Source organism: Haematobacter missouriensis (assembly GCF_000740775.1).
GTDB lineage: Bacteria > Pseudomonadota > Alphaproteobacteria > Rhodobacterales > Rhodobacteraceae > Haematobacter > Haematobacter missouriensis.
This window is the reverse complement of the sequence record NZ_JFGS01000001.1, coordinates 56,673-112,297: the sequence shown is the minus strand read 5'-3', so window position 1 is coordinate 112,297 and position 55,625 is coordinate 56,673. Positions and strand designations below refer to the sequence as shown.

59 protein-coding genes and 1 tRNA gene (2 of these 60 cut by a window edge) are annotated in these 55,625 nt (G+C 64.2%); 26 read left to right on the top strand and 34 right to left on the bottom strand.

Translation table 11 applies throughout. The features are described from left to right. The 6 genes from CG51_RS00570 to CG51_RS00540 form a co-directional block, all read left to right on the top strand. On the top strand, positions 1–642 hold the 3' end of the coding sequence (locus tag CG51_RS00570; protein ID WP_035740769.1) for a pyruvate dehydrogenase complex dihydrolipoamide acetyltransferase. Its footprint begins 672 nt before the window's first position; 642 of the gene's 1,314 nt are visible here — the last part of the coding sequence; its start codon lies off the left edge, out of view; it ends in the stop codon at positions 640–642. Positions 643–1,141: 499 nt separating this feature from the next. Then, entirely contained in the window at positions 1,142–2,089 is a 948-nt protein-coding gene (locus CG51_RS00560; protein ID WP_035740765.1) for an ABC transporter permease, read from the top strand. Then, positions 2,086–2,907: an ABC transporter permease gene (locus CG51_RS00555; RefSeq protein ID WP_035740763.1), complete on the top strand. Its 822-nt coding sequence runs from the start codon at positions 2,086–2,088 to the stop codon at positions 2,905–2,907. Before CG51_RS00560 ends, CG51_RS00555 begins: the two co-directional genes overlap by 4 nt. Next, positions 2,904–4,502, top strand: coding sequence for an ABC transporter ATP-binding protein (locus CG51_RS00550; protein ID WP_233141358.1), 1,599 nt, complete (start codon positions 2,904–2,906; stop codon positions 4,500–4,502). Before CG51_RS00555 ends, CG51_RS00550 begins: the two co-directional genes overlap by 4 nt. Then, a complete protein-coding gene (locus CG51_RS00545; protein WP_035740761.1) occupies positions 4,502–5,497 on the top strand; it encodes a P1 family peptidase in 996 nt (331 codons plus the stop codon). The genes CG51_RS00550 and CG51_RS00545 overlap by 1 nt, the downstream gene beginning before the upstream one ends. A gap of 26 nt (positions 5,498–5,523) precedes the next feature. Beyond that, positions 5,524–6,819 carry a hemolysin family protein gene (locus CG51_RS00540; protein ID WP_035740759.1) on the top strand — a complete coding sequence of 432 codons (1,296 nt, stop codon included), beginning with the start codon at positions 5,524–5,526 and terminating at the stop codon, positions 6,817–6,819. 102 nt (positions 6,820–6,921) lie between these two features. Here CG51_RS00540 and CG51_RS00535 read toward each other — a convergent pair whose 3' ends face one another. Then, positions 6,922–7,401: an Hsp20 family protein gene (locus tag CG51_RS00535; RefSeq protein ID WP_035740757.1), complete on the bottom strand. Its 480-nt coding sequence runs from the start codon at positions 7,399–7,401 to the stop codon at positions 6,922–6,924. A gap of 119 nt (positions 7,402–7,520) precedes the next feature. Beyond that, positions 7,521–8,156: a trypsin-like serine peptidase gene (locus CG51_RS19000; protein ID WP_233141367.1), complete on the bottom strand. Its 636-nt coding sequence runs from the start codon at positions 8,154–8,156 to the stop codon at positions 7,521–7,523. Between the two features lie 186 nt (positions 8,157–8,342). Between CG51_RS19000 and CG51_RS00525 the strand changes: the two genes are divergently transcribed. Then, positions 8,343–9,053, top strand: coding sequence for a DUF599 domain-containing protein (locus CG51_RS00525; RefSeq protein WP_035740755.1), 711 nt, complete (start codon positions 8,343–8,345; stop codon positions 9,051–9,053). Here the strand turns inward: CG51_RS00525 and CG51_RS00520 are convergent. The 6 genes from CG51_RS00520 to CG51_RS00495 are packed head-to-tail and all read right to left on the bottom strand — an operon-like array spanning position 9,050 to position 12,233. Continuing rightward, complete coding sequence (locus CG51_RS00520) at positions 9,050–9,577, bottom strand: DsbE family thiol:disulfide interchange protein (RefSeq protein ID WP_035741235.1); 528 nt, start codon at positions 9,575–9,577, stop codon at positions 9,050–9,052. The genes CG51_RS00525 and CG51_RS00520 overlap by 4 nt on opposite strands. Then, positions 9,570–9,728: a heme exporter protein CcmD gene (ccmD, locus tag CG51_RS00515; protein ID WP_179285819.1), complete on the bottom strand. Its 159-nt coding sequence runs from the start codon at positions 9,726–9,728 to the stop codon at positions 9,570–9,572. The genes CG51_RS00520 and ccmD overlap by 8 nt, the downstream gene beginning before the upstream one ends. After that, positions 9,725–10,462, bottom strand: a complete 738-nt coding sequence (locus CG51_RS00510) for a heme ABC transporter permease (protein WP_035740753.1) — start codon at positions 10,460–10,462, stop codon at positions 9,725–9,727. Before CG51_RS00510 ends, ccmD begins: the two co-directional genes overlap by 4 nt. Positions 10,463–10,518: 56 nt before the next feature. Continuing rightward, positions 10,519–11,175: a heme exporter protein CcmB gene (ccmB, locus tag CG51_RS00505; RefSeq protein WP_035740750.1), complete on the bottom strand. Its 657-nt coding sequence runs from the start codon at positions 11,173–11,175 to the stop codon at positions 10,519–10,521. Next, on the bottom strand, positions 11,172–11,798 hold the full coding sequence (gene ccmA, locus CG51_RS00500) for a heme ABC exporter ATP-binding protein CcmA (RefSeq protein ID WP_035740748.1): 627 nt from the start codon (positions 11,796–11,798) through the stop codon (positions 11,172–11,174). The genes ccmB and ccmA overlap by 4 nt, the downstream gene beginning before the upstream one ends. 60 nt (positions 11,799–11,858) lie before the next feature. After that, a complete protein-coding gene (locus tag CG51_RS00495) occupies positions 11,859–12,233 on the bottom strand; it encodes an Mth938-like domain-containing protein (protein WP_035740746.1) in 375 nt (124 codons plus the stop codon). 109 nt (positions 12,234–12,342) lie between these two features. Here CG51_RS00495 and CG51_RS00490 point away from each other — a divergent pair, with 109 nt between their 5' ends. Continuing rightward, positions 12,343–13,347 (top strand): alpha/beta hydrolase, encoded by a 1,005-nt coding sequence (locus CG51_RS00490; RefSeq protein ID WP_051929951.1) that lies wholly within the window; start codon positions 12,343–12,345, stop codon positions 13,345–13,347. Positions 13,348–13,350: 3 nt separating this feature from the next. On the opposite strand, the gene secF is transcribed toward CG51_RS00490, so the two are convergent. From secF to yajC, 3 genes are all read right to left on the bottom strand, one after another. Beyond that, positions 13,351–14,316, bottom strand: a complete 966-nt coding sequence (gene secF / locus CG51_RS00485; protein WP_035740744.1) for a protein translocase subunit SecF — start codon at positions 14,314–14,316, stop codon at positions 13,351–13,353. Between the two features lies 1 nt (position 14,317). Continuing rightward, positions 14,318–15,985, bottom strand: coding sequence for a protein translocase subunit SecD (secD, locus tag CG51_RS00480; protein WP_035740743.1), 1,668 nt, complete (start codon positions 15,983–15,985; stop codon positions 14,318–14,320). A 67-nt stretch (positions 15,986–16,052) separates the two neighbouring features. Continuing rightward, complete coding sequence (gene yajC, locus CG51_RS00475; protein WP_035740741.1) at positions 16,053–16,385, bottom strand: preprotein translocase subunit YajC; 333 nt, start codon at positions 16,383–16,385, stop codon at positions 16,053–16,055. Positions 16,386–16,673: 288 nt separating this feature from the next. Here yajC and serS point away from each other — a divergent pair, with 288 nt between their 5' ends. Next, complete coding sequence (gene serS / locus CG51_RS00470) at positions 16,674–17,966, top strand: serine--tRNA ligase (RefSeq protein WP_035740739.1); 1,293 nt, start codon at positions 16,674–16,676, stop codon at positions 17,964–17,966. A gap of 7 nt (positions 17,967–17,973) precedes the next feature. Here the strand turns inward: serS and CG51_RS00465 are convergent, their stop codons facing one another. After that, positions 17,974–18,204, bottom strand: coding sequence for a hypothetical protein (locus CG51_RS00465; protein ID WP_035740736.1), 231 nt, complete (start codon positions 18,202–18,204; stop codon positions 17,974–17,976). A 76-nt stretch (positions 18,205–18,280) separates the two neighbouring features. On the opposite strand from CG51_RS00465, the gene CG51_RS00460 reads away from it, so the two are divergent. Beyond that, positions 18,281–18,892, top strand: a complete 612-nt coding sequence (locus CG51_RS00460; protein WP_051929950.1) for a TetR/AcrR family transcriptional regulator — start codon at positions 18,281–18,283, stop codon at positions 18,890–18,892. Positions 18,893–19,029: 137 nt separating this feature from the next. Here the strand turns inward: CG51_RS00460 and CG51_RS00455 are convergent, their stop codons facing one another. From CG51_RS00455 to CG51_RS00425, 7 genes are all read right to left on the bottom strand, one after another. Continuing rightward, a complete protein-coding gene (locus CG51_RS00455) occupies positions 19,030–20,265 on the bottom strand; it encodes a glutamate-5-semialdehyde dehydrogenase (RefSeq protein ID WP_416171694.1) in 1,236 nt (411 codons plus the stop codon). Positions 20,266–20,423: 158 nt separating this feature from the next. Continuing rightward, entirely contained in the window at positions 20,424–21,569 is a 1,146-nt protein-coding gene (gene proB, locus CG51_RS00450; protein ID WP_035740733.1) for a glutamate 5-kinase, read from the bottom strand. Further along, complete coding sequence (obgE, locus tag CG51_RS00445) at positions 21,557–22,600, bottom strand: GTPase ObgE (RefSeq protein WP_035740732.1); 1,044 nt, start codon at positions 22,598–22,600, stop codon at positions 21,557–21,559. Before obgE ends, proB begins: the two co-directional genes overlap by 13 nt. A 91-nt stretch (positions 22,601–22,691) precedes the next feature. Beyond that, positions 22,692–23,258: a GNAT family N-acetyltransferase gene (locus tag CG51_RS00440; RefSeq protein ID WP_035740730.1), complete on the bottom strand. Its 567-nt coding sequence runs from the start codon at positions 23,256–23,258 to the stop codon at positions 22,692–22,694. 213 nt (positions 23,259–23,471) lie between these two features. Then, positions 23,472–23,741, bottom strand: coding sequence for a 50S ribosomal protein L27 (gene rpmA, locus CG51_RS00435; RefSeq protein WP_035706550.1), 270 nt, complete (start codon positions 23,739–23,741; stop codon positions 23,472–23,474). 11 nt (positions 23,742–23,752) lie between these two features. Then, entirely contained in the window at positions 23,753–24,133 is a 381-nt protein-coding gene (gene rplU / locus CG51_RS00430) for a 50S ribosomal protein L21 (RefSeq protein WP_035706553.1), read from the bottom strand. A gap of 170 nt (positions 24,134–24,303) precedes the next feature. Continuing rightward, entirely contained in the window at positions 24,304–25,170 is an 867-nt protein-coding gene (locus tag CG51_RS00425) for a hypothetical protein (RefSeq protein WP_035740728.1), read from the bottom strand. Between the two features lie 153 nt (positions 25,171–25,323). Here CG51_RS00425 and CG51_RS00420 point away from each other — a divergent pair. After that, positions 25,324–25,413: transfer RNA gene (locus CG51_RS00420), tRNA-Ser, on the top strand. A gap of 91 nt (positions 25,414–25,504) precedes the next feature. Here CG51_RS00420 and CG51_RS00415 read toward each other — a convergent pair. Then, the gene (locus tag CG51_RS00415; protein WP_233141359.1) at positions 25,505–25,963 is read right to left on the bottom strand and encodes a MarR family winged helix-turn-helix transcriptional regulator; all 459 of its coding nucleotides are present in this window, start codon (positions 25,961–25,963) and stop codon (positions 25,505–25,507) included. Positions 25,964–26,013: 50 nt separating this feature from the next. Here CG51_RS00415 and CG51_RS00410 point away from each other — a divergent pair, with 50 nt between their 5' ends. Beyond that, positions 26,014–27,546: an FAD-dependent oxidoreductase gene (locus CG51_RS00410; protein ID WP_233141360.1), complete on the top strand. Its 1,533-nt coding sequence runs from the start codon at positions 26,014–26,016 to the stop codon at positions 27,544–27,546. 10 nt (positions 27,547–27,556) lie between these two features. Next, positions 27,557–28,063: a hypothetical protein gene (locus tag CG51_RS00405; RefSeq protein ID WP_035740724.1), complete on the top strand. Its 507-nt coding sequence runs from the start codon at positions 27,557–27,559 to the stop codon at positions 28,061–28,063. A 1,064-nt stretch (positions 28,064–29,127) separates the two neighbouring features. On the opposite strand, the gene groL is transcribed toward CG51_RS00405, so the two are convergent. Continuing rightward, positions 29,128–30,768 carry a chaperonin GroEL gene (gene groL / locus CG51_RS00395; protein WP_035740722.1) on the bottom strand — a complete coding sequence of 547 codons (1,641 nt, stop codon included), beginning with the start codon at positions 30,766–30,768 and terminating at the stop codon, positions 29,128–29,130. A gap of 41 nt (positions 30,769–30,809) precedes the next feature. Then, complete coding sequence (gene groES, locus CG51_RS00390; RefSeq protein WP_035706563.1) at positions 30,810–31,097, bottom strand: co-chaperone GroES; 288 nt, start codon at positions 31,095–31,097, stop codon at positions 30,810–30,812. 185 nt (positions 31,098–31,282) lie between these two features. Between groES and CG51_RS00385 the strand changes: the two genes are divergently transcribed. From CG51_RS00385 to CG51_RS00355, 7 genes are all read left to right on the top strand, one after another. Further along, on the top strand, positions 31,283–31,630 hold the full coding sequence (locus CG51_RS00385) for a nuclear transport factor 2 family protein (protein WP_035740721.1): 348 nt from the start codon (positions 31,283–31,285) through the stop codon (positions 31,628–31,630). A gap of 102 nt (positions 31,631–31,732) precedes the next feature. Next, complete coding sequence (locus CG51_RS00380) at positions 31,733–32,650, top strand: manganese-dependent inorganic pyrophosphatase (RefSeq protein ID WP_035740720.1); 918 nt, start codon at positions 31,733–31,735, stop codon at positions 32,648–32,650. Positions 32,651–32,663: 13 nt separating this feature from the next. Further along, positions 32,664–33,548 (top strand): TIGR01459 family HAD-type hydrolase, encoded by an 885-nt coding sequence (locus CG51_RS00375; RefSeq protein WP_035740719.1) that lies wholly within the window; start codon positions 32,664–32,666, stop codon positions 33,546–33,548. Between the two features lie 40 nt (positions 33,549–33,588). Beyond that, positions 33,589–34,521 carry a bifunctional riboflavin kinase/FAD synthetase gene (locus tag CG51_RS00370; protein ID WP_035740717.1) on the top strand — a complete coding sequence of 311 codons (933 nt, stop codon included), beginning with the start codon at positions 33,589–33,591 and terminating at the stop codon, positions 34,519–34,521. After that, positions 34,518–35,048, top strand: coding sequence for a GNAT family N-acetyltransferase (locus tag CG51_RS00365; protein WP_035740716.1), 531 nt, complete (start codon positions 34,518–34,520; stop codon positions 35,046–35,048). Before CG51_RS00370 ends, CG51_RS00365 begins: the two co-directional genes overlap by 4 nt. Continuing rightward, the gene (locus CG51_RS00360; RefSeq protein ID WP_233141361.1) at positions 35,020–35,559 is read left to right on the top strand and encodes a YcgN family cysteine cluster protein; all 540 of its coding nucleotides are present in this window, start codon (positions 35,020–35,022) and stop codon (positions 35,557–35,559) included. The genes CG51_RS00365 and CG51_RS00360 overlap by 29 nt, the downstream gene beginning before the upstream one ends. Then, positions 35,559–36,608, top strand: coding sequence for a threonine aldolase family protein (locus CG51_RS00355; RefSeq protein ID WP_035740712.1), 1,050 nt, complete (start codon positions 35,559–35,561; stop codon positions 36,606–36,608). The genes CG51_RS00360 and CG51_RS00355 overlap by 1 nt, the downstream gene beginning before the upstream one ends. A 3-nt stretch (positions 36,609–36,611) precedes the next feature. On the opposite strand, the gene cobT is transcribed toward CG51_RS00355, so the two are convergent. Next, positions 36,612–37,625: a nicotinate-nucleotide--dimethylbenzimidazole phosphoribosyltransferase gene (gene cobT / locus CG51_RS00350; RefSeq protein WP_035740710.1), complete on the bottom strand. Its 1,014-nt coding sequence runs from the start codon at positions 37,623–37,625 to the stop codon at positions 36,612–36,614. Positions 37,626–37,693: 68 nt separating this feature from the next. Here cobT and cobS point away from each other — a divergent pair, with 68 nt between their 5' ends. Beyond that, on the top strand, positions 37,694–38,422 hold the full coding sequence (gene cobS, locus CG51_RS00345; RefSeq protein ID WP_416171695.1) for an adenosylcobinamide-GDP ribazoletransferase: 729 nt from the start codon (positions 37,694–37,696) through the stop codon (positions 38,420–38,422). 54 nt (positions 38,423–38,476) lie between these two features. On the opposite strand, the gene CG51_RS00340 is transcribed toward cobS, so the two are convergent. From CG51_RS00340 to CG51_RS00320, 5 genes are all read right to left on the bottom strand, one after another. Beyond that, positions 38,477–38,986, bottom strand: coding sequence for a CarD family transcriptional regulator (locus tag CG51_RS00340; RefSeq protein WP_035740707.1), 510 nt, complete (start codon positions 38,984–38,986; stop codon positions 38,477–38,479). A 274-nt stretch (positions 38,987–39,260) separates the two neighbouring features. After that, positions 39,261–39,599 (bottom strand): ferredoxin FdxA, encoded by a 339-nt coding sequence (fdxA, locus tag CG51_RS00335; RefSeq protein WP_035740705.1) that lies wholly within the window; start codon positions 39,597–39,599, stop codon positions 39,261–39,263. A gap of 88 nt (positions 39,600–39,687) precedes the next feature. Further along, positions 39,688–40,023 (bottom strand): RNA-binding S4 domain-containing protein, encoded by a 336-nt coding sequence (locus tag CG51_RS00330; protein WP_233141362.1) that lies wholly within the window; start codon positions 40,021–40,023, stop codon positions 39,688–39,690. Between the two features lie 3 nt (positions 40,024–40,026). After that, positions 40,027–43,167, bottom strand: a complete 3,141-nt coding sequence (locus CG51_RS00325) for a helicase-related protein (protein ID WP_035740701.1) — start codon at positions 43,165–43,167, stop codon at positions 40,027–40,029. Positions 43,168–43,196: 29 nt separating this feature from the next. After that, positions 43,197–43,772 carry a tetratricopeptide repeat protein gene (locus CG51_RS00320; protein WP_233141363.1) on the bottom strand — a complete coding sequence of 192 codons (576 nt, stop codon included), beginning with the start codon at positions 43,770–43,772 and terminating at the stop codon, positions 43,197–43,199. Between the two features lie 61 nt (positions 43,773–43,833). Between CG51_RS00320 and CG51_RS00315 the strand changes: the two genes are divergently transcribed. Both CG51_RS00315 and CG51_RS00310 read left to right on the top strand, forming a co-directional pair. Next, on the top strand, positions 43,834–44,121 hold the full coding sequence (locus CG51_RS00315; RefSeq protein ID WP_035740699.1) for an SCP2 sterol-binding domain-containing protein: 288 nt from the start codon (positions 43,834–43,836) through the stop codon (positions 44,119–44,121). Between the two features lies 1 nt (position 44,122). Further along, on the top strand, positions 44,123–45,067 hold the full coding sequence (locus CG51_RS00310; protein WP_035740697.1) for an alpha/beta fold hydrolase: 945 nt from the start codon (positions 44,123–44,125) through the stop codon (positions 45,065–45,067). Here the strand turns inward: CG51_RS00310 and CG51_RS00305 are convergent. Genes CG51_RS00305 through CG51_RS00290 form a run of 4 tightly spaced genes read right to left on the bottom strand, consistent with a single transcriptional unit; the run spans position 45,057 to position 49,006 of the window. Beyond that, a complete protein-coding gene (locus CG51_RS00305) occupies positions 45,057–45,782 on the bottom strand; it encodes a proteasome-type protease (RefSeq protein ID WP_035740695.1) in 726 nt (241 codons plus the stop codon). The genes CG51_RS00310 and CG51_RS00305 overlap by 11 nt on opposite strands. A 35-nt stretch (positions 45,783–45,817) precedes the next feature. Further along, the gene (locus CG51_RS00300; RefSeq protein ID WP_035740693.1) at positions 45,818–46,639 is read right to left on the bottom strand and encodes a transglutaminase family protein; all 822 of its coding nucleotides are present in this window, start codon (positions 46,637–46,639) and stop codon (positions 45,818–45,820) included. Then, a complete protein-coding gene (locus CG51_RS00295) occupies positions 46,636–47,586 on the bottom strand; it encodes an alpha-E domain-containing protein (protein ID WP_035740691.1) in 951 nt (316 codons plus the stop codon). The genes CG51_RS00300 and CG51_RS00295 overlap by 4 nt, the downstream gene beginning before the upstream one ends. 4 nt (positions 47,587–47,590) lie before the next feature. Then, positions 47,591–49,006, bottom strand: a complete 1,416-nt coding sequence (locus CG51_RS00290) for a circularly permuted type 2 ATP-grasp protein (protein WP_035740689.1) — start codon at positions 49,004–49,006, stop codon at positions 47,591–47,593. 368 nt (positions 49,007–49,374) lie between these two features. On the opposite strand from CG51_RS00290, the gene CG51_RS00285 reads away from it, so the two are divergent. Next, positions 49,375–50,388 (top strand): ligase-associated DNA damage response exonuclease, encoded by a 1,014-nt coding sequence (locus CG51_RS00285; RefSeq protein ID WP_035740687.1) that lies wholly within the window; start codon positions 49,375–49,377, stop codon positions 50,386–50,388. Beyond that, positions 50,385–51,998: an ATP-dependent DNA ligase gene (locus CG51_RS00280; RefSeq protein WP_035740685.1), complete on the top strand. Its 1,614-nt coding sequence runs from the start codon at positions 50,385–50,387 to the stop codon at positions 51,996–51,998. The genes CG51_RS00285 and CG51_RS00280 overlap by 4 nt, the downstream gene beginning before the upstream one ends. Before the next feature lie 67 nt (positions 51,999–52,065). Here CG51_RS00280 and CG51_RS00275 read toward each other — a convergent pair whose 3' ends face one another. Then, on the bottom strand, positions 52,066–52,761 hold the full coding sequence (locus CG51_RS00275) for an SDR family NAD(P)-dependent oxidoreductase (protein ID WP_035740684.1): 696 nt from the start codon (positions 52,759–52,761) through the stop codon (positions 52,066–52,068). A 198-nt stretch (positions 52,762–52,959) separates the two neighbouring features. On the opposite strand from CG51_RS00275, the gene CG51_RS00270 reads away from it, so the two are divergent. Next, complete coding sequence (locus CG51_RS00270) at positions 52,960–54,792, top strand: M3 family oligoendopeptidase (RefSeq protein ID WP_035740682.1); 1,833 nt, start codon at positions 52,960–52,962, stop codon at positions 54,790–54,792. A gap of 116 nt (positions 54,793–54,908) precedes the next feature. On the opposite strand, the gene CG51_RS00265 is transcribed toward CG51_RS00270, so the two are convergent. Next, on the bottom strand, positions 54,909–55,625 hold the 3' portion of the coding sequence (locus tag CG51_RS00265; RefSeq protein WP_169742243.1) for a YsnF/AvaK domain-containing protein. 324 nt of this gene lie beyond the right edge of the window; the window shows 717 of its 1,041 coding nt (coding positions 325–1,041); its start codon lies off the right edge, out of view — the gene reads right to left on this strand; the stop codon is at positions 54,909–54,911.

The following is a 55,625-nucleotide window of genomic DNA, read 5'->3' as shown; positions in this document are numbered from 1 at the left end:
CGGCTGACCGAGGCCAAGCAGACCATCCCGCATTTCTATCTGCGCCGCGACATCCGGCTCGATGCGCTGATGGAGTTCCGGCAGACCCTCAACCACCAGCTTGCGGGCCGGGGGGTAAAGCTGTCGGTCAACGACTTCATCATCAAGGCGGGCGCAGTCGCGTTGCAGCAGGTGCCGGATGCCAATGCCGTCTGGGCGGGTGACCGCATCCTCAAACTGAAGCCGTCCGACGTGGCGGTGGCCGTGGCCGTGGAGGGCGGGCTGTTCACGCCTGTGATCCGCGACGCGGACAAGAAGTCTCTCTCCGCCCTGTCGGCAGAGATGCGCGACCTTGCCCATCGGGCGCGGGACCGCAAGCTCGCGCCGCAGGAATATCAGGGCGGCAGCTTCGCGATCTCCAACCTCGGCATGTATGGGATCGACAATTTCGATGCCGTCATCAACCCGCCGCACGGGTCGATCCTCGCCGTCGGAGCGGGCGTCAAGAAGCCGGTCGTCGGCAAGGATGGTGAGATAGAGGTGGCCACGGTCATGTCCGTCACGCTCTCCGTCGATCACCGGGTGATCGATGGGGCATTGGGGGCGGAATTCCTCAAGGCCATGGCGGACCTGCTGGAAAACCCGATCCTGATGGTGGCCTGACTGTTTACCACCTAGCGACCGGGGAAATTCCCGATCTTCTTGGCTTCCCGCCTACGGGTGGGAAGCCTCTTCGTCGGCCGACCGCGCCCTTCCGCGAATGTGGTGGTTTCCCATGACGCGCGCTGCTGACAGGCTACTGAAAAGATCGTGGTCTACCCGGCCTTGCGTTGAAAACCACGTAATCGGCCTTGTCAGGAGCCAAGCCTGAGGTTTCGGGAGACTCCTCAACAACGAGGCAGAGATTTCCGTGCAGGAGCAAGCTCGGAATACTTTTCAGCACCCTGTTGTTCAGCACCTTGCCGAAGACCCGCGCGCCGGCACGGAAAGAGCCGCGACAAGCGCCCTCCACCCGGGGGATCAGGCGGTTGATCACCATCGCTGGCCTGGCGCGACATAGCGTTTCCATCCAGACGGACCATGAGCCTCGGTGCGCCAGCCCAAAACATCTGGACCCCGCGCCGCGCGACATCTACGCTGCGGCGCAACACGACTGGTCCCAATGCTCCGCTTCACCCTCTCCCGCATCACCTCGCTCCTGCTGAGCCTCATCGTTGCGAGCGTGGCGATCTTCGCTGTGATCGAGAGCGTGCCCGGTGATCCGGCTACCTTCATGCTGGGCATGAACGCAGAGCCGGACACCGTTGCCGCCCTCCGCCGGGAAATGGATCTGGACCGGCCCGTCGCCGAGCGGTACCTGCGCTGGATCGCCGGCATGGCGACAGGCGATTTCGGCACGTCCTATACGTACCGCGTACCGGTGGGAGAGCTGATCGGACAGCGGGTTGCCGTCTCCTTCCCCCTTGCTCTCTATGCGCTTGTGCTGAGTGTCCTCATAGGTCTGCCGGCAGGCCTGCTCGCAGCATCTCGCCGGGGAAGCGTGACCGACTGGTCGGTGATGGGCGTGACCCAGCTTGGCATCGCGGTGCCGAACTTCTGGTTCGCGATGTTGCTGGTGCTGCTCTTTTCGATCACGCTGCGCTGGTTCCCCTCCGGCGGTTTTCCGGGCTGGAGCGCGGGTCCCTGGCCCGTGGTGAAGTCGCTGACGCTTCCCGCCATCGCCCTTGCGCTGCCGCAGGCGTCCATCCTCGCGCGCGTCATGCGATCCGCCCTGATCGAAACACTGGGGCAGGATTACATCCGCACCGCACGCGCCAAAGGGCTGAGCCTCCGCCGTGCCATTCTTGGTCACGCGCTTCGCAACGCGCTGATCCCGGTCCTGACAATTCTGGGGCTGCAGTTCTCCTTTCTGCTGGCGGGCGCAATCATTATCGAGAACGTGTTCTATCTCCCCGGCCTCGGGCGGCTGATCTTTCAGGGCATCACCCAGCGGGACCTGATCGTCGTGCGCTCGGCTGTCATGCTGCTGGTGTTCACCGTCATAGTGGTGAACTTCCTGACCGATCTGGCCTATATGTTCATCGATCCCCGGTTGAGGGCGCGCGCGTGAGGCCGCCGGTTTCTCTGGTCGTCGGCGGGGCTCTGTCGCTCATCGTGCTGCTCGCGGCGCTGCTGTCGCTGTTCTGGACTCCCCATTCGGTGGAGACGCTGGCCGTAGCTGCGAAGCTGAAGCCCGTCGGCACGCCGGGCTACCTGCTCGGCACGGATCAGCTCGGGCGCGACATCCTGTCCATGCTGATGGTCGGGGCGCGGACCTCTGTCTCCGTCGCATTGATCGCGGTGGGGATCGGGGTGGGGATCGGCGTGCCGCTGGGACTTGCCGCCGCCGCAAGTCGGGGCAGCCTGCTGGACGAGGCGATCATGCGCGGCAACGACGTGATCTTTGCTTTCCCGAGCCTCGTCATCGCCATCCTGATCACCGCCGTGCTGGGACCGTCCGCCGTCAATGCGATCCTTGCCATCGGCATCTTCAACATTCCCGTCTTTGCACGCGTCGCACGGGGAGGAGCGCTGAGCCTGTGGACGCTCGACTACGTCCGCGCCGCGCAGGTCGCGGGCAAGGGGCGCGCGCGGATTTCGGTGGAGCATATCCTGCCCAATATCCTCAACCTCCTGATCGTGCAGGCGACCATCCAGTTCTCGCTGGGCATTCTGGCGGAGGCCGGGCTGTCCTATGTCGGCCTTGGCGCACAACCGCCGATCCCCTCCTGGGGGCGGATGCTGGCAGAGGCGCAGACGTTGGTGGCCCTCGCGCCCCATGTCGCCATCCTGCCGGGGCTGGCGATCGTGGTGACGGTGCTCGGCCTCAACCTGATGGGCGACGGCCTCCGTGACGTGCTGGATCCGCGTCTGAGGCGGGGCAGATGAGCGCGCCGATGCTCTCTGTCAGGGATCTTGCGGTTACCCTCCGTGGTACGCCGGTGGTGCGGGACGTGTCCTTCGACATCGGGGCGGGTGAGGTGATGGGGCTGGTGGGGGAGTCCGGGTCGGGCAAGTCCATGAGCGCGCTGGCCCTCATGGCGCTGCTGCCCCAAGGGGGCGAGGTGCGGGGCGCGGCCCTGCTGGACGGGGTGGATCTGCTCCCGCTCTCCGAGCAGCGGATGTGCCGTCTGCGGGGTGCGGAGATCGGCATGGTCTTTCAGGAACCGATGACGGCGCTGAACCCGATGCAGACCATCGGCGCGCAGGTGGCTGAGACTCTCGTCGTTCACCGGCGCGCCTCACGGTCCGAAGCGCTGGAGATCGCGCGGGCGCGGCTCGACCGTGTCGGGTTGGACGCAACCCGTGTGCCGCTCGATCGTTTCCCGCATGAGCTGTCTGGCGGTCAGCGGCAGCGGGTATGCATCGCCATGGCCACCGCGCTCCGTCCGAAACTGCTGATCGCCGATGAACCGACGACCGCGCTCGACGTGACGACGCAGGCGGCGATTCTGGATCTGCTCAAGGATCTCGTGGCCGACGAGGGCATGAGCCTGCTGCTCATCACCCATGATCTTGCCGTTGTCGCCCGCATGGCAGACAGGGTGGCTGTGATGAGCCAGGGCCGCATCGTGGAGCAGGGACCGACCGAAACCGTGTTCCGGGAAAGACGCGCGACCTATACGCGCCAGCTTTTCGCGGCCTCCGCCCATGTGCCGGAACGTGCGCACCCAAGTCTCGGCGCACCGCTGCTGGAGGTGCGGGATGTGGTTCGCGCCTATCCCCTGCCCCGCGACGGGTTGCTCGGAACCCAACGCACGTTGCGGGCGGTGGACGGCGTGAGCCTTACGCTGCGGGAAGGGGAAAGCGTCGGGCTGGTGGGTGAATCCGGGTGCGGAAAATCCACCCTCACCCGCACCATTCTGGGTCTCGACCCGATACAGTCGGGAGAAATCCGCCTTGGCGGAGAGCCGGTCGTCGCTGGCCGGATGAGCCATGGCCAGCGGGCGCGGGTGCAGGTCGTCTTTCAGGACCCGTTCGGCAGCTTCGACCCGCGCCACAGGGTAGAGCGGCTGGTGGCCGAGCCGTTTCACCTGCGCCCCTGCTCCCGCCCGGAGCAGAGGGAACGCGTGGCGGCGGCGCTGGTGGAGGTCGGCCTGTCGCCCGATGACATGCGGAAATACATCCATGAATTCTCGGGCGGTCAGCGCCAGCGCATCGCCATCGCCCGCGCGCTCATCATCCGGCCGGCTCTCATCGTGCTGGACGAGGCGGTTTCCGCGCTGGATGTCCGCGTACGGGCCCAGATCCTCGATCTGCTCTCCGATCTGCAGGAACGCCTGAAACTGAGCTACCTGTTTGTCAGCCATGATCTTGCCGTGGTGCGTGGCATCACCGACAAGGTGATGGTCATGCGAGGGGGGCGCATCATCGAGGGGGGTCCAACGGCCGAGGTATTCGATGCCCCGCGCGAAACCTACACGGCGCAACTGATCGCAGCGACCCCCCGCATCCCCGCGGGCTGGCTGGAGGAGACGGCGTGATGCGGCCCGGACGGCGCAATCTCATTACCGATGTCGCGGGGCTGTCGGTCGGCAATGCGTCCGATGCCCGCCTCAAAAGCGGAGCGACTGTGCTGGTGGGGGAGCGACCGTTCACTGCCGCCGTTTCCGTGATGGGCGGCGCACCCGGCACGCGGGAGACGGACCTGCTCGCCCCCGACCGGCTGGTTCAGGAGGTGGACGCGCTCGTCCTCTCCGGCGGATCGGCTTTCGGCCTTGATGCGGCCTCTGGCGTGGCCGACGCGCTGCGGGAGGCGGGCCGCGGGTTTGCCGTAGGCGGTCAGCGGGTTCCCATCGTTCCCGGAGCGATCCTGTTCGACCTGACCAATGGCGGCGACAAGTCATGGCGGGAGAACCCCTACAAGGCGCTTGGCCGTACCGCACTCGCCAACGCGGCATCCCGCTTTGATATAGGCAGTGTCGGCGCGGGGACAGGAGCCACGACACGGAACTGGAAGGGCGGGCTTGGCTCTGCCTCCGTGGTGCTTGAAGGCGGGCTGACGGTAGGCGCTTTGGTTGCCGTGAACGCGCTCGGCTCTGTGACGCTGGGCAACGGCCCACAATTCTGGGCCGCGCCATGGGAGATGGACGGGGAGTTCGGCGGCCTCGGCCTGCCTTCTCCCCTGCCGCCGCAGGACATGGACGGGCCAGGCAAGCAGCTCGGAGAGGCGACCACCATCGCCATCGTTGCCACCGACGCCCAGCTTACGCAGGCCGAGGCCACGCGGCTCGCCACCGCCGCTCAGGACGGAATGGCGCGGGCCATCGTTCCCTCACACACTCTGTTCGACGGCGATCTGGTCTTTGCCGCAGCGACGGGTGCGCAGCCTCTGGCAGAAGGGGGAGCGGACCTGTATCGTCTCGGCCATGCCGCAGCCTGCTGCCTTGCCCGCGCGATCGCCCGCGCCATCCACGCCGCCCGCTCCGCGCCGGGCGACCGACAGCCGTCATGGGCCGCGATTCATGCTCCCGATTGAGGTGCGACACAGGAAAGGCGACCCCCTTGTTCCTTGAACTATTCATTGTTCTCGTCCTCATTCTGGTGAACGGCGTACTCGCAATGGCGGAGCTGGCCATCGTCTCGTCTCGACCCGCGCGCCTTCGCACACTGGCTGACAAGGGCAGCAGAGGGGCGAAGATCGCGCTCAATCTTTCCGAGAACCCGGGCCGCTTCCTGTCCGCGGTTCAGATCGGCATCACCCTTGTCGGCGTGCTGTCAGGCGCGTTTTCCGGGGCGACGCTGGGCGGACGGTTCTCCGAATGGCTCCGCACGCATGGGCTTTCGCCCGCAACGGCCGACGCGCTCGGCGTGCTGATCGTCGTGGTGACCATCACCTACCTGTCGCTCATCATCGGGGAGCTGGTGCCCAAGCAGATCGCCCTTCGGAACCCGGAAAACGTGGCCTCGCGCGTTGCACCGCTCATGGCCGTTTTGGCAAAGATCGCGTCTCCTCTCGTCTGGTTCCTAGACCTGTCCGGCCGCGCGGTTCTCCGGCTGCTGGGCCAGACGGACAGCGAGGAGTCGAAGGTCACGGAGGAAGAGGTGCGCACGGTTCTTTCAGAGGCGCAGTCTGCAGGTGTCATCGAAACGGGCGAATCGGCCATGCTTTCCGGTGTCATGCGTCTGGCTGACCGAAACGCACGCGGGCTGATGACACCGCGCCGGGACGTAGAAATGGTCGATCTCGATGCGACGGAAGAGGAAGTGCTTGCGACACTCCACAAATCGCGGTTCTCTAAACTACCGGTGCGGGACAGGACGACAAATGACGTGCCGGGGGTGATCTTTTCCCGTGACGTGTTCGAGGCGCGGACAACGGACCGCCCGTTCAGTGTGGCCAATCTCATGCGGGAAGTTCCGGTCGTATCGGACCGGGCAAAGGCGCTGGATGTCGTCGAAGTTCTCCGCCGCTCGCCCCCGCACATCGCACTGATCTTTGACGAATACGGCGAGTTCGAGGGGATCGTGACCACCGGCGACGTTCTGGAGGCCATCGCTGGTGTTTTCGATGAGGATGAGACGGGGGAGCCTGCCCTGTTTCTTCGCGATGACGGCAGCTACCTCATCGCGGGCTGGATGTCCGTGGACGAATTCTCGGACCGGTTGGGTTATCCGCGCAAGCCCGATGCCGACTATGCCACTGTAGCGGGTCTGGTGCTGGACGAGTTGCAGCGCATGCCCGCGCTGGGAGATACGTTCGAGCGGCACGGGTGGAAGTTCGAAGTGGTCGATCTCGATGAACGCCGGATCGACAAGGTGTTGGTCGTCCCGCCCGAGCAGTCTGCCGACGAGGGGTGACCCAGGAGCAATCTTAGGTCTGCTCTGCCCACGACACAGGCGGCTGAAACGGAAAGGGCGCGCCAGATGCGCGCCCCCCGGGAAACTCGTCCGTAAAGGATGTCAGGCGGCCTGACCTTCGCCTTCTGCTTCCTTGGCCTCGATGACGTTCGGAGCCGACACCGTCGAGGTAATCTCGATCTTGCGCGGTTTCAGCGTTTCGGGAACTTCCCGCACCAAGTCGATGTGCAGCATGCCATCGGCATGGGTCGCGCCCGAGACACGCACGTGATCGGCAAGAGCAAAACGGCGCTCGAACGCGCGCGTCGCGATACCGCGATGCAGGAAGCTGCGTTCGCCATCTTCCTTCACCTTGCGGGCGCTGACGATAAGCGAGTTGTCACGCATCTCGACCGACATTTCCTCAGGTGAGAAGCCGGCGACGGCAATGGAGATGCGGTAGCTGTTTTCGGCTGTCTTTTCGATATTGTACGGCGGGTAACCAGGCTGGACGTCGGCGGCCAGAACCCGGTCCATCAGGTCGGCGATACGGTCGAACCCCACGGTTGCACGATAGAGCGGGGCGAGATCAAAGGTTCGCATGGATCATCCTCCATTGAGCGATGTCTTGATTGGCCTTCCCGGTGAGGGCAAGGCGCGGTTAACCGGACCCCTTGTTGGGCATCCCGGTAACACCGATCTGGGAAAGCGACAGCGGTATTTCAAGGGGTTCGGGTAGCGCTCTCCAGCACGGGAAGCGCATCGGCGACCGGCACGGCGAAAGCGATGTCCCGGCCCCCTGCCTCGCCCCGCGCAACGACGATGCCGACGAGGCGCCCTGCCCCGAGCGGCCCCGCGATCAGTGGCGCCCCCGAGGCCCCTCCCGTTACACCGCAGTCGATCAACAACGTGCCAAGGCTCCGCCTGAGCAGAGGGCAGGATAACACCTGCGGCGGATCCTCTGGTCGTTTGCGGGAATAGGCGATGGCGGTCAGGTCATCCGGCGGCAAAAGCGCCTGCTCAAGCGGTATCGACTGCACGTCAAGGGGTATCAGCAACTCAACCAGCGCGATATCCGAGGCAAGACGGCTGCCCGCCTCCGCTCGCGGCAGATAATCGGGATGGAGCACCACACGCCGCGCCACGGACTGCTCCACCTCCTCCCCCAGCGCGCGGCCCGCCCGAAACACGATCTTTTCCGCAGGAAACGGTCCGCCGTCGGCGAGGCTCACGCAATGCGCCGCTGTCAACACGCGATCAGGCGCGATGAGGACGGCGCTGCAGACACTGCTGCCCGAATCGAGACGACCGACGGCAGGCCAATCCAAAGCGCCCGCCCTAGACGCACCCGATAGCATGATCGCCCCGACAATCAGGCATGAGAGACAGGCAGATTTCGCCATTGCAGACTCCGGTCTCAGGATGTCGCGGAACGGTCCTTGTAGGGAATTCTACATCACTCCGCGCAACAAGCCACATCGGTGCCGCATGCGCTCTGGCCCCCCGCCGAGAGGCGTGAGACTGTTCGACAAAGGTCAGGTTCGATGCAGCATATCTTTACTTTCACTCCGTTCACAGCCGCCGACGCCATTGCCGTCGGCCTGCTTCTGCTGGTCTGGCTGGTCAGCGGTTACCTGATCGAGCGGACGGATGCTCCCCGCTTGTCCGTTGCGACGCTGATGGAGCACTACCGCCGTGAATGGATGCGACAGTTCATTACGCGCACCCCGCGTCTGTTCGATGCGAATGTCATGGCGAGCCTCCGGCAAGGTACATCCTTTCTTGCCTCCGCCTGCATGATCGCGATTGGTGGCGGCCTCGCGCTCATCGGCAACCGGGAGCGGGTGGGCAATGTGGCGGAAGACCTGACGCTGGGCGAACTCACCCCCGTGGTATGGGAGGTGAAGATGCTGCTGGTCCTGCTTTTCGTGACCAACGCGTTTCTGAAATTCCTCTGGGCGCACAGGCTGTTTGGTTACTGCACCATCCTGATGGGAGCGGTTCCGAACGACCCTGCAGACCCCAAGGCCACGGTGATCGCGGATCAGGCGGCGGAGATCAACATTCGTGCGGCACGCGGCTTCAATCGGGGGCTTCGCTCCATCTATTTTGCGCTGGCGGCGCTTGGCTGGCTGGGCGGGCCGCTGCCGCTGATCGCAAGCACCATCGTCACCCTTGCCGTGATCTGGCGGAGGGAATACGGCTCCCAGTCGCGGGAGGTGCTGCTGGCGGGGCTCGAGACGATTCGGAGCTAGCGCGCGCCCTTAATGGCCGGACGAAGCGTCCGGTCCAACTCCCCCGCGGTGATCGGCCCGGCAAAGCGCATGACGACCTTGCCCGCACTGTCGATCACATAGGTTTCCGGCACGCCGTATACTCCCCAGTTCAACGCCATGCGACCGGAGGCGTCCGCACCGATGCCATGGAAGGGGTCGCCCAGCTCCTGAAGGAAGGCCAGTGCCTTTGCCGGATCGTCCTTGTAGTTGATGCCATAGATCGGCACCCCTTCGGCGGCGAGCTTCTCCAGCATGGGATGTTCGGCGCGGCAGGGGGCGCACCAGCTTGCCCAGAAGTTGACAAGCTTCACCCCGGGCGTCTTGAGCACCGCCGTGTCGAAGCCAGAATCCTGACCCAGCGGAGTTACGGCGATGGCCGGAGCCTCACGACCCACCAGGGTGGAGGGCAAGGTATCATCCCGACCCATGCCAAAGAAGAACAGCGCAGCCAGCCCCGCAAAGGCCACAGGCGGAATCAGGACGAGGGGAGATATTCTAGCCACGACCACGCCGCCTTTCTTCCGCTTCCTCAAGCCGCCGCTTCACCTTTGAACCGCGAAGCAGCGTCAGCGCCACCATTCCAACAAGGAGCAGGAAGGTCACGCCATAGGCCGACAGCACCGAAACCGCGTATTTCCCCAGATCAGGCATCATGCCATGCGCTCCCGCAATTCCAGTGCTTTGAGGCGGCGGGCCCGGATCTCCGTCCGTGTCCGTATCAGCACCAACGTCAGGAACAGCAATGCGAAGCCCGCCATGCAGATGACGAGCGGTATCCAGAAGGCGTTGTCCACATTCTCCTTGCGGTCAAGGCTGAGCGAGGCGCCCTGATGCAGCCCCTGGCTCCAGAAGTTCACCGCATAGCGCGACAGCACGGCAAACACCGAACCGACAAGGCAGAGCACCGAAGTCAGGTCGGCCGCGGTATCCGCATCCTCCACCGCCTGCCAGAGCGCGATATAGCCGAGGTAGAACAGAAAGAGGATGAGGAAGGAGGTCAGCCGCGGATCCCAGGCCCACCAGGTTCCCCACATCGGCTGGCCCCAGACCGCGCCGGTGAACAGCGCAATAAGGGTCATGACCATGCCCACCGGTGCCGCTGCCCGCGCCGCCAGCGCGGAAACATGGTGCCGCCGGATAAGCCAGATCAGCGACGCGACCAACATCATCAACCAGGCGTTGATCGCCATGAGCGCTGCGGGCACGTGCAGGAAGATGATCTTCACCGTGGAGCCTTGACGATAATCGTCCGGCGTCAGGAAGAAACCCCAAACGAGCCCGACAGCCAGGCAGACCACCGTCAGCCCGACACACCAGGGCAGCAGCCTGGCGGAAGTCTGCATGAAACGGACGGGATTGGCATATTCCCAGAGCGAGGTCACACGCATCCTGTTCTGCTCCTGTGTCGTCATGGCTCTAGCATGGTTTTGGGCGTCCCGCACAGTCACCTGAGGTTGATACGAATTGCCGCGGCCGTCGCGAAGGGCAAAAGCGCCAGCACCCCCGCCGTGATGCCGCCGAGCAGAAGGAACGGCGTGGCGAGCGAGAAGCCCTCTGCTCCCCGGCGCACCACCTCTGCCCCATAGACCAGCGTCGGGACATAGAGCGGCAGCACCAGCAGGGACAAAAGCAACCCGCCCCGCTTCAAGCCCACCGTCAGCGCCGCGCCGAAGGTCCCGATGACCGAGAGCGCGGGCGTCCCCGCTGCGAGCGAGGCCAGCAGCCAAGGATAGCCTTGCAGCGGAAGGTTCAGCAGCAGCCCCAGCAGCGGCGCGATGAGGGTGAGCGGCAGCCCCGTCGTCAGCCAATGGGCCAGCGCCTTGATGAAGACCACGCCCTCCAGGGGAATTGGTGCGGTAGCGATGAGGTCGAGCGAGCCATCTTCATGATCCAGCGCGAAAATCCGGTCGAGCGACAGCAGCGCGGAGAGCAGCGCCCCCACCCAGATGATGCCGGGCGCGATCCGTGCAAGCGTGCTCCCCTCCGGCCCGACCCCCAACGGCACCAGAACGGCGAGGATAAGGAAGAAGGCCAGCCCGAGCCCGAAGCCGCCGCCGCTGCGGAAGGCAAGCCGCAGATCCCGCAGCAGAAGCGCGATCACGAGAGGCCTCCGAAAGCCAGGTCGAAATCCCCCATCGCCTCGGCCCGCGCCCGGAAGGCCGCGATGTCCATCACGGGCGGCACGCCGAGGCCCAGATCGACATGGGTGGCGATCAGCGCCGCACCGCCGCTGGCCAGATGCGCCCGCACCGCATCCGCGAAAAGCGTCACGCCCTCGCTGTCCAGCGAAACCGTCGGCTCGTCCAGCAGCCAGATCGGTCGCCCCGTGACCAGAAGCCGCGCAAGGCCCAGCCGCCGCCGCTGACCCGCCGAAAGGTTCTGTGCCGGACGTTCGCGCAGGGGACCGAGGCCGAAGGTCTCCATCGCCGAACCGATCTCGCGTTGTCCGTGCAGCCGCGCCCAGAAGGCGAGGTTCTCGGTAACAGTCAGCGTCGCCTTCAGCCCGTCCGCATGGGCGGAATAGGCGATGGCCTCAGGCGGCGCGGAAATCGTGCCGGAAAGCGGCGGCTGCAATCCGGCCAGCGTCCGCAGCAGCGTTGTCTTGCCGATGCCATTCGGGCCGCGCAGCACAAGAGCACCGCCGGGGGGAAGCGTGAAGCTTACCCCTTCCAGCACCGGTATCCCGCCCCGCGCGCAGGCCAGATCTCTTACCTCAAGCGTCATACTCGCCGGATAGCCTATCCCAGAGAGCGGGAAAAGCCGCCCATGTGGCCGATGCGGCGATCACGCACCGGCAGGCGGCGCCATCACGGGGAGAAGCGCCACTGCCACCCGCCGTCCTTCGGAAAGGAGCACGTTGTAGGTCCGGGCGGCGGCCGGCGTGGCCATCGCCTCCGCGGCAAGACCCGCCTCTTCCAGTTGCTCGCGAAGCGCGCGGGGAAGAAAGGCGACCTCCGCCCCTGTGCCGATGAACAGCACGTCGATCTTCGTCTTGAGCGAGAGCAGCGGAGCCACGTCCTCCAGCCCGCCCCAGGTCGCCGCACCCTGCGCGGAAACCAGCACCGGCCCCTCGATCACCTTTCCGGCAACGCGGAAGAACCCCGGCCCATAGCCATCAATCGGCCGCGCATCGTTGTAAACGATTTCGTTGAGGCGCATCTCACCCTCCGCAGTTTCATGGTCATGATACTGCCAATCCTCCCGGTTTCACAGGGTATCGGTTGGCGAAACGGCATCCGGCACTATCTTGCCCCGGCGGAGGTTCATGATGCTGCAATTCGCCCGCGCCGCTTTTCTCGCGGCTATCCCCCTCGCCTCTCCCGCGCTGGCCGATGGCCTGACGGAAAAGGAGCTAACCGCGCCCGGACCGCTGGGGGCGCTTGCCGGAACATACCTGACACCGCAATCGCCGCAGGCTGTCGCGCTGATCCTGCCCGGCTCCGGCCCCACGGACAGGAATGGCAACGGACCGCTCGGCCTTGACACCGACGCCTACAAGCAGCTTGCCGAAGCGCTGGCGGAACGCGGTATCGCGACACTCCGGGCCGACAAGCGTGGCATGTTCGGAAGCGCCGCTGCGATTTCCGATGCGAATGACGTGACGCTGGCCGCCTATGGGCGAGACGCCATCGTCTGGGCGGCAAGCCTCGCCGGACAAACCGGTCTGCCCTGCACCTGGCTCATCGGCCACAGCGAGGGTGGGCTGGTCGCCCTGAGCGCGGTGGCGGGCGATGAGCGGGCTTTCTGTGGGGTGATCCTTCTGGCCACTCCGGGCAGGTCGCTCGCCGTGGTGCTGGAGGATCAGCTTACCCGGAGCCTGGAAGATGACAGCACACGTAGCGCTGCGGATGCCGCTCTCGACAGCCTGCAACGCGGCCAGCGCGTGCCGGAGGATCAGATCCCGGAATCGCTCCGTCCGATGCTCGGACCCCAGATTCAGGGCTACCTGATCGATCTGTTTTCGCACGATCCGGGAGAGATGACGCGGCGCTATGGCGGTCCGCTGATGATCGTCTCCGGCGGGGAGGATCTGCAACTCGACCCGACCGATGCCGCAACGCTCACACAGGCGAGAAATGACGCCGTGACCCTGCTGCTCCCCGGCATGAACCATGTGCTGAAGGAGGTTCCGCCCGGCGACAAGGCCGCCAATCTGGCCAGCTATTCCAACCCTTCGGTGCCGCTGGCCACCGGCCTTGCCGATGCCGTGGCGCGCTTCATCACGCGGACGGAGGACGAACCCTTCGGGCTCGCCCCGCCGACCGCGGAATGAGGCTCAGGGCGCGGCCTTCGCTGCGTCCTTTCCTGCCTTTTCCGTCTTGTCCGAGCGATCCACGCCAAGCCATATCAGCACCACCGAAGCGATGAAGATCGTGGAGTAACAACCAACGAAAATCCCGAACACCATCGCGAAGGAGAAGCCCCGGATCACATCCCCGCCAAGCGCCAGCAGCACGAGAAGCGCGAGGAAAGTGGTCATCGTCGTCATGATCGTCCGGCTCAGCGTTTCATTGAGCGAGAGGTTCACGATGTCCTTCAGGCTGCGCTTCTTGTATTTCACGAGGTTCTCGCGCACCCGGTCGAAGATCACCACCGTATCGTTGATCGAATAGCCCACCACCGTCAGCACAGCAGCGACGACGGTCAGATCGAACTTGATCTGGAACAGTGAGAAGACGCCTATGGTCATGACTGCGTCGTGCAGAAGCGCCGCAACCGCCGCGACGCCGAACTGCCATTCGAAGCGCATCCATATGTAGAACATGATCCCGATGATCGCCGCGCCGAGAGACAGCAGCGCCATGGAGACCAGTTCGCCCGAGACCTTCGGCCCGACGGTTTCCACCGCTTGGAAACGGATGGAGGGGTCAACCGCCTGAAGGGCGTGCTCCGCCGCGGTGATCTGGTCCGATGACAGCATATGTGCATCATCGGGGGCCTGGATGCGGATCTGCGCCACGTGCTGATCCGCCCGGAATGTCGGATCATAGACCTGCGTCAGTGTCACATCCCCATAACCCAGCGGTTCCAGCGCATTGCGATAGGCGCCGATGTCCACGGGTTGACTGGCCTCCGTGCGGATGGTCGTGCCGCCGAGAAAGTCGATGCCGAAGTTGAAGCCCAGCGTGAAGCAGCTCGCGATGGCGATGACCATGGCCAGCATCGAGGCCGGGAACACCACGCGCGCAAAACGGAAGAAGTCCCAGTTCGTGTTGTCGGGAACGAGCTTGAGCCGATACATGTCAGACCTTCAGCGTCTTCGGCCGGCGCCAGTCATACCACATGGAGATGAGCAGACGGGTGACGGAGACCGCGGTGAACAGGGAAGTGACGAGGCCGAGTGCCAGCGTCACGGCAAAGCCGCGAACCGGCCCGGACCCGAGCGCGAAGAGAATGACCGCGATCATCAGGGTGGTGACGTTCGCGTCCATGATGGCGGAAGACGCCTTCTCATAGCCAAGCTCGATGGCGCGTGCAGGACGTGTGCCGTTTCGCAGTTCCTCCCGCACCCGTTCGAGGATCAGCACGTTCGCATCCACGGCCATGCCGATGGTCAGCACGATCCCCGCGATACCCGGCATGGTCAGCGTGGCGCCGATGAGCGACATCAGCGCGATGATGAAGATCAGGTTCAGGATGAGCGCTACGTTGGCGATCATTCCGAAGAAACCGTAACCTGCCACCATGAAGAGCATGACCGCGATCATCGCGACCGTTGCGGCGAGGCGCCCGGCGTCGATTGAATCCTGCCCGAGTTCCGGCCCGATCGTCCGCTCCTCAAGGAAGGTCATCTTCGCAGGAAGCGCCCCCGCCCGAAGCAGGACGGCAAGCTCCGTCGAACCCTCGACGCTGAAGTTGCCCGTGATGATGCCAGACCCGCCCGCGATATGGCTCTGGATGACCGGGGCGGAGATCACCTTTTCGTCCAGCACGATGGCGAAGGGTTGCCCGATATGGGTAGCGGTATAGTCCCCGAAGACCCGGGCTCCCGTCGCGTTGAAGCGGAAGTTCACCGCGGGCCGCCCATTCTGGTCGAAGGCAGGCTGGGCGTCAGTGAGCAAATCCCCGGAAAGCACAGGCTCGGTCTGGACGATGTAATAGACGCCCGGCTCCTCCTGCGCGGCATAAAGGCTGTTGCGCGGGCCCGGGTTGGCATTGGGATCCTGCGTACGGCCCACGACGGAATTGAAGGTCAGCCGCGCGGTGGTACCGATCAGGCCTTTCAGCTCATCGGCAGAGCCAAGACCCGGCACCTGAATGAGGATACGGTCGTCACCCTGCCGCACGATGGTTGGCTCTCGGGTACCGACCTCATCGACGCGGCGTCGGACGATCTCAAGCGACTGGGCCATGGTCCGCTCGTCCGAGGCATGCCGCTCCGCATCCGAGAGCTGAACGGTGATCGTGTCGCCCTGTGCATTGATAGCGAGGTCGCTCGCCCCCACACCCGTCAGTGTGGTCACGGGACGCGATAGGGTACGCACGATTTCGAGCGCGCGCGGCATGCCTTCCGGCTGGGAGATCTGCACCTGAAGCACGCCCGGCTCCGAGGTCAGCCGCCGCACGGAACCGACAGTCGCCCGCTCCTGCACCAGAGCGTCGCGCACCTCCGGCCAAAGGCTGTCTATCCGACCGGCATAGACATCCGAGAGATGCACTTCCGCGAGAAGATGCGCCCCTCCCCTGAGATCGAGCCCGAGGTTCAGGATTTTCGACGGCATCCAGGACGGCCACAAGGACAGCGCCTCCACCGTCTCCGGGTCGGTCGCCTGTCCGGTCTTGTCGTATTGGGCGACGGCGTCGTTGTGACGTTCGACCCGGTCGTAGAAAGCGTTCGGCAGGGCGACGGCGATACCGATCGCGATTGTCACCCAGATCAGGATCCGCTTCCAGAGGGGGAAGTGCAGCATGGGGTTCTCGGCTTCAGGGACGGATCGACGGGCGGGCGCTCACTATGCGTCCCGCCCGCGAATGGGATCAGGTGTTGGCGACCGGCTCGGTCTTGGACAGCACCTGCGCGACCATGGAGCGCAGAACGCGGACCCGCACGCCGTCGGAGATCTCGACTTCAAGCTCGCCATCGTCCTTGACGCGAGTCACCTTGCCGATGATGCCGCCGTTGGTCAGGATCTGGTCACCGCGCTTCACCGCCTCGATCATCGCCTTGTGCTCCTTCTGCCGCTTCTGCTGCGGACGGATGAGCAGGAAATACATGATCGCGAAGATCAGGATCAGAGGAACGAAGCTGGTCAGAGCCGAAGCTGCGCCGCCGGAGCCGGCAGCCTGCGCGAAGGCGGGAGTTGCGAACATGGGGTCCTCCTGATGTCTGGCCCTTTGGGTCACTCCGGAGATCCCCCCGGAAGGCTGGCGCGCACCCTATAGTCGGGGTTTCTGGAGCGCAAGGCGGCGGGACAGCGCGACTCCGTGTTCGTTTCAACCTCGGGCATGCCGCTGGCCAATCGCTGGCCAGCCGTCTAGGCCGCGCCTTGCCCGGCGCACCGCCCGGAGCCGCTCGTCGGACACCCGGCGCGGAAAAGCCTTTCCCCCTTCGGCTCTGTCGGGCATACGGGGCCCGGACGATCCAACTTCGGTGACATCATGCACGACATCCGCGCAATTCGCGACAATCCCGCCGCTTTCGACGCCGCACTTTGCCGGCGCGGGCTGTCTCCGATGTCGTCCGACATCCTCGCCATCGATGAGGAGCGCCGCGCTCGCATCCGTGTGGCGGAGGAGGCGCAGGCCGCCCAGAATGCCGCTTCCAAGCAGGTCGGCGCCGCCAAGGCCCGCGGGGATGAGGCCGAGTTCGAGCGGCTCCGCACTCTTGTCGCCGCCAAGAAGACCGAAGTGGCCGACATGCAGGCCGCCGCCGCCGCGGATGATCTGCGGCTGCGCGACCTGCTCCTCACCATCCCGAACCTGCCGCTCGCCGACGTGCCGGAGGGCAAGGATGAGAGCGACAACGTGGAAATCCACCGCTGGGGGGAGCCGCGTCAGTTCAATTTCACCCCGAAGGAGCACTACCAGCTACCGGCGGTGCAGGGCGGGATGGATTTCGAGACCGCCGCCAAACTGTCGGGTGCACGCTTTGTCGTGTTGTCGGGCGCCGTGGCGCGGGTGCAGCGGGCACTGGCACAGTTCATGCTGGACACGCACGTGACGGAGAACGGCCTCACCGAAACCTGGACGCCGGTCCTCGTGCGCGAGGAGATGATGTTCGGCACCGGCCAACTCCCGAAATTCGGCGAGGACAGCTATCAGACCCGCGAGGGCTGGTGGCTCGTGCCCACGGCAGAAGTCACGCTCACCAACATCGTCAACGACACGATCAGCGCCGAGGCAACCCTTCCCCGACGCTTCGTCGCCCATACCCAGTGTTTCCGCTCCGAGGCCGGCAGCGCCGGGCGGGACACGGCGGGAATGCTGCGCCAGCATCAGTTCGAGAAGGTGGAGATGGTCTCGATCACCACGCCGGACGCCAGCCTTGCCGAGCATGGCCGCATGACGCGCTGTGCGGAGGGGATCCTTGAGAAACTCGGCCTGCCCTACCGCACCGTCGTGCTTTGCACCGGCGACATGGGGTTTGGCGCGACGAAGACCCACGATCTCGAAGTCTGGCTGCCGGGGCAGGATACCTATCGGGAGATCTCCTCCGTCTCCGTCTGCGGGGATTTTCAGGCGCGCCGCATGAATGCCCGCTACCGGCCGGAAGGCGGTGGCAAGCCGGAATTCGTCCATACGCTGAACGGCTCCGGGCTGGCCGTGGGCCGGACCCTCATCGCGGTTCTGGAAAACGGCCAGCAGGAAGACGGTTCCGTCGAGCTTCCCGCGGCACTCCATCCCTATCTTGGCGGGCGCTCCAGGATCACGGCGGAGGGTGCGCTCGTTTGAGCGCCCCTTAAAGCAGGTGGAAAAGCCGCTTCTGAATGAGCGGAATGATCGCCCAAACCATTGAGACAACCACGACCGGGACGATATGCAACGTTCGCTCCCATACCGGCATTTCCGGCACAAGCGAGAGCGACAGGTAAAGCAGTCCCGTTACAAGCGGGTAAACGAACAGGAAGACGAGGCAGGCGAACCGTGCCCGCGACGGCGCACGTGACGTTCGGGCGGAGTCGGCCGGCATGGAGAAACCTCTTTCAATGCAGCGCGCTTCAGACCATCAATAGAACGATACGTTTCGTTTAGCAACAGGAATCCCGATGCAGGACAGCCCGTCGCGCCGCTCCATCGGCTCCCGTCGAAATCCGGCGTCTGAAACCGCGATTCTCGACGCCGCGGATGAACTCATCGCCGAAAAGGGAATAGGCGCGCTTCGCATGGAGGATGTCGCCCGCCGTGCCGCCGCCAGCAAGGCAACGCTCTACCGCTGGTGGCCCAGCCGCGCCCATCTGCTTCTCGCCCTCTACAACCGCTCGAAGGACACGCTGCCGGTGCCGGATACCGGAATGCTGAGGCAGGATCTCGTCGATTACATGTTTTCGATGTTCGAACATTGGCGGGAGCCGGTCAGCGGCGGCGTGTTCCGCGGTCTGATCGCGGAAGCGCAATCCGACCCGGATGTGCGGGCCACGCTGATCGCCGCCAGGCAGGAACGATGGCGACATATCGGGGGGATTTTCCTTCGGGCCGCAGAACGCGGCGAACTGGCCGTGGGGATGACAGTCGCCGCTGCCGAAACCCGCATGGCGGCAACCGCGTGGTATCTTCTGCTCACCGATGAGATGCCGCGCACAAAGCTTGAGACGGCGGCACTGGTGGCCGACCTCATTCGTCCCCTGCTGAACGAACGCGCCATCGCCCCTCCGGAGTAACGCCCCTTATCGATCCCTCCTGTGGCAGAACCAACGCCTCTCCACATCCGTAGGGCGCGTGCCTTGGCAGGCACCGCCGCCACGCAGAGCCGGCGGCGCGCGGCTCGGGAAACGCCGCCGCGTCAGCGGCGTCCGGATCAGGGGCGAAGGGTGCCGCTGCCCTCGACCAGATACTTGAAGCTCGTCAGCTGCTCCGCGCCCACGGGGCCGCGGGCATGCATCTTGCCCGTGGCGATACCGATCTCGCCTCCCATGCCGAACTCACCGCCATCCGCGAACTGGGTGGATGCGTTGCGCATCAGAATAGCACTGTCGAGCCGCGTCGCGAACCGCTCCCATACCGCATCGTTCGCCGTGACGATCGCATCGGTATGCTGGGAGCCGTAACGCCGGATATGCGCGATTGCACCATCCACACCGTCGACCAGCTTTGCCGCGATCACCATGTCGAGGAACTCCTTACCGAAGTCTTCGGCGGTGGCCCTGACCGTTCCGGGGATGTCGGCAAGCTCACCTTCCGCCCGGACCTCGACACCGGCCTCCATCAGGTCCTGGATCATCGGTGCGCCGTGAAGCGCATGGAACTGCCGGTCGATCAGCAGGCATTCCGCCGCGCCGCAGATGCCCGTCCGGCGGGTCTTGGCGTTAAGCACAATCCGGCGGGCCATCTCAACGTCCGCCTCTGCGTCCACATAGACGTGGCAGATGCCCTCCAGATGCGCAAAGACCGGCACCCGTGCCTCCCGCTGCACAAGACCGACGAGGCTCTTTCCACCGCGGGGCACGATCACGTCTATCCATTCCACCGCATGGAGCATTTCCGTAACCACCGCGCGATCACGGGTCGGCACAAGCTGGATCGCCGCTTCCGGCAGCCCCGCCTGACGCAGGCCCTCCACCATGCAGGCATGGATCGCGCGGGAGGATTTCAGGCTCTCCGACCCACCCCGCAGGATCACGGCATTGCCCGCCTTCAGACACAGCGCGCCTGCATCGGCGGTGACGTTCGGGCGGCTTTCGTAAATCACGCCCACGACGCCCAGCGGCGTACGCACCCTGCGGATATGCAGCCCGGAGGGGCGATCCCATTCGGAGATCACCTCCCCCACGGGATCCTTCTGCTCGGCCACGGCGCGAAGCCCCTCGGCGATACCGCCGATCCGCGCCTCGTCCAGCGTCAGCCGGTCGATCATGGCGGGGCTGAGATCGCGAGACCCCGCTTCCCGCAAATCCTCCGCATTGGCGCGCAGTATGCCCTCACGCTCTCGCCAGACCGCTTCTGCGGCGGCGAGCAGGGCTGCCCGCTTGCTCTCCGCTGGCGCGAAGGCAAGCTCCTCAGCCGCCGAACGGGCAGCCCGTCCGAGGTCTGTCATGAGTGTCTTCGCGGAAGTGGTGGCAATATCCATGGCTCTGGCCCTCTGCTGAGGCTTCGGAGATAGGCGAGTTCTGTGGGTTTTGCCACCCGGATCCCGCTGTAAACCCGCGCTCCCATCAACGGGCCGGCACGCCAACTCCGGGGATCGTTACCGGGTCAGAGCACCATGTCGTCCCGGTGGATCAGCGCCGCGCGGCCCGCATAGCCGAGGATGCCCGCGATCTCATCGCTGTGGCGCCCGCAGATCGCCCGCGCCTCATCCGCCGTGTATCGTGTCAGGCCAAGGCCCAGCCGCTCCCCCTCCGGTCCGTGGATCGCCACCGGCTCTCCCCTCCCGAAGCGGCCGGAAACGGCCGTGACACCGGCGGGGAGCAGCGATTTTCCCGCCGACAGCGCCCGCGCGGCCCCGGCGTCGATCGCGAAGCTGCCACGCGGCTTCATCGCCCCGATCCAGCGCTTCCGGGCAGCCTGCGGGTCGCGTTCACCGACGAACCACGTCGAATTCGCGCCCTCCAGCAATGCGGTAAGCGGACGGTTCACCGAACCTTCCATGATGGCCATGGCGCAGCCGCCCGCGACAGCGGTTTTCGCGGCCATGATCTTCGTCTTCATCCCGCCTTTCGACAGACCGGAGATCGGATCCCCCGCCATCGCCTCGATCTCGGGCGTGATGCGCGGCACCACGTCGAACCTTCGGGCCGTCGGGTCCTCCTTAGGGTTGGCGGTATAGAAGCCATCCACATCGGACAGCAGGACGAGCATGTCCGCGCCCACGGTCACGGCGATCTGGGCGGCGAGGCGGTCGTTGTCGCCATAGCGGATTTCATCCGTCGCGACGGTGTCGTTCTCGTTCACGATCGGGACGACGCCCAGCGAAAGGAGCGTCTCCATCGTCGCGCGGGAATTGAGGTAACGCCGACGATCCTCGGTATCCTCCAGCGTCACCAGAACCTGCGCCGTGGTGATCTCATGCGGCGAGAGCGCCTCCTCATAGGCACGCGCCAGCCGGATCTGCCCGACGGCGGCGGAAGCCTGGCTCTGCTCCAGCGACAAGACGCCCGGCGGGAGGTCCAGCACCCGCCGTCCCAGGGCGATGGAACCGGAGGAGACGAGGATCATCTGACTCCCCCGACCCTTGGCCTCCGCCACATCGGCGGCCAGCCCCTCCAGCCAGTCGGATCGAAGCCGTCCCGACGCGGCATCCACGAGGAGCGCCGAGCCGATCTTGATGACCAGCCGCCGCGCCGAGCGGATATCCGGGCGTTCAGCGGTCTCCGCGATAGCGGGGGTCAGGGCTGCCATGCGCCGGGCTCCGCGATCTCCTCACCGTCCGGCGTCTCACCCCGGGCAGCGGCGATCTCGGCCCAGATAATGCGCAGCACGTCCTGCACCCCCTCGCCGGACACACCGGAGATGACATGCACCGGCCCGCCCGACGCCTTCTCCAGCGCGCGGCGGCGGGAAGAGCGGGTCTTGGCATCGAGCGCGTCGGCCTTGTTCAGCGCAAGGATGCGCGGTTTGTCGGCGAGGATTTCCGAATAGGCCTCAAGCTCCGCGATGATGGTGCGGTAGTCCTTCGTGATGGTGGAGGACGTGCCGTCCACCAGGTGAAGCAGCACCGCGCAACGCTCCACATGGCCGAGGAACTGGTCGCCCAGCCCCCTGCCCTCGCTCGCCCCCTCGATCAGACCGGGGATGTCGGCCATCACGAATTCCTTGCCATCGACACCGACGACGCCAAGGTTCGGATGCAGCGTGGTGAAGGGATAGTCCGCGATCTTGGGCCGCGCATTCGACACGGCCGACAGGAAGGTGGACTTGCCCGCGTTCGGCAACCCGACCAGCCCCGCATCGGCGATCAGCTTCAGGCGGAGCCAGATCGTCCGCTCTATGCCGGGCTGTCCCGGATTGGCGCGGCGCGGGGCCTGATTGGTCGAGCTCTTGAAATGCAGGTTGCCGAAACCGCCGTTTCCGCCACGGCCCAGCAGCACCTTCTGACCGATCTCCACCAGATCGGCGATGACGGTTTCCTCGTCCTCCTCAAGCACCTCCGTGCCGACGGGAACGCGCAGCACGATGTCGTCACCGTCCTTGCCCGTCCGCTGGCGGCCCATGCCGGGCTGACCCGAGGTTGCAAAGAAATGTTGCTGGTAGCGGAAGTCGATGAGCGTATTCAGCCCGTCAACCGCCTCCACCCAGACATCACCACCACGCCCGCCATCCCCGCCGTCCGGCCCGCCGAACTCAACGAACTTCTCCCGCCGGAAGCTGACGCAACCGGAGCCACCGCCGCCGGAGCGGATATATACCTTGGCGAGATCGAGGAATTTCATGCTGGCGCGCCTTGTCTGCGGAATGGTCTTGAATAGGCGAAGGGCCGGCGAATCTCAAGCCGGCCCTTCGAAAGTTGCGCTGCCGCGCGTATCAGATCATCGGACGGAGGTAGGTCCAGGTCGGTACGTTGCTCCCGCGCGCGATGGAGTAGGCCTCGGCATCACCAAGATACCGGAACCCCGCGTTGGTCAGCACACGGGCGGAGATAGGGTTGTCCTGAAAGGCCTCGGCAAAGAGTGTGCGCGACTTGTGCGGGTTCGCGCCAAGCAGAGCTGCCATCGCCTCTGATGCGAAACCCGCATTCCAGAACGCGGGTGCCACCCAATAGCCGACTTCCGATTGGTTGTTGTCGATATGAGTGAGGCTGATCACACCCAGAAGCTCGGCTAGTCCCTGTTCCGACCCATCAAGCGCCCACACATCCTCCACCCGCTTGGGAGATTCAGCACGCGCGATATAGGCCTCCGTCATCCCGGGAGGCAGAGGATGCGGGATAGCACGGGTCCCTTCGGCCACGCGCCGGTCCCCGGAGTAGAGCGAAAGAAGCCCCGCGTCGGATTTTCGCAACGGGCGCAGCACGAGCCGCTCCGCCCGAATCACGGGCTGAGGCTCAACCGGCGTAACCGCGCTTCCATCCAGGATCGCATTGACACTCATTCCAACCCTCCAATTCCCTTCCGGGCGTCACCCGGTCAAAAAGATCTGTATCCCGAGGGCTTTGCGGCAAGACACATCCTTGCCATGGACCCAGCGGAAAATTGTCGCATCCTGCGCGCCGGACTCCCCCTGCCCTTCAGCGCCACCGGAAGCGGAAAGGGGGCCGGCTTTTACGCCGACCCCCCGCTTACATCCGAAATGTAAAGGTTCGGCTTATTCGGCGGCCTCCACCGCGGGACGCACAGAAATGAACGTGCGGCCCTTGAGGCCCTTCTTGAACTCCACGCGGCCTTCGGTCAGCGCAAAGATCGTATGGTCACGGCCCATGCCGACATTGTCGCCCGGCCACCAGGTGGTGCCGCGCTGACGCACGATGATGTTGCCCGGGATGACCGCCTGGCCACCATAGAGCTTCACGCCGAGACGACGGCCCGCGGAGTCGCGGCCGTTGCGGGACGAACCGCCTGCCTTCTTGTGTGCCATCTGCTCTCTCCTTATTCCGCGGCGACGGGCTGTTTGGTGCCCGAGCCGATCGCGGCCTTGACGCCGCTCGCGTCAGCGCCGGAGGCCAGAATGTCCGTCACGCGGACCAGCGTCAGTTGCTGACGATGCCCACGGGTACGCTGCGAGGAGTGCTTCCGGCGGCGTTTGACGAAGTGGATCACCTTGTCGCCCTTGATCTGATCGATCACTTCCGCCTGCACGGCAGCACCGGCGACGAAGGGCGCGCCGAGGGTCAGGCTATCGCCACCCACGGCCAGAATATCGTTGAACTGGACTTTCTCACCGGCTTCTGCCGCAAGCTTTTCAACGCGCAGAACGTCACCCGCCTGCACTTTGTACTGCTTGCCACCGGTCTTCAGGACCGCAAACATGGTCTTCCCTTTCTTAACCGCGTCTTTCGGTCCCGGCTCACCCGGCGTTCACACGGCAAATGCCGCACCTCGGACAGCGCGCCCCCTTCGGGACGACATAGCATTACCCGAAACAGAGAGATTCCCCGCCGGAGGCAGTCCTATAGCGAGCGTCGGACAACAAGTAAAGCCTAGAGATCCTGCCCGGACAGGAAGCGCGCGGCGTTTCGGCCAAGATCGTGGGAAAGCCCTTCGAACAGCCTGTCATAAGCCGCGAAAAGCGCGCGGTTGAGCCCTTGTCCCGCCGGGGTAAGGGTGAAGGCCGTGTAGCGCTCCAGTTCGGCATCCGTCAAGGGTTGGTAGGCCATGAGGAGATACGAATAGAGCCAGTCTTCCGTTTCCTGCCTGAGATCGTCCGCCTGGGAAGTGACATCCTTGAGAATGTCCTCCTGGCTCAAGGGGGCCCCGAAGGCGCGGCCCTCGTTCAACCCGGCGTAGAACGCGATATTCGCGTTCAAGGCTCCGACCACATTGGCCTCCGTGAGATCATTCGCCTGCACAAAGCGGTCGATGAGCGCCACGCGCGGATCTTCCTGCGCGATCATCTCCTCGGCCCGGTCGCGGCTCGCATCCTCCACCGCCTCATCGAGCTGCGCAACACGCGCCTCATTCTCAAGCCTGACCACCTTCTGACCAAGAGTGTCCGCGAAGAACACCTGCGCCGCCCGACGATCGGCCGCACCCAACCGCAGGAACGCAGGAGCGAACCCCGCGAGGAAATCGTGCTCGAGCCGCTCAGGCGCGTAGACGGCCGCGACAAGCTCCGCCCATCGTTTGCCACCACGTCCGGGGAACAGATCCTCCTCGATGGAAGCGCCATAGGCCAGCCCCTCCCGCCGCAGGGTATCGAGCGTCTCATTGATGTGGAGTGCTTCCAGAAGAAGTGTCACGTCCGCGGGTGATGTCTCGGCCGGCACAGCCTCCGCCCGAACATGCGTGACCGTCGCCGCCGGGATCGCCAGCACGAGAGACAAAACGAGGATGGAAAAGCGATACATCCGGCGCTCCTGGGTGGATATGCCGAGATCGACACGACAAAACTCTATGCGCCCCTCCTCCGATTTCCAAGACCAAGCACTTGCCACACGCGGAAAACCACTTGCAGCCGCTGCATCAACCCTCTAATAGCGCCGCGACGACCCTCGAAATGCGGAGAGGTGCCGGAGTGGTCGATCGGGGCGGTCTCGAAAACCGTTGAGCGTGCAAGCGTTCCGTGGGTTCGAATCCCACCCTCTCCGCCACCTTTGCCAGAACGGCATTTTCGGCGAACTATCTGCCGCCGAACGCCGCTAATTCTCCTGCAGGGTAGGCACTGCATGAGTGCCGCAGAGGTTAATCCCCTTGGGTGACTGCGTTGGCGAAGCGGCACATGAGGCGGATCAGGTCTTTGACTTCACCGTCCTCCCAGTCAGCAAAGATCGTCCGCGCCATCGTCTCACGCGCTGCATCCACCTTGTCCGTCATCGCCTTGCCTTGTGCCGTGATGATCACTTCACGGATGCGACGGTCGGCTGGGCTTTCGTGGCGTTGGGCGAGCCCGAGTTTCTCCAGTTTCGAGACCTGACGGCTGACGGTGGTGTAGTCGCGCCCGACCCGGTCGGCGAGATCGACGATACCGATCGGGCCCAGCCTTTCGATCATCACCAGCAACGGAAACAGTGCGCGGTCGAGCGCGATTCCAGCCTGGCGGACCATCTCCTCGTCGCGCTGCGGCCGGTTCATCACGCTGACGATGTCGATCAGCGCGCCGTGCAACTCCCGGAGCGATGTCGAATCGAGTGTATTTTGCACATTTTTTCTTGACGGCATTTCCAATCTCCAATTAAGTGCATAATACACACATGGAGATCGGCATGACAAATGATTTTGCAGTGGATGTGCTCATCTGCGGCGCGGGCGCGGCCGGTCTGACGCTGGCAATCGACCTTGCCCGGCGTGGTGTTTCCTTCCGGCTCATCGAGAAACTCGACGATCCGTTTCGGGGTTCGCGCGGCAAGGGCATCCAGCCACGGACACAAGAGATATTCGAGGATCTCGGCATTCTCGACCGGATCGTTGCGGTGGGTGGCTTTTATCCGAAACAGCGAGAATATCGCGACGATGGCAGCTATGCCGACACCGATGTCGTGGCGTCCGAGCCGGCGACGCCCGCTGAACCCTATCACTTGCCGTTGATGGTGCCTCAATTCCTTACCGAGCGCGTGATGCGCACGCGGCTGGCAGAGCTCGGGCATCGCCCGGAATTCGGCACAGAACTTATCGGCTTCGAGCAGGACGCGGATGGAGTGACGGCACAGCTCGCCACCCGGACCGGCGAGAAGACGATTCGGGTCCGATGGCTGGTTGGGACAGATGGCGGTCGCAGTTTCGTGCGCCATGCTCTCGGGCTCGACTTTCCCGGAAAGACGCTGGGCGTGCGTGCCATCGTCGCTGATGTCGCCCTGACCGGTCTGTCACGCGATGTCTGGCATCGCTTCCGCGAGGGCGACATGCAACGCCAGATCTCTGCCTGCCCGCTCGCCGGCATAGACCTGTTCCAGCTTCAGGGGCCTGTTCCTCTCGAAGGTGACGTCGACCTGTCGCCGGAGGGCCTCACAGCTCTGCTCGCCGAGCGCACCGGCCGAAGTGACGTCGTCGTCCATGGCGTATCATGGGCGTCGGCCTTCAACATGAACGCGCGGCTGGCGGATCGCTACCGCCAGGGCCGCGTCTTTCTGGCCGGCGATGCCGCACACATCCATCCGCCTACCGGTGGTCAGGGGCTGAACACCAGCGTACAAGATGCCTATAATCTCGGCTGGAAATTGGCGGCGGTCATTTCGGGCGCGCCGATGGCACTGCTCGACAGCTACGAAGAAGAACGCCGCCCGTTCGCGCAAGCCATGCTGGGGCTCGCGACGAGCCTCCTCGACGCGATGAAGCGCGGCGAGATGCGGCGCGGGCGAGATGTGCACCAGCTCGACATCGGTTATCCCGAGTCGAGCCTCTCCTGGGAGAAGCCGGAACGGACAGGAGGCCTATTGGCTGGCGACCGGGCGCCCGACGCGCCCATCGAGGGCGCAGCAGGCCAACCGACAAGGCTGTTCGACCTGTTCCGTGGACCTCACTGGACGCTGATCGTCGTCGACGGCGATCATGCTCTCATCGCGCCGCGCGCAAAGCTGCATATCCACGCCATCGGCCAGAAAGACGAGCTGATCGATGCCGCGGGCCACTTCCGGGACGCCTATAGGCCGCGACCGGGCGATTGGTTCCTGATCCGGCCGGACGGCTACATCGGTGCCATCGTCACCTCTGAAGAGATTGCGACGCTCGAAGCCGGTCTTACCCAAGTGGGCTTGTGCGCTGATGCGAAGGAGGCGATCCATGCGTAAGCCAGTCCCCATGCGCACTTGGGCGACACCGCTGACCATCGGTTCCTTTGTCCTGATGGCCGCGACCGGCCTCCTGCTTTTCTTCGAATGGAATACGGGATTGACGACCATTGCCCACCAATGGTTCTCATGGTTATTCCTGATCGGCGTCGCAGGTCATCTTACCATCAACTTCCGGCCGCTGAAGAATCATCTGAAATCCGGCTGGGGCCGCGCCAGTATCGCCCTCTTCGCAGCTATTCTCGTCGCCTCGCTGTTCTCCTGGGGGCAGGTCACCGGCCCTCAACTCGAACGTCCGATCATGGAGGCGCTGGTGGACGCCCCCCTTTCAGTGCTGGCCGAGTTGACGCAAAGACAACCAGAGTCGCTGCTTCGGGGGCTGGAAGCGAACGGTATCTCCGCCGCGACGGATGACACGGTTGCGGCGGTTGCAGTGAAAAACAAAGTTGGCATCAATCGTCTGCTCGGGCAGATATTCCTCCCCGAACGAAAGACGGCCCATGCCGATGTTCGCTAGCCTGAGATTGTCAGCCACCCCACTTCCCGCAAACGGTTGTGAAAGCAGCATGACGACCGAAAGCCCGAAATGGCCGCCGTTTGTCAACCAGACACCGCCTAAACCCGCCGATTGCCGCGCGTCACCGGATTTTTTTATAATTATCAAATTGTTATGACGATCTCATGGTGCTCGTATTCATCGGGCGCTGTCCGCCACTAAATTAATGAAAAACAATATTTTTTCATTGTAAGCTCTCACCCTGACAAAATGTCCATAGCGCACCGAAAATCGGGATACTACATCTTGTCCGGTCATATCATCAGCAGAAGTGGGCGCTTCTCGTGGCGCCGCTCCGTTCGTGGCACCACGATTCAGATCCCGCTACGAACGACAGAGCGGAAAACGGCGATAGTGGTAGGCGCAACAGCGACGGCTGCGTCCTATGCCGTTTTTCACGATATCCGCTATCGGGGGCTGGGCTGCGCAACCGAAGAGGCCGCGGCGGCGCAGAGCGGCATTATAGTCGGGCCAGTTCGTCGTGCGGTAGTAGGGAGAGGAAGGCTTCGGCATGCCAAGAAGCTAACACTCAGGGGGCATGACGTGAATCCGCCTCACCTAAAAGTGCAACAACGCCGCGCCGGAGGCCCAAGACGCCACCTTTCTGGACCTCGCGGAATCCTTGGCCGAGCGCCTGAACACCACACTTCACGGCCTTCTCGTCCACTTGGACGAAACCATGATTCACGCCCATTTTCAGCTTGCCGCCTATAATCGGGACCGGGGTTCCACTCTCACAGGCCACGCGCCCCGCTGTCATGTCTGGGCTTCAAGACCTGACAGCCGAGGTCATGGCGCGGCACTGTGCGGGCATCGAGCGCGGCCACCAACGACGAGCGAGAGATGGTTGGCGATTCGCAACCAACGATCAGGATTCTGCTCGTACCATTCAATGACGGATTCGGCTGGCATTCCATGCTCTGCTTTACGAGTCACGCCGGGTCGGAATTGCGCGACGCTTTCTTGCCATAGAAAAGGGGGCCGCGAGGGCCCCCTTTCCTTTAAGTGATGGCACCAGGCCGGGATTACATCATCCCGTCCATGCCGCCCATGCCGCCCATGCCGCCGGCGGGAGCCGCAGCTTCCTTCGGCTTCTCGGCGATCATGGCTTCGGTGGTGATCAGGAGAGAAGCGACAGAGGCCGCGTCTTCCAGAGCGGTCCGCACGACTTTCGCCGGGTCGATGACGCCGAACTTGAACATGTCGCCATATTCTTCGGTCTGCGCGTTGAACCCGAAGGTCTTGTCGTTCGACTCGCGCACTTTGCCTGCGACGACAGAGCCGTCCACGCCCGCGTTCTGGGCGATCTGGCGCAGCGGAGCCTCAAGCGCCTTGCGGACGATCACGATGCCGGCGTTCTGGTCGGAGTTCTGCCCTTCCAGCCCTTCGAGCACCTTCGCGGCCTGAACCAGGGCCACGCCGCCACCGACGACGATACCTTCCTGCACGGCCGCACGGGTCGCGTTCAGGGCGTCATCGACGCGGTCCTTGCGCTCTTTCACTTCGACTTCGGTCATGCCGCCAACGCGGATCACCGCAACGCCGCCAGCCAGTTTGGCCACGCGCTCTTGCAGTTTTTCACGGTCGTAGTCGGAGGTGGTTTCCTCGATCTGGGTGCGGATCTGGGCCACGCGGGCTTCGATCTCGGCCTTGTCGCCAGCGCCGTCCACGATCGTGGTGTTGTCCTTGTTGATCTGGACTTTCTTGGCACGGCCGAGCATGTCGATGCCGACATTCTCCAGCTTCATGCCCAGATCGTCGGAGATCACCTGGCCACCGGTGAGGATCGCGATGTCCTGCAGCATGGCTTTCCGACGGTCACCGAAGCCCGGCGCCTTCACGGCAGCGATCTTCAGGCCACCGCGCAGCTTGTTGACCACGAGGGTCGCCAGCGCTTCGCCTTCCACGTCCTCGGCGATGATGAGGAGCGGTTTCTGCGACTGGATCACGGCTTCGAGCAGCGGGACCATCGGTTGCAGCGAGGAGAGTTTCTTCTCGTGCAGCAGGATGAGCGCGTCGTCGAGTTCGGCGATCATCTTGTCGGGGTTGGTCACGAAGTAGGGCGAGAGGTAGCCGCGGTCGAACTGCATGCCTTCGACGACTTCGGTCTCGGTCTCGAGGCCCTTGTTCTCTTCGACGGTGATGACACCCTCGTTGCCGACCTTCTGCATCGCATCGGCGATCTGCTTGCCGATTTCGGCTTCGCCGTTGGCGGAGATCGTGCCGACCTGCGCGACTTCAGCGGAGTCGTTCACCGGGCGGGCGGCGGCCTTGATCGCTTCCACGACTTTCGCGGTGGCGAGGTCGATGCCGCGCTTCAGGTCCATCGGGTTCATGCCGGCAGCAACCGACTTGAGACCTTCCTTGATGATCGCTTGCGCGAGCACGGTGGCGGTGGTGGTGCCGTCGCCGGCCTCGTCATTGGTGCGGGAAGCGACTTCCTTCACCATCTGGGCGCCCATGTTCTCGAACTTGTCTTCCAGTTCGATTTCCTTGGCGACCGATACACCGTCCTTCGTGATGCGCGGAGCGCCGAAGGATTTCTCGATGACAACGTTACGGCCTTTCGGGCCCAGCGTAACCTTCACCGCGTCGGCGAGGATGTTGACGCCGCGCAGCATGCGGTTGCGGGCGTCGGATTCGAAACGTACGTCCTTGGCAGCCATATGTAGCTCCTTGGGTTGGTGTTGCGGGGAAGTGAAGCGCCTCAGGCGATAATGCCGAGGATGTCGCTTTCCTTCATGATGAGCAGCTCTTTGCCGTCGATCGTGACCTCGGTGCCCGACCATTTGCCGAACAGAACACGGTCACCGGCCTTGACGGAAGGAGCGATCAGTTCGCCCGAATCCTTGCGGGCGCCTTCGCCGACCGCCACGATCTCGCCCTCGGCCGGTTTTTCTTTCGCGGTATCGGGGATGATCAGGCCGCCCTTGGTCTTTTCATCGCCTTCGACGCGACGGACCAGAACGCGGTCGTGCAGGGGTTTGAATGCCATCTGAGAACTCCCTTGGGGTTCATGTTATGCGACGTTAGCACTCCATTCAGGTGAGTGCCAACGACAGCCTAGGTAGGCAAGCGCTCCGCGCCTGTCAACGGTTTTGCCACTTAAAAAATCGAACCATGGAACGTCGAATGCGCCCGGACAGTTTTATGTCAAATACGTAAAGAATGGAGGTGCAGATGCCTGTCAGCGGCATTTGGGAGCAGGAAGAGAGTCTCTGGATCGGAGGGCGTCTCGCCTACATGAATCATATGGCACCCGGCTGTCTTATGGCGTTTCCTGAGTCCGGCCTCGTGCAAAATGACGCCATTCTGGAGGCCGTTGACAGCGCGCCGCGCTGGCGCTCCGTCAGCATGACGGGACGGCGCCTGACAGAGAGCGATTCCGTCGTGGTGCTGGGCTATATGGCGAGCGCGGAGCGCAGCGGGTCCAACTATCGAGCGATCTGCACCTCCGTCTATCGGCGCGACCCTGAAGGCTGGCGTCTCGTTCAGCACCAGCAGACACCGTTGCAGACCAAGATCTGACCGGGATCTGACACTGCGCGATCGCTCACCGCGGCCAGGCCGTGACAAGGCCGAGCCCAACCCCTATAACGCAGCCGATAATTCTCTCAGGACGGTTGCACCATGATCCAGGTCCTCGGCCACAAGTCGCCAGACACAGACTCCACCGGCTCCCCTATCGTCTGGGCCTGGTACCTGACGGAAGTGAAATGCACTCCCGCGGTGCCGAAGCTTCTCGGCGAACCCAATACGGAAGCGGCCTTCGTCCTCTCCCACTGGGGGGTGACCAAGCCCGAGATCATCTCGGAACTGGAGCCGGGCGCGAAGGTTGTCATCGTGGATACGAACAACCCGCTCGAACTGCCCGAGTCACTGCCCGGTGCCGACGTCGTCGCGATCATCGACCACCACCTGCTGACCGGTGGGATCAAGACCAAGACGCCGATCGACGTGACGATCCGTCCCCTCGCCTGCACTGCCACGGTGATGATCGACCTCATGGGCGAGGATGCCGCGAAGATGCCTGAGGCGATCAAGGCGATGGCGCTCTCCTGCATCCTGTCGGACACGCTGGAATTCCGCTCCCCCACCACGACGCCGCACGACAGGCAGGTGGCGGAGAAGCTGGCGGCCGATCTGGGCGTGTCCATCCCCGACTATGCAGCGCAGATGTTCGCGGCGAAGTCGGACGTGTCCGCCTTCTCCGACGCGGAGCTTCTGCGGATGGATTCGAAGGAATACGAGGTCGGCGGCAAGCAGTTCCGCGTGAGCGTACTTGAAACCACCGCTCCTCAGGTCGTGCTGGACCGCAAGGACAGCCTGATGGCCTCCATGCCGCAGGTCGCGACGGAGGATGGCGCGGATCAGGTGCTGCTCTTCATCGTCGATATCCTGCGGGAGGAGGCGACACTGCTCGTGCCAAACGATCTGGTGAGGGTCGTGGCGGAGAAGAGCTTCGGCGCCGCCGTCGCGGGCGATACTGTCGTCCTGCCGGGAGTGATGAGCCGCAAGAAGCAGATCATCCCGGTACTGAGCCTTTGACCGGACGGCGCGCATGACCCGCATCATCGAGCATATCGCAGAGGTTTCGGGCGACTACGACGTTCTGTTCTGCGATCTCTGGGGCTGCGTCCATGACGGGGTGCGCGCCTTTCCCGCCGCAGTCGAGGCGTTGAAGACCTGGCGGGCGGAGGGACGTCGGGTGATGATCCTGACGAATTCGCCCCGGCCCCGCCCTTCCGTCCGGCGGCAGCTCGGGCGGCTCGGCGTGCCGCCGGAGTGCTATGATGATATCACTACATCCGGCGATGCGGCGCAGACGGCGATGATCGAAGGCGCGGTTGGCCGGAAGGTCTGGCACATCGGGGCGAAGGAGCATTCGAGTTTCTTCACGGAAATGGCCAAGGATACGGCAGCGGAAGCCGCCGCTCTGCCGCCCATTGAACTCGTTCCGGCAGACGCCGCAGAAGGCATCGTCTGCACCGGCCCCTTCTTCGAGATGACGGAAACGCCCTCCGACTATGTAGAGCGGTTCAAACCGCTGGTGGAGCGCGGGGTGAAACTGCTCTGCGCCAATCCCGATATCGTCGTCGATCAGGGGGAGCAGCGCATCTACTGCGCCGGCGCACTTGCGGAGCTATATGAGGATATGGGGGGCACGAGCCTCTACTTCGGCAAGCCCCATGCGCCGATCTATGACCTTGCCCGTCGCAGGCTCCACCAGATCGGCATTGACGAAGGGCGCATCGCCGGCATCGGCGACGGTCCCGCGACGGATGTCAGGGGGGCGCTGGAAAACGGGATCGACGCGATCTTCGTCTCTGGTGGGCTGGCCGCCTGGGAAACACGGACGGAGGAGCAACCGGAACCGGAGGCGCTTGCTGCCTATCTCCGGGAAAAGGGGCTCGACCCGCAGTTCACCATCGGACGCCTCCGTTAAGGCGCTTGCGGCGGCACAGGCGCGGGGATACGGAAAGGCCATGCGGATCATCCGGGATTACAGGACCGTCACTGACAACGACCGGGGGGCCTCGGTCGCCATCGGCAATTTCGACGGCGTTCACTTGGGCCATCAGTCCGTGATCGACATAGCGCGTGCGGCGGGAAGCCCGCTGGGGATCATCACTTTCGAGCCGCATCCCCGCGAGTATTTCCAGCCGGATGCCCCGCCCTTCCGGCTGATGAACGCGGAGGCGAAGGAGAACCGGCTTTCACGGCTCGGCGTGGATATCCTTTACGAACTGCCCTTCGACCCGGCACTGGCCGGCCTTTCGGCCGAGGATTTCGCGCGGCAGGTTCTGCACGAGGGACTGGGCATTCGTCATGCTGTCGTTGGCGCGGATTTTCACTTCGGCCATGACAGGGGCGGCGATGCGCGGCGGCTGGAGGAGCTTGGCCGGGAAATCGGCTTTGGCGTCACGGTAGCACCACTTGTTTCGGACGAGGTGGAGGAGATCTCCTCCACCGCCATCCGCCGTGCCCTGAGCGAGGGCCGTCCCGGAGACGCCCGCCGGATGCTGGGCCACTGGCATCGCATCGAGGGGGAGGTTCTCCACGGCGATGCTCGCGGGCGAGAGTTGGGATTTCCGACCGCCAACATGTCCATCGCGGCCATCCACCCGCCGCGCTTCGGCGTTTACGCGGTGAAGGTGCGCGTCCTCAGCGGTCCTCATGCCGGTGACTACGGCGGCGCGGCCTCCATCGGCACGCGACCGATGTTCGGCGAAAACACCCCGAATATCGAAACCTTCATCTTCGATTTCTCCGGCGACCTTTATGGCGAGCATCTGTCGGTCGCCCTGATCGAGTGGCTGCGTCCGGAGATGAAGTTCGACAGCCTCGACACGCTCATCGCCCGGATGGATGCAGATTGTGTCCGCGCGCGGGACATTCTGGCCACCCTGCCCGCATGATCCTGACGACCGAAAGGCTGATCCTGCGCCCTTGGGAGCCGCGGGACCGCGCGCCCTTCGCCGCCATGAATGCCGACGCAGAGGTCATGCGCCACTTCCCCGCTGCCCTCACCCGGCAGGAGAGCGACGCGTTAATGGACAGGTTCATCGCCCGTACTGCGGAAAGAGGGTTCTCCTTCGCGGCGGTGGAGCGGCGCGAGGACGGGGCCTTTGGGGGAATGGTGGGCCTCAATCCGGTGTTGCAAGGCCCCCTGACCGGCGCGGTGGAGATAGGCTGGCGGCTACCCTACGCCTTCTGGGGCATGGGTCTTGCCTCGGAGGCTGCGCGCGCGTGGCTCGAACACGGCTTCGGGGCAATGAAGCTGGATGAAATCGTTGCCTTCACGGCGACCGGCAACCGCCCCTCCCGCCGGGTGATGGAGCGGATCGGCATGACCCGCCGGGGCGATCTGGATTTCGATCATCCCGCACTGCCCGAGGGACATCCGCTGCGTCCGCATGTCGTCTATGCAATGCGGACAGCGTGATCGGGCTTTCAACCGCCGCGCAACAGGTGCATGGTCCCCAACCGATGAAACGCCAGTCCACCCCCCTCTCCGCCCCCGCTTCTGGGAGCGCCACCCTCTCCGCGAGTTGACGCCCCCGGAGTGGGAGGCGCTTTGCGACGGCTGCGGCAAATGCTGCCTGAACAAGATCGAAGATGCTGACACGGGCGAGGTGTTCTTCACCGACATCGCCTGCCGGCTGTTCGATGACGGCTCCTGCCGATGTGCCCATTACGAGAATCGCCGCCAGTTCGTGCCGGAATGCGTGGTGCTGACCCCCGCGAATATCGACGAGATCTCCTACTGGATGCCCCGCACCTGCGCCTATCGGCTGTTGAACGAAGGACGGCCGCTTTATCCGTGGCACCATCTCCTCTGCGGCGACAGGGAGGAGGTGCACCGTGCCGGCGTCTCCGTCCGGGGCCGCACCGTGCCGGAATTCGAGGTGGCCGAGGACGAATGGGAAGACCACGTGATCGAAGAGGATATCTGATGCAATTCGCCTCCGACAATATCGCCCCCGTTCCGCAGCAGGTGCTCGACGCGATCGAGCGAGCGAACCATGGCGCCATGCCCTCCTATGGCGCGGACCCTGTGATGCGGGAAGTGGAGGATCGGATGCGCACGGTGTTCGAAGCGCCGGAGGCCGCCGTCTATCTTGTCGCGACCGGCACGGTGGCCAATTCCCTCTCGCTCGCCTGCCTCGTCCAGCCGTGGCAGACGGTCTATTGCCACCGTCACGCCCATATCGAGGAAGACGAATGCGCGGCGCCGGAGTTCTATACCGGTGGCGCAAAGCTTACCCTGCTTGAGGGTGACCATGCCAAGATAGACCCGGCCGGACTGGAGCAAGCGCTCCAATCGGCGGGCGGCGCGGGCGTCCACCACGTGCAGAAGGGCGCGCTCTCCCTCACCAACGCGACGGAGTGTGGCACCGTCTATACGGTGGCGGAAGTGGAGCGGCTTTGCAGCATCGCGCGGGCAGCGGCCATCCCCGTCCATATGGACGGCTCCCGCTTCGCCAACGCGCTGGCAGCCACCAATGCCTCCCCGGCGGAAATGACGTGGAAGGCGGGCGTGGACATCCTGAGCTTCGGCGGCACCAAGAACGGGCTGCTGGGCGTCGAGGCCGTGGTGATCTTCGACCCCGCGAAGGCATGGGAATTCGAGCTTCGTCGCAAGCGGGGCGGCCACCTGTTCTCCAAGCATCGCTACCTCTCCGCCCAGATGCTGGCCTATGTGGAGGACGACCTGTGGATGCGCAGCGCCCGTCACGCCAATGCAATGGCCGCGCGGTTGTCGAAGGGCATAGCGGAGCTGCCGGGTGCTTCACTTGTTCATCCGACCGAGGCGAACGCTGTCTTCGCCGCGTGGCCGCGTGAGGGGCACCGGCGCGTGCAGGAGGCCGGGGCCTATTACTACCTCTGGCCGGGGAACCAGTCGCTCGACGGTCCGGGGAACGAGCCGGTCGCCGCCCGGCTCGTCTGCTCCTGGGCGACGACGGAGGAGGAAGTGGATCGCTTCCTGACCACCATCCGCTAGGATTCAGCCCTCCGTCACGCCCGCCTCACCGAAGGTCGCCATGCCGGACAGGCAGGAGACCGCTGCCTTGAGGATCGGCAGCGCCAGAGCGGCGCCGGACCCCTCTCCCAACCGAAGGCCGAGAGACAGGATCGGCTCCTTGCCAAGCGCCGTCAGCAGGCGGCCGTGTGCCGTCTCCTCCGAAAGGTGCCCGGCCACGGCATGATCGAGGGCACCTTCATTGAGCCGTTGCAGCACCAGCGCCGCCGCACAGCAGATGAACCCGTCGAGAATGACGGGAATACGCTCGACGCGCGCCCGCGCAATGGCTCCGGTCATCGCCGCCACCTCCCGTCCGCCAAGGCAGCGCAGCACCTCCAGCGGGTCATCGAGCACATCGGCGTGGCGCATCAGCCCGGCCTCCACAGCCGCGCGCTTGCGAGCAAGGCCCGCATCATCAAGACCGGTGCCCCGGCCGATCCACGCCTCGGCTCCGCCGCCAAGGAGCGCGGCGGCAATGGCGCCGGCGACGGTGGTGTTCCCAATACCCATCTCCCCCGCGATAAACACATCCGCCTGCGGGTCCACCGACTCCCATCCCGCCGACAGTGCATTCACAAGGTCTGCCTCCGTCATTGCCGGCGCCTTCGTAAAATCGGAGGTCGGTCGGTCGAGGTCGAGCGGCATGACATCCAGCATCGCCCCACCCACACGCGCGAGCTGATTGATGGCAGCGCCGCCAGCCGCGAAATTCGCAACCATCTGGGCGGTCACCTCCGGCGGGAAGGCAGAGACACCGTTCGCGGCAATACCGTGATTGCCAGCATAAATGACGATCTGCGGTCGCGTGATGACGGGCGTTGCCGTCCCCCGCCAGCCCGCATACCAGATCGCCAGCATCTCGAGGCGGCCCAAAGCCCCCTGCGGCTTCGTCAATCGGCCGTTTCGTGCGTCAGCAGCGGCAAGCGCGGCAGGAACCGGCTGCGGTAGATCGGTGAGGAGAGAGCGAAAATCGGCAGGTGAGATAAAGACAGACATGTTTCATCCGTTGATTGCGGAGTGCCCCTTCTCTATCCAAGGCGCGGCGGATGCAACCGGAGCGGGACGTGAGCCCCTTTCAAGACATCAGGAACGCCTTCGGGCTGCTGACGCGGCTTCCCGTCGCTGCGGGGTCACCCGCGGGGTCCAGCTGGGCCTGGCCGGTGGTCGGTGGTGTCGTGAACGCTCTCGCGGCGGCGTGCGGCGTTCTGCTGGTCGATATCGGCTTGCCTGCGGGTTTCGCCGCAGTCTGTGTGCTGGGGGCGGCGATCCTGCTGACAGGGGGCCTGCACGAGGACGGGCTGGCGGATACAGCAGATGGCTTCTGGGGCGGCCGGACGAAGGAGCGCCGCCTGGAGATCATGAAAGACAGCCGTATCGGCAGCTACGGGGTGCTGGCGCTCGTCCTGTCACTCATGGCACGCGCTAGTCTGATCACAGGATTTCTCGCAGGCGGCGACACGCTCTTTGCAGTGATCGCGGCAGGGGCGCTGTCGCGGGCGGTCCTGCCTGGTCTGATGGCGGCCCTGCCTTTTGCGCGGAACGGGGGACTTGCTGCCTCCATTGGGCGTCCCGGAAAGACAGCGGCAATCGCATCACTGACGGTCGGAGCGCTGATTGCCTTCAGCCTATGCGGCCTATCCGGACTGGTGGCAACGCTGGCGGCCGCAGCGGCGGCGGTTCTTCTCGCGATACTTGCGCATATCAAGATCGGCGGGCAGACAGGTGATGTACTCGGGGCAAGCCAGCAGCTTGCCGAAATCGCTGCGCTCGCAACGCTCACCACCTTGCTCTGAAGACATGAAAAAGCCGCGCCGGATGTGGCACGGCTTTGCGATCATCAAAAATGTTCAGGCCGCGCGGGACAGCAGAACGTCATCGACCTTCTTCTGCGCATTAGCCTCATCCACTCCGGCAACGGCAGCCACCTCACGCGTCAACCGTTCGAGGGCGGCTTCGTAGAGCTGGCGCTCTGAATAGGATTGCTCGCGCTGATCGTCCGACCGATGCAGATCCCGAACCACTTCGGCAATGGAAAGCAGATCACCGGAGTTGATCTTCTGCTCATATTCCTGAGCACGACGCGACCACATGGCACGCTTCACCTTCGCCTTGCCCTTCAGCGTCTCGAGCGCTTTGGATACGATATCGGGCGTGGAAAGCGAACGCATACCGATTTCCGCCGCCTTGTTGATCGGCACACGGAGGGTCATCTTGTCCTTCTCGAACGAGATAACAAACAGTTCCAGCTTGAGACCCGCGATCTCCTGCTCTTCGATCGAGATGATCCTGCCAACTCCATGGGCCGGATACACCACGAAATCATCGGCGTGAAACTCGGACTTCTTGGTCTTCGTCATTCAGTCGCTTCCTCTCATGGGAATCCGACAGGCCACAAAACCATCCGCCGGAAGCGATTCCGCTTCAGGAGAATGATCGGACAAGCTGATTGCTTCAGACGGATCTTCGAGGTGAGAGCCCGCCTGCCTTCGGCATTCCAAGCATTTTGTGGAGGAAATATAGCACAAAGCGCCGCTGTTTTAAAGCGTCGTGACTCGTGCGTAAACAGCAGGCAAGCAGCTTCAAGGACTTGTCATCAAATTGCCATGCCACAATCGCGCTAGAGAGCGCGAATCAGGAGCCTTCGCCAGCCGTTTCGGAGAAGTACTTTGCCAGCTTCCCGGTTTCGCCATCCCGTTCCGTCGCTTCAGGCAACGGATCCTTGCGGGAGAGAATCACCGGCCATTGCTCGGCATACTTGCGATTGAAAGCGACCCACTCCTCTACATCCGGCTCCGTGTCGGGGCGGATTGCATCTGCGGGGCATTCCGGCTCACAGACGCCGCAGTCGATGCATTCATCGGGATGAATGACCAACATGTTCTCGCCCTCATAGAAGCAGTCGACCGGGCAGACTTCCACGCAGTCGGTATATTTGCATGCGATGCAGTTGTCGGTAACGACATAAGTCATGGGATCGGTCTTTCACGTCTGGCGGAGACTAGCTAGTCCAACGGCTGGCCGGGATCAAGACGGGTGACAACGGAAAGGCCCGGCACCCCTAACGTCGCGGTGGGGAGGATGGCTGTTCCTCCACCGCCCCAGATGACGGAACACCTTCCGCATCCATATCGAGGTAAAGGGCCTGTGCCTCTGTCGCGGGACCGCGGCGGAGGCTGGATCCAAGCACACGAACGACACGGATTCGCCCCGCCTGCGGAAAGGTCAGCGTGTCGCCCTCCCCGATGGCGAAGGCGGGCTTCTGCACCCGCCGCGCGTTCACACGCACATGCCCCCCCTCCACCACTTCGGACGCAAGCGTCCGGGTGCGGAAGAAGCGGGCATGCCAAAGCCACTTGTCGAGCCGCATCGTCTCCCGCGTGGCAGGGACGGCCAAGGGTTACTTACGCTCCTTCAGCGCAGCGAGGATCGCGAAGGGGCTATCCGGGTCGATACGATCATTTCGGGGTGGACGCGATTCGAAGCTGCGCGGCTGCTCGGAGCGCTTTTCCTTGCCCTTGCCGCCATGACGCCCTTCCTTGCCCTCGAACTTCTGTCGCTTGCCGTGATCGGGCTTGCCGCCTTCGGGCTTGTTTCTCCGCTCACCGCGCGGCTGTCCATGCGGCTGGCCCTGTGACTGACCCTCCCGCCGTTCGCCCCGGTTTTCGCCTGCGGCCCGTTGCTCGCCCGCCGGGCGATCGCTCCCCTGCCGCTCGTTACGGCTGCGCGAACGGCCTTCGCCGCCCCGAGGAGCGTTCCGGTTGTGACGCGGCCGTGGCGCCCAGACGAAAGTATAGAACACCTCCGACTCGACCGGCTCTACGGGAGGCTCCACACCATCTTCGACGGCCAGAGAGCGAAGCGCCTCGTCGGAAACCGGGATGGCGCCAAGCGCATCGTCGGATGTGACCTCGGGTGCCATGTCCGAGCCGGTCTCATCCGCCGGATCGCCAGGCTCCTCGTCGGGGAAAGCAGGTGTGCGCACAGGCTGGCCGGGTTCGAGCCCGTCAACGGCCTCCACCGGCACGCGTGCGTCGTCCAGATCCGCTTCCGCCCCGGTCGCATCGAACACCGCATCTGCGCCGGACGCGACGGCCTCCACATCCTCGGCAAGGCCCACAGGCATTTCCCGCAGCGCGGCTTCCTTCGCCGCCTGCTCAGCCCGGACCTTGGGCCGCTCCCCCCGCTCCGCCTTGAAGCCAAGCCCTTCCATCAGGTCGGAGAACTGTTCCAGCGTCATGCCTGTGATGGAGAGCATCTCGGGCGTCGCCTCAAAGCCCGCGCGCCAGTCCTTGGCGCGGAGCAGATCTGCCAGACGCTCCAGCATGTCGATGCGGATCGCTCTCTTACCCGCCGGACGGTAGCCTGCGAGCGTATAGTGCTGCTTCGGCACCTCGACGATATTCGGAATGGTGACAAGCCCAGGCGGCGGGCTTTCGGGGAACTCCTGCAAGCCGTTTGCAAGCGACCACAGCACCAGCCGAAGCCGGGTCGGCGCGGGCTTCAGGAGCGCCGGCAGGAAGATCGTGTACTGGCCGAAGCGGATGCCATGCTTGCGCAGTGCGCCGCGCGCCTCCTGATCCAGTTGCTTAACCTCATCAGCCACCTGATCGCGCGGCAGGACGCCGAGCGCCTCCACCAGACGGAAGGCAAAACCACGCGCCAAACCGGTGAGCGCCTCGTCCTTCGACAGGGCGAGCAGCGGCTCGAACTGCGTGGCCACCTTCCGGTCTACGAAGTGCTGGAGCCTGCGGCGGACCTTCTCCACCACGTCGGGGCCGGCTTCTTCATCCACGAAGGGCTCGACCTGCGGGCGCATCGGGTCGGCCCCGGCAACGAGCTTGCCCACCGCGGAGGAACCCCACATCAGGCCGCCCTGTTCGGTAAAGTCCAACTCGGTATCCGGCGCGTTGTAGAAACGGTCGGCCCGCAGATGGAATTCCGGTTTCAGCGCCTGAAGGCCCGCCGAGCGCAGCGTTCGCGCCTCGTCTGGGCCGGACGTCGCATCCTGATGGAAGCGGAAGCCCTCCAGCCGACCGACGAACTCGCCCTCGACCGTTACTTCGCCCTTGTCGTTCACCTCAGCCACAAGGCTCTCCTTCTGTTTCAACCGCCGCAGGAGCACACTGGTGCGCCGGTCGACAAATCTCTGGGTCAAACGCATGTGAAGCGCGTCCGACAGCCGGTCTTCTACCGCGCGCGTTTCGCCGCGCCAATGGTTTTCATCCGTCACCCAGCCGCTTCGCTGTGCGACGTATGTCCAGGTGCGGATATGCGCGAGCCGCTTCGACAGCGCATCGATATCTCCGTCCGTCCGGTCGATCCGCTTCACGTTGCGGGCCAGCCAGTCATCCGGCACCCGTCCTTCAGCCTGCAGGAAACCATGGATTCGCGCCAGCAGTCCTGCATGTTCCGTGGAGGAAATTCCACGGAAATCGGGAATCCGGCATACATCCCACAAAAGCCGCACACCCGCGGTACCCCGTACAAGGTCCGCCACCTCCGGCATGGCAGCCAGGTGACGGAGCGCCGCCAGGTCGTCCGCCTCTCGCGCGCGGGTGAGCCATTCGTTGGTCGTCCCTGTCTCCAGCGAAGCGATAAGCCGCTCGACGGAACCGAACGACAGGTCGGAATTGCGCCATTGCAGCTTGCGGATCGGAGCGAACCGGTGGTTTTCGATCGCGTCCACCAGATCCTCCGGCAGCGGGCGCGCCTCGCCCGTCACCCCAAAACTGCCCGGCTGAGTATGCCGGCCGGCGCGCCCGGCGATCTGGCCCATTTCATGCGGGAAAAGCGGGCGCATCCGGTGCCCGTCGAATTTCGCCAGAGCCGAGAAGGCGACATGGCCGATGTCGAGGTTGAGCCCCATCCCGATCGCATCGGTCGCCACGAGGTAGTCCACATCGCCATTCTGATAAAGCGCGACCTGCGCGTTCCGGGTCCGGGGGCTGAGACCGCCCGTCACCACCGCGCATCCGCCCTTCTGCCGCCGGATCAGTTCCGCATTCGCATAGACGTTCTCCACCGAGAACCCGACGATGGCGGAACGGGTGGGCATCCGGCTGATCTTCCTCGAGCCGTTGTAGCTCAGTTCCGAGAACCGCTCGCGATGCAGGAAGGTCGTCCCCGGGACCAGCGCCGCGATGGCGCCGCGCATGGTGTCGGAGCCGAGAAACATCGTCTCGTGCAGTCCCCGCGCCCGCAGAAGCCGGTCGGTAAAGACATGTCCGCGTTCGAGGTCAGCGCAGAGTTGGATCTCGTCCACCGCGACGAAATCGGCGCCGATCTCCTGCGGCATCGCCTCTACGGTGCAGACCCAGTAACGGGCGCGATCGGGCACGATCCGCTCCTCCCCCGTCACCAGTGCGACCACGGACGGCCCGCGCTGCGCCACGATACGGTCATAGACCTCCCGCGCGAGAAGACGGAGCGGCAGGCCGATAACCCCCGTGCGATGCGCCAGCATCCGCTCGATGGCATAATGGGTCTTGCCGGTATTGGTGGGACCAAGGACCGCTACGGTCCTCGTCTGGTCGCGCATGGGTGTGCCGATTCCCCTGAACAGGGTCCCTAGAGTACCTGACCGGACATTTCGCGATCCAGCCTTTCCACGGCCTTTTCTATGTCGGGCTGATGGGGATGTATAGCCTGCGCGGCGCGGTAGGCGTCGCGGGCGGACGCGTCGTAGCCCATATCCTCCAAGATCATCCCCAACCCCGACAGTGCGCCGTAATGATTGGGATTGAGAGCGAGCGTCCGGCGGATGTCATCCACGGCGGGGCCGAACTTGCCCGCCTGAAAATACGCGGAGGCCAGTGCATTCCAGCCCTCGGCGAAATCAGGGGCGTGGTCTGTCAGCGCGGTGAGATGCTCTATCGCCTCCTGTGTGTCTCCGGTCTCCATCGCGTCGCGCCCCCGCTGCAGCAGCAGGTCCATGGACGCAGAGCCCGAACGCGACCACTCACGTTGCAGATCGCTTTCCGTGCGCTGCCAGGCGGTGTTCTGCGGATCCCTCAACTCTCTCAGAAGGCGCTGCTCCACCGTTTCCTCCGCATGGAGGGGGAACGCGATCACGGCTGCGAAAGCTGCCGTCACGAAAGGATTGAGCTTGGAGAGTATCGACACCATAACCTGAGGATAGCGCAAGCGAAGCCGCCTGCGAATACCGTCCCGTGCTGCGGATGGTCACAATTGGAGGATTTAGGTAATGAGCAATGTCATCGACGAAGCGGTGAAAACCCTTTCGGGCCGCCTGTCGGACGGGTTCGACGGAAGCGCTAAATTCGTCATCAAGGACGAAGGCGCCATCGTGATCGACCAGTCCGGCGTGCGGGAAGGCGATGACGACACGGATGTGACGCTGACGGCTGACGTCAAGACATTCCAGGCGATTCTCGCCGGCGATCTGAGCCCGACGATGGCCTTCATGAGCGGCAAGCTGAAACTTGACGGCAACATGGGTACGGCCATGAAGCTCGGCTCGGCTCTGGCCTGACATGCGCCTAGAGCCGGCCCCGCTCCATCTCGGCGCGGACGGCTCGTCCGGGGCCGCGGCCTATTGGCAGCGGGCGGAGGACGGAACGCGCCTGCGCTTCGCCCTCTGGCCCGCGGCCGGCGCTATCGCCACGGTGCTGCTGTTTCCGGGCCGCACGGAATATGTCGAAAAATACGATGGCATCGCCCGCATCCTCCGCGACGCAGGCTTTGCCACCCTTGCCGTCGATTGGCGTGGGCAAGGATTGTCGGCCCACCGCGATCCGGCCATACGCATGGGTGACGTCGAACATTTCCAAGATTATCAACAAGATGTGCGAGCTATGCTTGCCACGGCGCAAGCGCTCGACATGCCCAAGCCTGCCCTCCTGCTCGCCCATTCCATGGGGGGAGCCATCGCACGGCGGGCCCTGCATGAGGGACTGGCCGTAGAGGCCGCTGCCTTTAGCGCGCCGATGTGGGGTCTGACCCTTCCGGGTCTCACACGGCCGCTCGCCTGGTTGCTTTCCTCCGTCGCTCTCCGCGCGGGGCGACCGGGCCTGCACCCACCGGGCCATCCCGCAACGCCCTATGTGCTGACGGCGCGCCCAGCGCTCAACAACCTGACCAGCGATCCCATGATGCTGGCCCGGATGCGGGCGGCGATGGAAGCGCATCCGGAACTCGCGCTTGGCGGGCCAAGCCTTCGCTGGCTACATGAGGCGCTGGTGGAAATGCGGACGCTCGCCACACTGCCGGCACCCGGTATCCGCGCTTATTTGGGCGTCGGCAGCAACGAACGCGTGGTGGACGCCCGCGCGATCCGGCGCGGCATCGCACGCTGGCCAGAGGCGGAGCTGGAGATCTTTCCCGGCGCGCGACATGAACTGATGATGGAAGCGCCGCGCCACCGGGAGCACTTCATGGAGAAGGTCATCGGGCTGTACCGAAACCGCGTCAGATCTTGATGCGAATGAAACTGTCCCGCAGTGCATCCGACCACGCCGCGCTCATCCTCGTGAAGCTCTCATCTCCCGCTTCGATCCGTCGGCGCAGCCCTACCTTCAGCTCATCCCGCCGAATCACCAGCAGGTCAAGCGGCATCCCCACGGAAAGATTCGAACGAAGAGTCGAATCCATGGAGAGCAACGCGCATTTCTGCGCGTCCTCAATCGGCGTCTCCATCGTGACGACGCGGTCGAGAATCGGCTTGCCGTATTTATGCTCACCGATCTGAAGGAAGGGCGTATCCTCCGTCGCCTCGATGAAGTTCCCCTCCGGGTAGATAAGGAACATCCGCATGTCGCCGCCCTTGCGTTGCCCGGCGACGATCATGGAGGCGCGCGCGCTCTGATGCATGCGCTCCAGTTTTTCCGACACATCCTGCGACACGTCAGCCAGCGCGTTACCCACGATCTCCGCGACCTGCAGCATGGTTGGTGCCTCCATGATCGAAGCACCATGCCCTCCGTCCGGCTCCTTGATCGCCTCCTTCAGCCGCGCGATGGTCGTCTGCGTCACCGACAGGCTTCCCGCTGTCATGATGCAGATCGCCCGGTCGCCCGGCTTTTCAAAAACGAACATCTTTCGATAGATCGCAATGTTATCCAGACCCGCATTGGTGCGCGTATCCGACAGCATCACCAGCCCTTCGTTCAGAAGGATTCCAACGCAATAGGTCATGGAAGGCAGTCCCGTGGTTTGCAGCGCCGGGCAGATTATTGCTGCACGGACTGAACGGCAACCGTTACGTCAAGTCTTTCCTCTCCCGTCCCGCGGGATATGCCCCGGATCGGCGCGGCATCCACCGAGTCATATCCCGACCCCAGACGGATATAGCGTTCATCCGGGCAGCATCGGTTCGCCGCGTCGAAACCCACCCAACCCAGCCCGGGCACGAACAATTCAGCCCAGGCGTGGGCAGCGCGATGCTCCGTAGGCGTTTCGCCCTCGGCCTCATCGGCCAGCAGGTAGCCGGAGACGTAGCGGGCGGGAATATCCTTCAGCCGCGCCAGCGTGATGAGCGCATGGGACTGATCCTGACATACCCCCTGCCCGAGCGCGAGTGCCTCCGCCGCGGTCGTGCCTGCTTCCGTTGCACCGGGTGTATAGGCGATGGCCCCCGAAACCGCGTCCGACAGCCGATGGGCAAGATCAAGCGCACCTGATACATCGCCTACGCTCGCGGCCAGTTCTGCGAAGGCTGTATTGGCCCGTGTCATCGGCGTATCGCGCAGGTAGGCATCGGGCGCGACATACTCACGGTGGTTACGCAGAACGCCGGACGTGTCCATCGTCTCCACCGTGCCACGGACGGCGACGGTAATCTCGCTTACCGGACCACGGACCGAGAAACTGGTCACGCGATCACCGGCGCCATCGCGGAAACTGCCTCCGTGCAGGCCCTCGCTCACCTCTATCGACCAGGTCTGGATTTTCTGCCCATCGAAAACGGACGGGGTGAGGCGGAAGCTCTGCACCACACCGCGGACAGGAATGTCGTAGCGGTAGATGGTACGGTGCTGAACATTGAGAATCATCGGGTGTCGCCGCTCAGATAGGCTTCATAGACACTATGACCCAGCCCTGCGATGTCCTGAATGAAGCGTGTCAGGAACTCGTGCAGTCCTTCATCAAAGATTTCCTCCACCCGCGTGTCGGCAAGGGAGGCGAGCAGACGCCGCGAGATATGCTGTGCGTCCGTCGTGCCCCCATAGCCACGGGCGAGGCGGTCGAGATGAGAATTCGCGGAATGCATGCAGGTCAGGAGAGAACGCGGGCTCTGCGGATTCAGGATCAGAAAGTGCGCGATCTTGGTCGCGGTCACATCCCCACCGTAGGCCCAGTGGAAGGCCCGCTGCGCCGACATCGCACGCAGAAGCGTCGTCCACTGATAGTTGTCGAGCCCCGATCCCACGAGATCCACCGTCGGCAGCAGGACGTAATACTTCACGTCCATCAGCCGCGCGGTATTGTCCGCCCGCTCGAGATAGAAGCCGAGATTGAGGAAGTCGTAGCCGTCGTTGCGCAGAAGCGTTGTGTCCATGGCGCCGCGGATCAATGCGGACTGGCGCATCGTCCATTCCACCATCGTGCTGACGTCAAGCTCACTCCGCTCCATCCGCTCCAGTTTACGAAGCTCCTGGAACGCGCTGTTCAAGGCATCCCAGAGCTGGGCGGTAAGGGCGGTACGCACGATCCGCGCATTCTCCCGCGCCATGCCGAAACAGGAGACGACGGAGGACGGGTTGTCCTGATCGAAGAACAGGTAGCTTTCGATATTGCGCTGAACGGGATCGCCGTATTTGCGCTGGAATCCGGCCGCAGTACCGGAGGCCTGCAGCAACGATTCCCACTCGCTGCGGTAGCCGTCAGCCGACGGCATGAGTGCGATCCGCGCGCCCACTTCGAGCAGCCGCGCCATTGTCTCGGCCCGCTCGATATACCGCGCGATCCAGTAAAGGTTGTCTGCCGTCCGGCTCAGCATGTCATCACTCCGCCAGAACCCAGGTGTCCTTGACCCCGCCGCCTTGCGAGGAGTTCACCACAAGCGATCCCTCCGTCAGCGCGACGCGGGTCAGCCCGCCCTGTACAAGCTCCACCCGTTCTCCCACCAGACAGTAGGGCCGCAGATCGACATGCCGGGGCGCGATTCCCTCCTGCACGAAACTCGGCACTGTGGAAAGCGCGAGTGTCGGCTGCGCGATGTAGTTGGAGGGATTGGCGCGGATACGCTCCGCAAAGGCGGCGATCTGCTCCTTTGTCGATTTCGGGCCGACCAGCATGCCGTAGCCGCCCGAACCATGCACTTCCTTCACTACCAGGTCGGCGAGGTGCTCCATGACGTATTTGTATTCGTCCGCCTTGTGACACTGCCACGTCGGCACGTTCTGAAGGATGGGTTCTTCCCCCAGATAGAAACGCACCATGTCGGGCACATAGGTATATACCGCCTTGTCATCGGCCACGCCCGCGCCGGGGGCGGAGCAGATGGTGACCCCGCCCGAGCGATAGACATCCATCAATCCCGGAATGCCCAGCATGGAATCGGGCCGGAAGCACAGCGGGTCGATGAAGGCATCGTCGATCCGGCGATAGATCACATCCACCCGCTTCGGGCCTTCCGTCGTCCGCATCCAGACGAATTCGCCCTCCACGAACAGATCCTGCCCCTCCACCAGCTCCACACCCATGAGGTCGGCCAGAAAGGAATGCTCGTAATAGGCGGAATTGAAATGCCCGGGTGTCAGGATGACGATGGTCGGGTCCCTGTCGCACTTCGCGGGGGCGACCGAGCTCAACGTCCGCCGCAGCAGCTCGGGGTAGCGGTCCACGGGCGCGATCCGGTTCTGCCGGAAAAGCTGCGGGAACATGCGCATCATGATCTCGCGGTTTTCCAGCATGTAGCTGACGCCGGAGGGGGTGCGGCAGTTGTCCTCCAGCACGTAGAACTGATCCGGCCCCGTCCGCACGAGGTCGATCCCCACGATATGCGAGAACACGCCCCGCGGCGGCATGAAGCCGGCGGCGGCCTTCTCATAGGCTTCGTTGCGATAGACCAGCGATGCCGGAATGCGCCCCGCCCGGATCATCTCCCCGCGCCCATAGACATCGGCCAAGAAGGCGTTCAGCGCGCGCGCGCGCTGCTTGATCCCGCGTTCGAGCTTGCGCCACTCGTTCTGCGTGAACACCCGGGGGAACATGTCGAAAGGGATGAGCCTGTCCGGGTCGCCACCCTCGCCGTAAACGGCGAAAGTGATGCCGATGCGCCGGAAAAGCGCCTCTGCCTCCGCCTGCTTCAGCGTTCGGAGTTCGGCAGGCATGGACTTCGTCCAGTCTTCCAATCCTGCATAGGGAGTGCGGACAATCCCGCCATCGAACATTTCATTAAAATAGGTCGTCGCCATGTCCCGCCGGCCTGCCGTGATCTGCCTCACTTAAGCAGCCCGACTGGCATTAGGGAAGAGCAGGGCCGGGTGATTGGCTTTACCACGTGCAGGACAGTCGGTCTTTTCATCACAAAGCCATCACATTCTTCTAATTGTGCCGTATTTTTCTGCATCTAGAGCAATGGTGGCAAAGGAAAAGGCAACAATCGCCGCTTGCCTCGCCGCAGGGGCCTGCGACTTGCCCGCCGGATACCCTGCCGCCAGTCCGAAAACGTCTGTGGGACGGTCCCCGGCGCCGGAAATTGCGTCTGCCGAAATCGCTCACGCCGCGCTCGTTCACGCAAGGCGGGGGTGGCCGACGCAAGCGATACCGCTATCTCTCACGCATGCGGGGCAACTCTCTCCTTACCTTCACCGACGCCGGGATCTTCTGCCCAGAGGGTGGCTTCCACATAGACCCTTGGCAGCCGGTGGATCGGGCCGTGATCACACATGCGCATTCGGACCATGCGCGTGTCGGCAGCAACCGCTACCTTGCCACGCCGCTCACCGCGCCCATCCTTCGCTACCGGCTGGGCGACGTGCGGGTGGAGGTTCTGCCTTACGGAGAGCGGCGGCAGGTCGGCGGGGTCACCCTGTCCTTCCATCCGGCCGGCCATGTTCCCGGCTCTGCACAAGTGCGTATCGAGCGCGGCGGAGAGGTCTGGGTGGTTTCCGGCGACTACAAGACCGAACCGGACGGCCTGTCGGAGCCGTTCGAGCCGGTGCCCTGCGATACCTTCATCTCCGAGTGCACGTTCGGACTGCCGATCTTTTCCTGGCAGCCGCAAGCGGAAATCATGAGCGCGGTGAACGACTGGTGGAAGGCGAATGCTGCCGCGGGGCGGTTTTCCATCATCGGAGCTTATTCGCTGGGAAAGGCGCAGCGGATTCTCGCCTCCGTTGACAACGGGATCGGTCCCCTGCTCACCCATGGCGCGATAGAAGGCACGACGGAGGCGCTGCGGGCGGCGGGCCTCGCTCTGCCGCACACGGTTCGCGTGACACCGGAAACCGATCTCCGCGCGCTGCCGGGAGCGCTGGTCGTGGCGCCGCCCTCTGCGCTGGCCTCGCCCTGGGCGCGGCGTTTTGGCGCGGCGGAGACTGCTCTGGCCTCCGGCTGGATGGCCTTGCGGGGCGTGCGGCGGAACCGGGGGGTGCAGCGGGGCTTCGTGCTGTCCGATCATGCCGACTGGGCAGGGCTGAACAGCGCGATCCGGGCGACCGGGGCGGAGCGCGTCTTCGTCACCCACGGCTATACCCAGCCGTTCCGCAGATGGCTTGCCGAGCAGGGTTTCGACGCCGCCATCGTCGAAACCCATTACGAGGGCGACGAGGCGGGGGATGAGGTGGTCGAATGAAGCGCTTCGCCGCCCTTTTTGCCGCGTTGGACCGCACGACCAAGACGGGGGCCAAGGTGACGGCGTTGGCCGACTACTTCCGCACCGCCGATGACGCGGACCGGCTCTGGACCATCGCCCTCCTCTCCGGCCGCCGTCCGAAGCGCGCGGTGAATGCCACGCGGCTTGCCGAATGGGCGGCGGAGGCCGCCGGGCTGCCCTTCTGGCTGTTCGAGGAAAGCTACGCCATGGTCGGCGATCTTGCGGAGACGATAGCGCTGCTGCTTCCAGCCCCCAAGGGCGCGGAAGACCTGCCGCTATCCGACTGGATCGCCCGGCTGCGGGACATCACGCTGATGGATGAGCCCGCGCGCAAGCAGGTGATTCTCGGCATCTGGGACCGCCTGGAAGGCGAGGAGCGATTCATCTTCAACAAGCTCATCACGGGCGGCTTCCGCATGGGGGTGAGCCAGGGCCTCATGACGCGCGCGCTGGCGGAAGCCACCGGGGTGGAGGAAGCGACCCTTGCCCACCGGCTGATGGGCGGCTGGACACCGGACACCACCACCTTCGCGCGCCTCGTGCTCGAACCGGACCCGGAGGCGGACCTGTCGCGGCCCTATCCGTTCTGTCTTGCCTCGCCGCTGGAAGGCGAGACGGTGGCGCTGGGGCCGCCGGCGGACTGGATCGCGGAATGGAAATGGGACGGCATCCGGGGGCAACTCATCCGGCGCGGCGGCGCGCATTTCCTCTGGTCCCGGGGGGAGGAACTGGTCACCGACCGCTTCCCGGAGCTTGCCCGCGCGCTGGACTTCCTGCCCGACGGGACGGTGATCGACGGGGAGATATTGGCGTGGGAGGGGGAGGCCCCGCTTCCCTTCTCCGCCCTCCAGACGCGGATCGGGCGCAAGACCCTTTCCCGCAAGGTGCTCAATGATGCGCCCGTGGTGTTGCTGGCCTATGACCTGCTCGAGGCCGAGGGGCGGGACATCCGTGACATGCCTCTCTCCGAACGCCGGGCGGGGCTGGAGGCGCTTGTCGGCGGGATGCCGCCAGACCTGCCGCTTCGCCTCTCGCCAATTCTCGCCTTCGAAGACTGGGACAGCCTGCCCCTCCAGCGCGATCGCGCCCGCGCGATCGGCGCAGAGGGGCTGATGCTGAAGCGGCTCGCATCTCCGTACACCGGCGGGCGCAAGCGGGGCGACTGGTGGAAGTGGAAGGTCGATCCGATGACCGTCGATGCGGTGATGATCTATGCGCAAGCGGGTCACGGAAGGCGCGCGACGCTTTATACCGACTTCACCTTCGCGGTGCGGGACGGCAATGAACTGGTGCCCTTCACCAAAGCCTATTCCGGCCTGACGGATGTGGAATTCCGCAAGATCAGTCAATGGGTCCGCAGCCATACGCTCGAACGCTTCGGCCCGGTCCGGCGCGTGCCGCCCGAACTGGTGTTCGAGATCGGCTTCGAGGGCATCCAGCCCTCCCCCCGCCACAAATCCGGCATCGCGCTCCGCTTCCCCCGGATGCTCCGCTGGCGTCAGGACAAGCCGGTGTCGGAGATCGACACGCTCGATACGCTCCGCGCTTTGCTCGCAGAGGCGGAAGCCCGGCCCGCTCCGCCCGGGTAGCGGGTGATGACCCGCTCCCCCCGGGTAATGGCCCGCGGCCTGCAAGACGGCTGTCCACCAGGGGCGGTCAGAGACGATACCCCCCGGAGACAGTAAGAACCTCCCCGGTGATGAACCCTGACTGATCGCTCGCCAGAAAGCGAACAGCGCGGGCGATATCGCGCGGTTCCCCCATCCGGCCGAGAGCAGTCTCCTGCACGAAGAGCCCGGTCAATTCTTCGGATCGGGGTTGCTCGGGAGTGTTGACGGCACCGGGAGCCACGGCATTCACCCGGATCCCATTGCCCCCCAGCTCCTTCGCCATGGCGCGGGTCCAGAGGTTAAGCGCAGCTTTGCTCCCTCCATAGGTGGAAGCGTCGCGCGGGGGCAGCACGGCATTCACCGAAGATATGTTCACGATGGCGGAGCCGGGTTTCAGATGCGGCAAGGCCGCCGCGAGGAGTGCCTGAGGCGCAAGCAGGTTTACCGCAAGAATCGCCATCTCCGCTGCTGCATCGAAGCGCTCTTTCGGGGAGTGCCGAACAACACCCGCATTGTTGACGATCACGTCCAGACGACCCAGCTGCGCGATCACTTCCGTCACGACCCGGAGAGCCGCATCCGGCTCGGCAAGATCAGCGTGGATGGCGATGATGTCCGGGGGAAGTCCCTCCGGCGCAGTTGTCCGCCACGTGATCACGACCTTGTGGTCGCGCTGCAGATCCTCCGCGATGGCACTGCCTATGCCGCGCGATCCTCCGGTCACCAAAGCCACCTTGAGCATGGGATCCTCCGCTTGCCTTGAAGGCGGATCATAGCGACCGAAGCCGCGTCCTTCAGCCCGGAAATTCCTGCCCGGAAAGAAGGGCCTCACGCCGCTCCGCAAAACCCCCATAACAGTCCGCAGGTCGCCATCCGGCGTTGCTACAGCTTGCACTCTCCCTCCGACCGCACCAGTTTATGGCGCAAAAGGAGACTTGCCATGGCCCTGCCCCTCCCCCGACCCGTTTTCGACACCGCCTCCGGCGCAGCCGCGTTCGGCGATCTGCCGGAATGGGACCTGACCGACCTCTATGCCGCCCCGGACACGCCGAAACTCAGGGAGGACATGGATTGGCTGGAGGCCGAATGCGCCGACTTCGCCGCGTCCTATCAGGGTCGTCTGGCCGATCTGGACGCGGGGGGACTGCTGGACGTCGTCCGCCGCTATGAGCGCATCGACACCGTGGCGGGGCGGCTCATGTCCTATGCCGGGTTGCGCTACTACCAAAACACCATGGACAGCGCACGGGCCAAGTTCCTCTCCGACTGTCAGGACAAGATCACGACCTTCACCACGCCGCTGGTGTTCTTCTCGCTCGAACTGAACCGGATCGACGATGCGGCACTGGAGGCGCGCTTTGCGGAGAACGCCGAACTCGCCCGCTACAAGCCGATCTTCGAGCGGATCCGCGCCATGCGTCCCTACCAGCTTTCCGATGAGCTGGAGACATTCCTGCACGACCAGTCCGCCGTCGGGGCTGCTGCGTGGAACCGGCTGTTCGATGAGACGACCGCCGGGCTGGAGTTTACCGTCAAGGGCGAGACGCTCAACCTTGAGGCCACGCTCAACCTGCTGACCGACACCGACCGCGCGACGCGGGAAGCGGCGGCGCGGGAGCTGGCGCGGGTGTTCGGCCAGAACATCAAGCTCTTTTCCCGTGTCCACAACACGCTTGCCAAGGAAAAGGAGATCGAGGACCGCTGGCGCAAGATGCCGACCGCCCAGACCGCCCGCCATCTGTCCAACCAGGTGGAGCCGGAGGTGGTGGAGGCGCTGCGGAACGCCGTGGTCGCGGCCTATCCAAAGCTTTCCCACCGCTACTACCGCCTGAAGGCGAAGTGGATGGGCCTCGACCATCTGGAGATCTGGGACAGGAACGCCCCCCTCCCCGTCGATGCGCCGACAACGGTGGACTGGACGACGGCGAAGAAAACCGTGCTTGACGCCTATTCCGACTTCTCCCCCAAGATGGCGGAGATCGCGGAGCCGTTCTTCGACAAGGGCTGGATCGACGCGGGCGTGAAACCCGGGAAGGCGCCGGGTGCCTTTGCGCATCCGACCGTTACCGAAGTGCATCCGTATGTCATGCTCAACTACCTCGGCAAACCGCGGGACGTAATGACGCTCGCCCATGAACTGGGCCACGGGGTGCATCAGGTGCTAGCCGCGGGACAGGGGGAACTTCTGTCCTCCACTCCCCTGACTCTGGCGGAAACGGCGAGCGTGTTCGGGGAGATGCTGACCTTCCGCAAACTGCTGGCGGAGGCGAAGACACCGGCGGAGAAGAAGACGCTCCTCGCCGGCAAGGTGGAGGACATGATCAACACCGTCGTCCGGCAGATCGCGTTCTATGATTTCGAATGCAAGCTGCATGCCGCGCGCCGGGAGGGCGAGCTCACGCCCGAGGACATCAACGCGCTCTGGATGTCCGTGCAGGCGGAAAGCCTCGGCGACGCCTTCCGTTTCATGGACCGCTACGAGACCTACTGGACCTATATCTCGCACTTCGTGCATTCGCCGTTCTACGTCTATGCCTATGCGTTCGGCGACGGGCTGGTGAATGCGCTCTACGCGGTCTATGAGGAAGGCGATCCGTCCTTCCAGGACAAGTATTTCGCGCTTCTGAAGGCGGGCGGGTCGAAGCATCACAAAGAACTTCTCGCACCCTTCGGGCTGGACGCGACCGATCCCGCTTTCTGGGACAAGGGCCTGTCGATGATCTCCGGCTTCATAGATGAGCTGGAAGCGATGGAAGATCGTTCGGAAGACTGAACCGTCGGCAAGCGAAAGGGGCGGCTCCTGCGGCCGCCCCCTTCACGATGCATTCCCTACAATGAAGCGGCCCAAGGGTCAGCGTCTCCCAAAGGCGGCCTACAGCCGGCCCAAAGTCAGATGGGCCGAACGGGTTTGTCCTTCGTATCCCGAATCGCCGCCATGTCCTGGGGGTCGACAACCTCGGCGCTCCGCGTTTTCAACTCCTTGCGTGCGTCCTCGATCTCCACCTCGGTATGACGCACCTTGTCGGATACGGTTTCGGTGTGCTCCTCCTGATGACGGCGGAGCGCGATCTCCTCCTTCACCCGGGCTTCCTTGCTGATCACGGCTTCTTCGGCGTGTTCCTCGGCCTCGATCACACGTTCGCGGAACAGATCCTCACCCGCCTTCACCGCCCGATCTACCGGATGACGGTCGATCTCGACGTGGTCGCTGTGGAGGGTGACCTCCTCGGAAACCGGCGTCTCCACCACGTAGGAGCGTACCCGCACCCGGCCAAGGTTCACATCCCGCTTGCCGACGCGGAGCTGCTCCTCGACGATCGGGATGATCTCGTCGGTGGCGCGATATTCTTCCTCGTCCTTGTCGGAATAGGCTCGTGCGGCGTCATAGGCCGCGGCGGTCGGAGCGCTGCCGACGGTGCCGCCCATCTGGCCGGAACTCGCTTGCTGCGAAGCAGCCATCTGCTTCGGCATCGTGTCGCCGCGCGTGGTGCTCAGTGTGGCTGCCGCAGTCGCTGCCGCACCTGTCGCAGCGGCCGTGGCCGCACCGGTCGCGGTCTCGCCGCCCCAGCCCTGCTCACGCCATTCATCCGCGCGAACATCGAGGTC

Coding starts and splice junctions, on each gene's coding strand:
- CG51_RS00560 (WP_035740765.1), top strand. CDS start 1,142: ATGCTCCGCTTCACCCTCTCCCGCATCACCTCGCTCCTGCTGAGCCTC.
- CG51_RS00550 (WP_233141358.1), top strand. CDS start 2,904: ATGAGCGCGCCGATGCTCTCTGTCAGGGATCTTGCGGTTACCCTCCGT.
- CG51_RS00545 (WP_035740761.1), top strand. CDS start 4,502: ATGCGGCCCGGACGGCGCAATCTCATTACCGATGTCGCGGGGCTGTCG.
- CG51_RS00535 (WP_035740757.1), bottom strand. CDS start 7,401: ATGCGAACCTTTGATCTCGCCCCGCTCTATCGTGCAACCGTGGGGTTC.
- CG51_RS19000 (WP_233141367.1), bottom strand. CDS start 8,156: ATGCTATCGGGTGCGTCTAGGGCGGGCGCTTTGGATTGGCCTGCCGTC.
- CG51_RS00525 (WP_035740755.1), top strand. CDS start 8,343: ATGCAGCATATCTTTACTTTCACTCCGTTCACAGCCGCCGACGCCATT.
- ccmD (WP_179285819.1), bottom strand. CDS start 9,728: ATGATGCCTGATCTGGGGAAATACGCGGTTTCGGTGCTGTCGGCCTAT.
- CG51_RS00510 (WP_035740753.1), bottom strand. CDS start 10,462: ATGCGTGTGACCTCGCTCTGGGAATATGCCAATCCCGTCCGTTTCATG.
- ccmA (WP_035740748.1), bottom strand. CDS start 11,798: ATGACGCTTGAGGTAAGAGATCTGGCCTGCGCGCGGGGCGGGATACCG.
- CG51_RS00495 (WP_035740746.1), bottom strand. CDS start 12,233: ATGCGCCTCAACGAAATCGTTTACAACGATGCGCGGCCGATTGATGGC.
- CG51_RS00490 (WP_051929951.1), top strand. CDS start 12,343: ATGCTGCAATTCGCCCGCGCCGCTTTTCTCGCGGCTATCCCCCTCGCC.
- secF (WP_035740744.1), bottom strand. CDS start 14,316: ATGTATCGGCTCAAGCTCGTTCCCGACAACACGAACTGGGACTTCTTC.
- secD (WP_035740743.1), bottom strand. CDS start 15,985: ATGCTGCACTTCCCCCTCTGGAAGCGGATCCTGATCTGGGTGACAATC.
- yajC (WP_035740741.1), bottom strand. CDS start 16,385: ATGTTCGCAACTCCCGCCTTCGCGCAGGCTGCCGGCTCCGGCGGCGCA.
- serS (WP_035740739.1), top strand. CDS start 16,674: ATGCACGACATCCGCGCAATTCGCGACAATCCCGCCGCTTTCGACGCC.
- CG51_RS00465 (WP_035740736.1), bottom strand. CDS start 18,204: ATGCCGGCCGACTCCGCCCGAACGTCACGTGCGCCGTCGCGGGCACGG.
- CG51_RS00460 (WP_051929950.1), top strand. CDS start 18,281: ATGCAGGACAGCCCGTCGCGCCGCTCCATCGGCTCCCGTCGAAATCCG.
- CG51_RS00455 (WP_416171694.1), bottom strand. CDS start 20,265: ATGACAGACCTCGGACGGGCTGCCCGTTCGGCGGCTGAGGAGCTTGCC.
- proB (WP_035740733.1), bottom strand. CDS start 21,569: ATGGCAGCCCTGACCCCCGCTATCGCGGAGACCGCTGAACGCCCGGAT.
- obgE (WP_035740732.1), bottom strand. CDS start 22,600: ATGAAATTCCTCGATCTCGCCAAGGTATATATCCGCTCCGGCGGCGGT.
- CG51_RS00440 (WP_035740730.1), bottom strand. CDS start 23,258: ATGAGTGTCAATGCGATCCTGGATGGAAGCGCGGTTACGCCGGTTGAG.
- rpmA (WP_035706550.1), bottom strand. CDS start 23,741: ATGGCACACAAGAAGGCAGGCGGTTCGTCCCGCAACGGCCGCGACTCC.
- rplU (WP_035706553.1), bottom strand. CDS start 24,133: ATGTTTGCGGTCCTGAAGACCGGTGGCAAGCAGTACAAAGTGCAGGCG.
- CG51_RS00425 (WP_035740728.1), bottom strand. CDS start 25,170: ATGTATCGCTTTTCCATCCTCGTTTTGTCTCTCGTGCTGGCGATCCCG.
- CG51_RS00410 (WP_233141360.1), top strand. CDS start 26,014: ATGGAGATCGGCATGACAAATGATTTTGCAGTGGATGTGCTCATCTGC.
- CG51_RS00405 (WP_035740724.1), top strand. CDS start 27,557: ATGCGCACTTGGGCGACACCGCTGACCATCGGTTCCTTTGTCCTGATG.
- groL (WP_035740722.1), bottom strand. CDS start 30,768: ATGGCTGCCAAGGACGTACGTTTCGAATCCGACGCCCGCAACCGCATG.
- groES (WP_035706563.1), bottom strand. CDS start 31,097: ATGGCATTCAAACCCCTGCACGACCGCGTTCTGGTCCGTCGCGTCGAA.
- CG51_RS00385 (WP_035740721.1), top strand. CDS start 31,283: ATGCCTGTCAGCGGCATTTGGGAGCAGGAAGAGAGTCTCTGGATCGGA.
- CG51_RS00380 (WP_035740720.1), top strand. CDS start 31,733: ATGATCCAGGTCCTCGGCCACAAGTCGCCAGACACAGACTCCACCGGC.
- CG51_RS00375 (WP_035740719.1), top strand. CDS start 32,664: ATGACCCGCATCATCGAGCATATCGCAGAGGTTTCGGGCGACTACGAC.
- CG51_RS00370 (WP_035740717.1), top strand. CDS start 33,589: ATGCGGATCATCCGGGATTACAGGACCGTCACTGACAACGACCGGGGG.
- CG51_RS00365 (WP_035740716.1), top strand. CDS start 34,518: ATGATCCTGACGACCGAAAGGCTGATCCTGCGCCCTTGGGAGCCGCGG.
- CG51_RS00360 (WP_233141361.1), top strand. CDS start 35,020: ATGTCGTCTATGCAATGCGGACAGCGTGATCGGGCTTTCAACCGCCGC.
- CG51_RS00355 (WP_035740712.1), top strand. CDS start 35,559: ATGCAATTCGCCTCCGACAATATCGCCCCCGTTCCGCAGCAGGTGCTC.
- cobT (WP_035740710.1), bottom strand. CDS start 37,625: ATGTCTGTCTTTATCTCACCTGCCGATTTTCGCTCTCTCCTCACCGAT.
- CG51_RS00340 (WP_035740707.1), bottom strand. CDS start 38,986: ATGACGAAGACCAAGAAGTCCGAGTTTCACGCCGATGATTTCGTGGTG.
- fdxA (WP_035740705.1), bottom strand. CDS start 39,599: ATGACTTATGTCGTTACCGACAACTGCATCGCATGCAAATATACCGAC.
- CG51_RS00325 (WP_035740701.1), bottom strand. CDS start 43,167: ATGCGCGACCAGACGAGGACCGTAGCGGTCCTTGGTCCCACCAATACC.
- CG51_RS00315 (WP_035740699.1), top strand. CDS start 43,834: ATGAGCAATGTCATCGACGAAGCGGTGAAAACCCTTTCGGGCCGCCTG.
- CG51_RS00310 (WP_035740697.1), top strand. CDS start 44,123: ATGCGCCTAGAGCCGGCCCCGCTCCATCTCGGCGCGGACGGCTCGTCC.
- CG51_RS00305 (WP_035740695.1), bottom strand. CDS start 45,782: ATGACCTATTGCGTTGGAATCCTTCTGAACGAAGGGCTGGTGATGCTG.
- CG51_RS00300 (WP_035740693.1), bottom strand. CDS start 46,639: ATGATTCTCAATGTTCAGCACCGTACCATCTACCGCTACGACATTCCT.
- CG51_RS00295 (WP_035740691.1), bottom strand. CDS start 47,586: ATGCTGAGCCGGACGGCAGACAACCTTTACTGGATCGCGCGGTATATC.
- CG51_RS00290 (WP_035740689.1), bottom strand. CDS start 49,006: ATGGCGACGACCTATTTTAATGAAATGTTCGATGGCGGGATTGTCCGC.
- CG51_RS00285 (WP_035740687.1), top strand. CDS start 49,375: ATGCGGGGCAACTCTCTCCTTACCTTCACCGACGCCGGGATCTTCTGC.
- CG51_RS00280 (WP_035740685.1), top strand. CDS start 50,385: ATGAAGCGCTTCGCCGCCCTTTTTGCCGCGTTGGACCGCACGACCAAG.
- CG51_RS00275 (WP_035740684.1), bottom strand. CDS start 52,761: ATGCTCAAGGTGGCTTTGGTGACCGGAGGATCGCGCGGCATAGGCAGT.
- CG51_RS00270 (WP_035740682.1), top strand. CDS start 52,960: ATGGCCCTGCCCCTCCCCCGACCCGTTTTCGACACCGCCTCCGGCGCA.